The following is a 55,817-nucleotide window of genomic DNA, read 5'->3' on the forward strand; positions in this document are numbered from 1 at the left end:
CCGACCGGACGGCATTCCGCTGTGGCACGGGTCGGCGTCGTCGACAGAGTCCACCGAGCTGGCGGCGCGCTGGGGTGATCCCTTGTTCTCCGCGAACGGGTTCCATCCGCTGGAGAAGTACGCCGGGCTGATCCGGCACTACCGGGAGCGTTGGGAGGCGTACGGACGGGACCCGGCGGCTGCTGTGGTGGGCGCCGGGTTCAACGGGTTGTACGTGAAGAAAACGTCGCAGGAAGCGGTCGAGGGGTACCGGCCGATCTTCGACGCGTTCATGGACTCACCGGGCGCCCGGCACAACCAGCTGCCGTTCCGGACGCTGGAGGAGTTCCTCGACGGCGGATCGGTGCTGGTCGGATCGCCGGAACAGGTGATCGACAAGTTCGGCCGGTACCAGGAAGCGTTCGGGCACGAGCTTTCCGGCATCTCGCTGGAGGTCGCGGGACTCCCGGAGGAGGACAACCGGGAGTCCGTTGAGACCTTCGTCACAGAGGTCATGCCAATACTGCGAGCGTCGTACCCGAGCCGCGTCTGGACCTAGTCGTATCTGGACCTAGCCGTACGTCGGTGCTTGCGGCCAACCTGCCGGGGAGTCCTCCCAGTCCTCTTGGCGGCCGTACGCGGCGAGGTCGGAGACGCTGGTGCTGAACAGCAGCCGGTCGACGCCGCGCTGACCGGTCGTGTAGGTGCGGAAAACGTTGTCGCGGTCGCGCAGGAACAGGTTCAGCAGGAAGCCGCCGCCGACGCCGCAGTCGGCGGAAAACGTCGTACCTGCCGAGGACGCGAACGGGATGTGCTCCCAGCCCATCCGCTTCCAGTACCCGGCCATCTGCTCGATCGGCATGTCGGAAACGGTCGCCCAGGCCACGTCGTTGCGGGCCAGACCGGGCAGGTTGGCGACGTTCTTGGTGAAGTAGGTGCAGCCGCCGCAGAACGCGTCCGGCCCGGCGTCCATGAACTGGTACAGCGCGAGCTGGCGACGCTCACCGAAGAGCTCCAGCAGCGTGACTGGGCCGTCGGCCGACGTGAACCTGTACTCGCCGAACCGCACCATCGGCAACCGCCGCCGCTGGGCCGCGATCCGGTCCAGCTCCCGCGTCGCCTGCTTCTCCGCGACCAGTAACTCGGCGCGGGCCCGCGCCCACTCGTCGGCCGACACCACCGGAGGCGTAGCTGTCTCGGACATTCGTGCTCCCTTCCCTGGGTCTTACCACCAGGACGGAGCCGCCCGAGGGATCTCGACATGCAGGGCGTAGATCGCTGGAAATTGGTCAGAAGCACTCCCCGGGAACCGGTATGCTTTCCGGGACGGACTGAGGGGCCTGCAAGGTGCGGCCGACTCGATTTCACATCGGGGCGGCGGACCGTGTAATCTCTCTCCTCGGCCCGCCCCTTTAGCTCAGTCGGCAGAGCGTCTCCATGGTAAGGAGAAGGTCTACGGTTCGATTCCGTAAAGGGGCTCTGAGAACGGCGTCCCACCTCCGGGTGGGATGACGGACTCACCCGGCGGGGTAGCTCAGGTGGTTAGAGCACACGGCTCATAATCGTGGTGTCGCGGGTTCGACTCCCGCCCCCGCTACCTGGCAAGGCAGTATCTCGAGAGTGCGATCACCTCAGTTGCGCACTCCTGACAGAAGAGGCAGCAGTGGCCAAGTCGACCGACATTCGCCCGAAGATCACGCTGGCATGCACGGTGTGCAAGGAGCGGAACTACATCACCAAGAAGAACCGGCGTAACGACCCGGACCGTCTTGAGCTGAAGAAGTACTGCCACCGGTGCAACGACCACACGGACCACCGCGAGACCCGCTGACCTCAGCTCTTTCGCAAGGGCCGCTTCGGACGACCGAAGCGGCCCTTTGCCGTCCCCTCAGACGGTGAGAATCGGCCGGCCGCCCTCGTAGGCAGTGAGGCGTTCGTCACGGGGAGTGAGGCAGCACGAGCCGCACAGGGTCCCGTTGCCGGCGTCGCTCGTGTAGTACAGACAGCACGTGTTCCGCAGGTAGACGAGCTTTCCGGCCGCCACCTCCACCTCGCCGAGCCGCGCGAGCCCACCCGGTGCCTTTGCGACGAACGTCCGCCATCGCTCGAGCAGGTACGTCGGTTCCACCGTGACGTCCTCGCGCGTTGCGGCACAGAATCCCATCGCGACGCCCGCCGCAACCCCGCCGTACACCTGCCGCAATCCGGCCCGCGTCCGCCGGTGCAGCTCCTCGGAAAGTGGCAGCAGGTGTTTCCGCAATACGACGTCGTACAGCGTTTTCAGTCCGCCGGGCAGGAAATCCGCGGAACGTACCGCGACCGCCGCGATTCCGTGGCCGTCGTGCGGCCGGACCCACAGGTTGTGCGGGCGGATGTCGAGGACGCGGCCCTCGAGCGCCCAGAGTAGGAGCGCGGTCGCCGGCACGCGGCCGGCGTAGAACGACATCATGCTGAGCGCGTTCGCGTGCGCCGTACGGTGACAACTGGCCTCGTCGTCCCGCTTGAGCAGCTCGGTGAGCTCGGGACTGCCGGGCTCCAGGATCCGGTCCACCCGCAGCCACTCGGACCCTTCCGGCTCGCCGATCTCCAGCCGGTACCGAGGCGCGTACTTCGCCAGCGCCGCCACTGCCGTCACGTTCAACCTTCTCCGTCGGAATCGTGGGCGGCGGAAACCCGGTCCATAGTCTGCCAGTAGGGTTAGCGGATATGACGATCGACGCCACGATGGTCGGCCGGAGTTACGCGGCCGCCGAGTCCTACCAGGTCGGCCGGGAGAAGATCCGGGAGTTCGCGGACGCGATCGGCGACCGTAACCCGGCGTACCGGGGTGATGACGCGATCGCGCCGCCCACGTTCGCCTTCATGGTCGGCAGCCGCGCGCTCGAAGAGCTGCTGAACGACGAGGAGCTCGGCCTGCGGCTGGACCGGATCGTGCACGGCGCGCAGAAGTTCAGCTACACCCGCCCGATCAAGGCCGGCGACGAGATCGCCGCGACTGCCACCATCACCACCGTGCGCAAGGCCGGGCCCGTCGAGGTGATCATGTACGAGACCACTCTGACCACCGTCGACGGCGAACCGATCGCCACGGCGACGTCGACCCTCTCGCACAACCGGGCGGACGCATGACGATCGAGGTGGGTACGGAGCTGCCGGCGCTGACCGTCACCCTCAAGCGCGAGGACCTGGTCCGGTACGCCGGTGCCAGCGGGGACTTCAACCCGATCCACTGGAACGACCGGATGGCTGCGGCGCTCGGCCTGCCCGGCGTGATCGCGCACGGGATGCTCACGATGGCGTCCGCAGTGCGCGTCGTCACGGACTGGCTCGACGATCCGGCCGACCTGGTGGAGTACGGCGTACGGTTCACCAAGCCGGTCGTCGTACCGGATGACGACAAGGGCGCGAGCGTGACGTTCACGGCGAAGGTCGACAAGGTTGCGGACGGATCGGCCGAGATCGACATCACGGCTCTCGTCGGCGAGGAGAAAGTGCTCGGCCGGGCCAGGGCGGTCGTGCGCGTCCGGTGAGTACGCACGTGTCGCTGGCCGACTACACCACGCTGCGGATCGGCGGGTTGGCCGACAAGTTCATCGAGGTCACGACCGAGGACGACCTGATCACCGCGGTCCGGGACGCCGACGCGGCCGGTGAGCCGGTGCTTCTGCTGTCGGGCGGCAGCAACGTGGTGATCGGTGACGACGGTTTCCGCGGGACTGTGGTGAAGGTCGCGACGTCCGGTTTCCGCGTCGACGCTTCCGTGTGCGCCGGGGCGATGGTGCACATCGCGGCCGGGGAGGACTGGGACGGCGTCGTACAGCGCGCGATCGCCGAGGAGTGGAGCGGGCTCGAGTCGATGTCCGGCATCCCCGGGCTCGCCGGGTCGACACCGGTGCAGAACGTCGGCGCGTACGGTCACGAGGTCGCGGAAACCGTCGCATCCGTGCGGGTGTGGGACCGCGTCGTCGGCAAGGTCGAGACGATCTTCGCGGCCGACTGCGGGTTCAGTTACCGCAACTCACGATTCAAGGCCGACCCGTCGCGGTACGTCGTACTCGAGGTCGCCTTCCAGCTCACGCTGGGCGATCTGTCGGCGCCGGTCGGGTACGCCGAACTTGCCCGGGTGCTCGACGTCGAGCCGGGATCGCGCGCGCCGATGACCGAGGTCCGGGAAGCCGTTCTCGGCCTGCGCCGCAGCAAAGGCATGGTCCTCGACCCCGCCGACCACGACACCTGGAGCGCGGGCTCCTTCTTCACCAACCCGATCCTCGACACCCCTGCCGAGGTCCCCGCCGGCGCACCCCAGTGGCCGCAACCCGACGGCCGCGTCAAAACCAGCGCCGCCTGGCTCATCGAACACGCCGGCGTCTCCAAGGGCTTCACCATCGGCAACGCCGCCGTCTCCACCAAACACACCCTCGCCCTCACCAACCGAGGCCAAGCCACCGCCAAGGAACTCTTGACCCTGGCCACCCACGTCCGCACCCAGGTCCAGCAATCCTTCAACATCACCCTGGTCAACGAACCCGTGCTGGTGAACTGCACGCTGTAAGGACAGGATGTACTGCCCGCCGAGCCGTTCCCGACCGATCGGCTGAGCCTGCCAGGTCCTCGCCGGAGCGACTACCTCCTGTCGTTAGCGGGCCTGTGGACAACTTCCGCCACAGTTGCGGCGAATCCAGCAGTATCGATGGGTGACCCTTGTCGCCGAGATCCTGGGCCGGCTCGGCGGTTGTGCCACAGCCGCCCAGTTGGTCGGTCTGGTCTCGCCCGGGGCTTTGAAAGCGGCGGTGCAGCGGGGAGAGGTCGAGCGACTCGCGCGCGGGGTCTACGGTCTGCCGAGTCTCGGGCCGGATCGCCTTGCTGCGATTGCGTACGACGGGGTCGTTTCCTACACCAGCGCGGCAATCGCCTGGGGACTGCCGCTGCTTGTGCGGCCGGAGAAGCCGCACGTCACGGTTCCTGCGCAGCGCAGGCCACGGCCGGGACGTCCGGCTGAGCTGCACTGGGCAGCGGTCTCGCGGGCGGAGCGTGATGCTCGGCTGACCGGCCTGCTGCGAACAGTCCTCGACTGTTCGCGGCTCCTGCCGTTCGGCGAGGCGCTCGCAGTAGCTGACGCGGCGTTGGCCACCGGCAGGCTGGCGAAGGACGAGCTGGAAGCGGCTGCCGAGGCGATGCGTGGACCGGGCCGCCCGAACGCGGTTCGGGTCGCGGCCGCATCCACCACGAGGTCGGAGAGCTTCCTGGAGTCGATGTTGCGGAGCCTGCTGATCGGCGCCGGGATCGACGACTTCGAGCCGCAGGTCGTCGTGTACGCCGGCGGTATCCGGGTTCGCGTCGATCTCGGTCATCGGAGGGCACGGATCGCGCTGGAAGCAGAGGGCTACGAGTTCCACGGTTCGCCCGGCGCGTTCGCCGCGGATTGCCGACGGTACGACGATCTGGTGACTGCCGGCTGGTTGGTGCTGCGGTTCACCTATCAGCAGGTGCTCGGGGATCCGGCTTGGGTGATCGAGACCGTTCGCAGCGCGCTCGCGGCGCGCTAGCGACAGGAGGTACGCCCGTCGGGGCACCTGAGGTGCGCTGGCCAGCAGGTGCCGTGGCTGTCGGCAGGCACTACCTCCTGTCGTTGGCGGATCCTGAAAAAGATTGCGTTGGGGGTAGGCAGGAGAGGATGGGATCGCTGATCCTTTGCGCAATCTGGTGGGAGGTGGAGTGTGGTGTCGGCGCAGCTGTTGCCCTGCGCAATGGATTGACGCCGCGTGAGCTGGCGCACGACCCTGACCCGGCCGGTGCTCGAGGTGTCGTCCGGAACGCTGCCGCTGACCACGGACCTCGGAATGGTCATCCCGGTCGACCCGGCTCTCGACGGTTTCGAGCTACTCGTCGACTCGACGGGCGGTTCCCTGACTGTCGAGCTGCACGATCCGGTGAAGGCGCAGAACTACCTCCCGGCGAAGCTCATCGACTCCTGCACCGTCGACGTACCGGCCGGCGAGAAACGCTGGATCCACGTCCCGCTGGCCTGGCGTCCGACGGCGCCGTCCAACGCGTTCGTCGTACTGCGAAGCACACCGGACATCTCCGTGCACACAGCGGCGACGGCCCCCCGGCACAGTTCACTTTGCCCATCGCGACCCGACGCCGGGCGAGCAGTGGACGGAGCAGTTCCGTTCCTGGAAACACATCCTGCCCCGTGGCGGCCTGTGCATCCGCCTCGGCGAGACCGCGGCGTACGCGCCCGAGAAGGTCATCGGCGGCTACTCCCGCCCGTACGGCGGCCCGAACCTGTGGTCGTCCGAAGACCTGGCCTGGGACTCCGAGCCGTGGCTCGAACTCACCTGGCCCGAGCTAGTCGAGCTCTCCGAGATCGTCGTCGTCCTGGACGCGGACGTCCAAGAGGACCTCATCAACCTCCACCACCACCGGACGCCGTTCGAGTCGCTCCCCACGCTCCTGGCCAACTACGACGTGGAGGCCCGCAACGGCGACGGTCCGTGGCAGCCGATCGCCCAGGTGACCGACAACCACCACCGCACCCAGCACCACCACCTGGAGACGTCCACCCGAGCCACGCACCTCCGCCTCACCACGCACCGCACCAACGGCGCCCCGCGAGCCCACGTGGTCTCCATCCGCGCCTACGCGTCGGGTCAGTAACGCCACTCGAGTTCGTTCTGCAGCATCCAGTGCGTCAGCGGTTCAGCAGCACTGGCCGATGACGCTGCACCTGTCAGTAGGTCCGCGAGGACCTGTGCGGGTGCAGCGAGTCGGAGGCCGCTGTCGGTCTTCCTGGAGCGGGTGTACACGACATCCCCGGACGGCTCGGCGAGGATGATGGCCCTGCCCCTGGCAGGCACGAGCTCCCACACCGTGGCAGCCGTCCGCGCGTCCGGGGTGTAGATCACGGTCGAGCTGGCCGGTGTCTCTGGCGCCCACACCTTTGCCGCATACGCGCCGCTGACTGCGTGACGGACAGGTGTGGTCGCGACACGGTCCAGGAGCGGCCGGGCGCCGTGCTTGCTGCGCCAGTACGTCAGACGGACGTCGCGGTTGAAGCGGACCTCTTCGTTCCAGCGGCGGAGCAGGGTGAGCCAGCTCGGTACGGCGATGACTCCGGGCGCTTGACGCTCGACGAGTTCTTCGCGCTCGAGCCGGCCGACCACCCGGCGGATGGTCTGCGCGGGAACACCGGTCGTCGTTACGAGGTCATGGGTGGTCCAGAGACTGCGGAAGTCCAGGAGCGCGCGGATGATCAGCGAGGCGGCGTCCCCGGCCAACGGGCTGACGGTGCTCATGAGTGAGCTCCGTTCGGCCGGGCCCCGAGGCGGAGGGACGCGTAGGTGGTCCACTCGTACTGGTTGTGGTCGCGATTCAGGTTGACGAGGCTCACTCGGGTGATCTCGGTTCTGGCGACGCCGCCGGCCAGAGCGTTGACCCGCTGGTGGAGCGGTTCGGCGGGGGCGGGCTGGTTCCAGTAGCCGAGTGAGATGTGCGGGTCGAGCTCGGGCAGCGCAGGCACGGAGTCGCTGCCCCAGACGTCGGTGATCGCGGCGCGGAGCTGGGCGCGCAGACGGCGCAGGCGGTCGACGGGGGAGACCGGGAGTTGCAGGCTCTCGACGTCGACGACCGCGGGGCCGAGCTTGATCTCGAACGGCCGGAAGTACTCGAGCCTGCGCTGCGCCGCTTCGATGATCGGATCCAGGTCCGCCTGCGGGACCTTGTCGGCGAACCCGATCCCCTGCAGCGTGAGGTGCAGCCACTGGACCGGCACCGGCGTGATCCCAGGCAGCGAGCCGACCAGCCGCCCGTACGCCGCGTGCACCTCGGTCAGGACGGCATCGTTCGGGAAGATGACGTGCCACGTGTAGAACGATCGCCCGGGACGCCAGTTGGGGCGCCAGTACCAGTGATCGCGAACTTCGCTGATCATGTGTGCTCCTCGGTCACGCGTCGTCGGTTCGGGGTCGTCAGGCGGGCCGGGAGTCCCGGTTGCTGGGTGAACTCGGCGATCCGGTCCCGCAGCATCCGGCCTTTCGGGCTGCGCGCGTACGGCGCTGTCAAGGCCGCGACCTCCGCGAGGCGCTGGATCAACGGGCGAACGCGGTACTCGGGCTGGAGCTCCAGCACCGGGTCGACCGCCTCGATCGCACCGTCGAGGTGTCCGAGAAGCAGTCGCGCCTTCGCCTGCTGCAGGCGGGCCATTCGTTCGGAGCCGGCGTTCCGGAGCGCGTACGGGACGGCCTCGAACAGGGCGATGCTGTGGTCGGCGTGATCCGCGGTGCGTTGCGGGTCGCCGAACGCCAGGTGCGTGTCCGCCCACAGTCCCTCGGCGCGTTCCGGCGTACAGAGCAGGACTCCGCCTGGCTCGGACTCGGCGGGGCGGACTGCGAGGGTTCGGGCGGCGTCGAGGAGCTCGCGGGCCCGGTCCGTGCGTCCGGAGCGGGCGAGGTCGACGGAGGCCGCGCTGGCGAGGAAGAGCCGTGCAGTGCCGGCGTTGTACCGCAGGCCGTCCTCGGCGTACGCCGCCGCGCGGGCGAAGTCCTCCTGCCAGAACGCGGCGGTGTGCTGGGTGGCGCGGATCCAGCCCCGCAGTACGTCGTGATCCGCGGCCTCGGCGCAGGCCCACGCCGTCCGGGTGTGGCCCTCGGCGATATCCGGCCGGCCGAGATCGACCGACATCCAGCCGAGCAGGGTGATCGCCCATCCGGCGGCCGCGTACAGGTCACGGGACTGGCGCGGCGACTGGTTGCCGGCCAGCAGCCCGAAGGCACGGTCCCGGATCGCGCGGCTCTTCGCGAACAGCGGTCGGATCGGCGTCCGCAGGTACGACTGCGCGATCCGCTCGATGTCGGCGTGCAACTGTTCGACGGTGAGCTCGCCGACGTTCGACTCCTCGGCGAACGACAGCAGCGCGATGGACTCGTCGCCGGTGTTCACCAGGTCGTCGTCGTGGCCGGCCATCGACGCCGGCGGTGTCAGCTCCGGCTCGGTCAGGGACAGGCCGGAGGGCGGGAAGAACCCGAGGTCGTTGTCGGAGGCAACGCCCAGCACGTGCCGCAGACCGGAGCGGTACGCCGCACCGGGCCAGCGGACCGCACCGCGTTCCAGCTTGGCGATGTAGTGGCCGTCGAGCTCGTACTTGATCTCGGTCGTGTCCCAGAGCCACGCGCAGATGGTGTCGGCCAGCTCGCTCCGGGACATGTGCTCGCCCGGCGCGCGTCGTGATGGGGTGCGTTCGCGCGCCTCGCGGAGAAACTCGTTCGGGCCTGACATGGCGGTAACTGTAAGGCGCTGAACACCCTCTGCGACCGCGAAATCGGGCCTTGTGGACGATCTGCCCCATGCTGCCCCGATCTGCCCCGAATCCCTGTGGAAAAAGGGGTTCCCAGTCGTCGCGAGTAGTCTGCGGCGACGAATCGGCGGCTCTTTGGGCGCGCGGTGGCGGTTGCTGAGCGTGAGGACGCCGGGGCATCCCGGGGCAGATAGGGGCAGCCCCTCGCAGGCGGACCTCTAAAGTTGAGGGATGCCCGAGGAAGCCGTGACGACGTTGCAGGCCGAGCTGGATCGGTTCGGACGGGTGGAAGAAGGGTTCGCGCTGCTCGAAGTGTTCTTGGAGGTCGCGCGGCCGCGGTTGGGTGCGGTGGTGCTGGATCCGATAGGGCTACAGCTGCCGGCGGAGCTCACCGACGATCGCCTTGTGGTGCAGAGGCTGATCGACGAGATCGAGCAAGAGGCACAGGGCAAGGGTCGCGTGGTCGAGCGTCCCTTCGACATGGATGACGAGCAGGCGCGGTGGGACTACGTACGTCTCGCCTACAGTTCGAAGCAGGCGACGGTGTGGAGCCGTCGCCAACGGACGACGTACTTCGAGGCGTCCGGCGGCCATAAGGCGACGTACTGGCTGCCGGACAGCCTGAAGGTGCAGTACTTCGACGCGCTCGGCTCCCGCGGTTGGGCCATCCCGGAGGATTGGCTCAGCGCGGTGGCGAAGCGGCCAAAGCCTTGGTGGAAGCGCGGCGGGCGCTGACCTGTCAGCCCATCGCGGGCAGGTGGGTCAGGGCTTCGGCTACGGCGGACTGGATGTCGGCGTCCTCCCAGGTGCGGTCGACGATGGCGTTGGACAGGTAGGCGTCGTACGCGGCGAGGTCCAGGTGGCCGTGGCCGCAGAGGGCGGTGAGGATGACCTTCTCCTCGCCGGACTCCTTGCAGCGTTGGGCTTCCTCGACGGTGGCCGCGAGGGCGTAGGTGGGCTCGGGTGCGGGGACGATGCCTTCGGTCCGCGCGAACTGGACTCCGGCGGCGAAGCACTCGGACTGTGGTTTGGCGACGGCCTCGATCTCGCCGGTCTCGTACAGGTGGCTGATCAGCGGGCTCATCCCGTGGTACCGCAGGCCGCCGGCGTGGATCGGGTCGGGGATGAAGTCGTGGCCCAGCGTGTGCATCTTCATCAACGGCGTCATCCCGATGGTGTCGCCGAAGTCGTACGCATACGTGCCCTGGGTGAGCGACGGGCACGCCACCGGCTCGACCGCGCGCACGACCGGGGACATCCGGCCGGCCCATCTCTCCCGCAGGAACGGGAACGCGAGGCCGCCGAAGTTCGACCCGCCGCCGGTGCAGCCGACGATCAGGTCGGGGGTCTCACCAACCATCGCGAGCTGCATCAGCGCCTCCTCGCCGATGATCGTCTGATGCAGCAGCACGTGGTTGAGCACCGAGCCGAGCGCGTAGTGCACCTCGGGATCCTGCACCGCGGCCTCGACCGCTTCGCTGATCGCGATCCCGAGCGAGCCGGGGGAGTCGGGGTCACCGGCGAGGATCTTCCGCCCGGCCTCGGTCAGGTCCGACGGGCTCGGGTGCACGGTCGCGCCGAGCACCTCCATCATCGTCCGCCGGTAGGGCTTCTGGTCGTACGACGCCCGCACCTGCCAGACCTCACACTCCAATCCGAACTGCGCGCAGGCGAACGCGAGCGCCGTACCCCACTGGCCGGCGCCGGTCTCGGTGGTGAGCTTCCGGACGCCCGACTTCGCGTTGTAGTACGCCTGCGGGACCGCGGTGTTCGGCTTGTGTGATCCCGCCGGCGAGACGCCTTCGTACTTGTAGTAGATCCGGGCCGGCGTATCGAGCGCCTTCTCCAGCCGGTGCGCGCGATACAACGGGCTGGGCCGCCACAGCCGGTAGACGTCGAGCACCTCGCCCGGAATGTCGACGTACTGCTCCTGTGAGACCTCCTGCAATATCAGGTCCATCGGGAACAGCGGCGTGAGATCGTCCGGCCCGATCGGTTGCCCGGTGCCCGGATGCAGCACCGGCGGCGGAGGCGTCGGCAGGTCGTGCAGCACGTTGTACCAACGGGTCGGCAGCTCTTCCTCTGGCAGCAGGATCTTCGTCGGCGTCATGCCGCAAAGTTAGGCCCGCACCGACACCCCGGACAATGACCCGAACCAGAACTCAACCAGCACTTTTCCGGAACTCAGGCCGGGACGGTGATGGGGGTTCCGAGCCATTCGTCGATTTCGGTGAGGAGGGATTTTTGGACTTCGGGTGGGGCGGTGGAGGCCAGGACCGAGCTGCGGGCCAGGTCGGCGAGTTCGGGGTCGGTGAAGGCGTGGACGGTGCGGGCGGTTTCGTACTGTTCCGCGAGGCGGGAGCCGAAGAGGAGGGGGTCGTCGGCGCCGAGGGCGATCCGAGCGCCGGCCTCGTAGAGCTGGCGGAGGGGGACGTCCTCGGGGCGCTGGTAGACGCCTAGCGAGACGTTGGACGCGGGGCAGACCTCCAACGCGATCTGCGCGTCGACGACGCGTTTCAGGAGGTCAGGGTCCTCGACGGAACGGACGCCGTGCCCGATGCGGCCCGCGCCGAGCTCGTCCAGACAGGTCCGCACAGTGGCCGGACCGCACAGCTCGCCACCGTGCGGCGCCGCGAGCAGCCCGGCGCTTCGCGCGATGCGGAAGGCCGGCGCGAACTCGGACGTCGTACCGCGCCGCTCGTCGTTCGACAGTCCGAATCCGACCACGCCGCGTCCGACGTACTGCGATGCCAGCCGTGCCAGGGTGCGGGCGTCGAGCGGATGCCGGGTCCGGTTGGCGGCGATGATGACCTGGACGGCGATCCCGGTCGACGCCGACGCGTCGCGGGCGGCGTCCAGGACCAGGTCGGTGAACTCGGTGATCCCGTGGAAGCGGTTCGCGTACCCGGACGGGTCCACCTGGATCTCCAGCCAGCGCGAGCCGTCCGCGCGGTCGTCCTCGGCCGCCTCACGGACCAGACGCCGTACGTCGTCCTCGGACCGCAGCACCGAGCGCGCGATGTCGTACAGCCGCTGGAACCGGAACCAGCCGCGCTCGTCGGCCGCCGACAGTTCCGGTGGCCAATCGGTCCGCAGCGCGTCCGGCAGCCGGACGCCGTGCTTGTCCGCCAGCTCGACCAGCGTCAGGTGCCGCATCGACCCGGAGAAGTGCAGATGCAGGTGTGTTTTCGGCAGCACCCGCAGATCCCGCTGCGTCATTACCGAAGGTTACCGATCCCCTACCCGCCCCGCGAAATCAGCTCAGCAACTTGGCGATCCGGCCGAGGCCTTCGGCCAGGTCGTCGTCGCCGAGCGCGTACGACAGCCGCAGGTACCCGGGCGCGCCGAACGCCTCGCCCGGAACGACCGCCACCTCGGCCTCGTCGAGGATCAGATCGGCCAGCTCGGCGGACGTGGTCGGCGTACGTCCGGCGATCTCCCTGCCGAACACTCCCTTGACCGACGGGTACGCGTAGAACGCTCCGGTCGGCTCCGGGCACTCGACACCGGGGATCTCGTTCAGCATCCGGACCATGGTCCGCCGCCGCCGGTCGAACGCGACCTTCATCTCGTCGACCGCGGTCAGGTCGCCGGACACCGCGGCGAGCGCGGCCCGCTGGGCGACGTTGCAGACGTTCGAGGTCTGGTGCGACTGCAGGTTCGTCGCGGCCTTGATGACGTCCTTCGGGCCGATCATCCAGCCGACCCGCCAGCCCGTCATCGCGTACGTCTTCGCGACACCGTTCAGTACGACGGTCTTGTCGGCCAGCTCCGGTACGACGACCGGGATCGAGGTCGCCCGTACGTCGCCGTACGTCAGGTGCTCGTAGATCTCGTCCGTGATCACCCACAGGTCGTGCTCGAGCGCCCACCGGCCGATCGCCTCGACCGCCTCCGGGCTGTCGACCGCGCCGGTCGGATTCGACGGAGAACAGAACAGCAACGCCTTGGTCCGCGGGGTCCGGGCCGCCTCGAGCTGCTCGACAGTGACCGAGTAGTTCTGCGACTCGTCGGCGAACACCTCGACCGGTACGCCACCGGCCAGCCGGATCGTCTCCGGGTACGTCGTCCAGTACGGCGCCGGAAGCAGCACCTCGTCACCCGGGTCGAGCAGCGTCGCGAACGCGTTGTAGACCGCGTGCTTGCCGCCGTTCGTGACCAGGACCTGGGAGGCCTCGATCTCGTAGCCGGAGTCCCGCTTGGTCTTCTCGGCGATCGCCTGCTTGAGCTCGGGCAGCCCGCCCGCCGGGCTGTACCGGTGGTTCTTCGGGTCCCGCGCCGCCGCGACCGCCGCCTCGACGATGTAGTCCGGCGTCGGGAAGTCCGGCTCACCCGCGCCGAACCCGATCACCGGGCGCCCGGCCGCCTTGAGCGCCTTCGCCTTGGCGTCGACCGCCAGCGTCGCCGATTCACTGATGGCGCCGATCCGCGCCGAGATCCTGGAACCCATGCGGCCCATCCTGGCACCACGCCGTACGGCGGTGCTCGCCGGTTTCACGGGGTGGGCGGGAACGCGCCGGGGGCAGTGTCCGTTGGGACCATCTGGAGGCTGTAGGGTTCTGACCGCGGTGCGGCGCCCGAGAGGGGCCGTACGGGCAGGGCCGGGCCGGAGGATGCCGAGAGGCTGAGTTCGACCAGGTGGCTCCGACCCCGTACACTTCTCTAGGTCCGGGCGTTGGTGGCCCTGATCCGGCATGCCCGAGATCAGGTCCGACGCGGCGTCCGGATGGATTGCAGAGGGCACTAGCTCAACTGGCAGAGCATCGGTCTCCAAAACCGAAGGTTGGGGGTTCAAGTCCCTCGTGCCCTGCAAATCCTGACCGGCGCAGGGCCGGTCAGGCCGCCGCTAGCGAAAGAGGTAGGTCGTGACGGAGACGCGCACCCCGGCACCGTCCGGCGCCGGTAAGCCTGCGGAAGGCAAGCAGCGCCGTGGACTGGTGCGCTTCTATCGCGAGGTGGTCGCCGAGCTCCGCAAGGTCGTCTGGCCGACGCGCAAGCAGCTCTCCACCTACTTCGCGGTCGTGCTGACCTTCGTGGTGTTCGTCATCGCGATCGTCTCGGTCCTCGACCTCGCCTTCGGCTGGGCGATGTTCAAGATCTTCGGCTGAGGCCGTCCACCCCGATCCCCACCGTAGGTCCCGGGTTCCTGACCCGACCCGAAGCAGACAAGACCCCGAGCCACAGATGACGGAGTACGACGTGTCCGAGCGCGACGACGAGGTCCTCGATCACGAGGACGAGTTCGACGTATCCGACGCCGACCTCGATCTCGACTTCGACGAGACCGCCACCGACGATGATCTGTTCGCTGACGACGATGACGACGACGACCCGTTCGCGGGCCTCGACGACGACGCCGCCGGTGAGGACGAGGACGATGTGGACGACGACGAGTACTCCGCCGACGACGAGGCGGAGACGCCCAGGGCGGACGCCGACACGTCCGACGACGATCCGGTAGTGGTGGTCCCGGCGGCCGACGACTCCGAGGATGCCGAGGTGGTGACCGAGGACGACGTCGAGGACGCCGCCGAAGAGCTGGCCGACGAGACCGCCGAGACTGCTCCGCTGAGCACCGCCGAGGTGCCTGTCGCGGCCGACGAGGTGGTTTTCTCCAGCGGTGACGACGAGTCCGACGACGAGTCCGACGACGAGTCCGCCGACGACGACGCCGACGCGGAAGCGCTGGCCGTTGCCGCCGCCGCCGCGGCTGCGGACGACGAGGACGACGACGCCGAGGCCGAGGTCGAGGTCGTGGAGCCCGAGGAGCCGGGCGACCCGGTCGAGGAGCTGCGCAGCCGGCTGCGTTCGCAGATCGGCGACTGGTACGTCGTACACACGTACTCAGGGATGGAGAACCGGGTCAAGGGCAACCTGGAGAACCGGATCAACTCCCTGAACATGGAGGACTACATCTTCGAGATCATCGTGCCGACCGAAGAGGTCGCCGAGATCAAGAACGGTCAGCGCCGGATGGTCAAGCGCACCGTCCTCCCCGGCTACGTGCTGGTCCGGATGGACCTGACCGACGAGTCCTGGTCGACCGTGCGGCACACGCCGTCGGTGACCGGCTTCGTCGGGAACAGCCAGAAGCCGGTCCCGCTCAGCCTCGAAGAGGTCGAGAAGATGCTCGCTCCGGCTGTCGTGGCGGCAGCCGAGGCGGCGGCAGCCGAAGCCGGTGCCGCACCCGCCAAGACCGCGGCGAAGAAGAAGGTCGAGGTCGCCGACTTCGGTGTGGGCGACTCGGTCATGGTGGTCGACGGGCCGTTCGCGACCCTGCACGCCACAGTCACGGAGATCAATGCCGAGGCCCAGCGGATCAAGGCCCTGGTGGAGATCTTCGGCCGGGAGACCCCGGTGGAACTCAGCTTCAACCAGATCCAGAAAGTCTAAGGACCCGACAGAATGCCTCCCAAGAAGAAGATCGCTGCCCTGGTCAAGGTGCAGCTCCAGGCCGGTGCAGCGACGCCGGCCCCGCCGGTCGGTACCGCGCTCGGTCCGCACGGCGTCAACATCATGGAGTTCTGCAAGGCGTACAACGCCCAGACCGAATCCATGCGTGGCAACGTGGTGCCGGTCGAGATCACCATCTACGAGGACCGTTCCTTCACCTTCATCACCAAGACGCCGCCGGCGCCCGAGATGATCAAGAAGGCCGCCGGTCTGCAGAAGGGCTCGGCCGTCCCCCAGCGCGACAAGGTCGGCAAGATCACCAAGGACCAGGTCCGCGAGATCGCCACCACCAAGATGCCGGATCTGAACGCCCGCGACATCGACGCGGCGATGAAGATCATCGAGGGTACGGCGCGCTCCATGGGCGTCACCATCGACGGCTGATCAGTACCACTTCACACGTAGTAGTGGCAGGGCGAAGCGCCGCCCGGAGACCACACCCCAGAGAGGAACCAGTCATGGCACAGCGCAGCAAGGCATACCGCGCCGCCGCAGAGAAGATCGACTTCGATCACCTGTACACCCCGCTCGAGGCGATCAAGTTCGCCAAGGAAGCGGCCGGCGGCAAGAAGTTCAACTCGACGATCGACGTCGCGATGCGTCTCGGGGTCGACCCCCGCAAGGCCGACCAGATGGTGCGCGGCACCGTCAACCTTCCGCACGGTACCGGCAAGACGGCACGGGTCCTCGTCTTCGCCACCGGTGAGAAGGCCGAGGCCGCGAAGGCCGCAGGCGCCGACTTCGTCGGTGACGACGACATGATCAAGAAGGTGACCGACGGCTGGCTCGACTTCGACGCGGTCGTCGCCACCCCTGACCTGATGGGCAAGGTCGGCCGCCTCGGCCGGGTCCTCGGCCCGCGTGGTCTGATGCCGAACCCGAAGACCGGCACGGTGACCCCGGACGTGGTCAAGGCCGTGAACGACATCAAGGGCGGCAAGATCGAGTTCCGGGTCGACCGGCACGCGAACCTGCACTTCATCATCGGCAAGGCGTCGTTCGACGAGGCCCAGTTGGTGGAGAACTACAGCGCCGCGCTCGAGGAGATCCTCCGGCTGAAGCCGGCCAGCTCCAAGGGCCGGTACATCAAGAAGACGGTCTTCTCGACCACGATGGGGCCGGGCATCCAGGTTGACCCCAACCTGAGCCGCAACCTCAACGAGGACGCAACCGAGGCCTGAGCCTCACCCCTTCGTCACCAGAAACCCCCGGGACCTTGAACTGGTCCCGGGGGTCTTCTGTCTCCCAAACGCGAGGGGTTATCCCCTCGCGTTGTGGGTTCTCTGCTCGTACACCAGGGGAGAACCCCCACCAGGAGGGGATAACCCATCGCGTGTTGGATGTGATCGGCGATTCAGCCTGCTGCCCCGGCGTGCGGTGGAGGTAGTAGATGTTGTATGTCCTGTCGAGGTGCCGTTTTCGGGTGGGTTGCGTCTGCTCGGTGAGGACGGTGAGCACGGGCGGTCGGTTGCCGAGGGGAACGGACAACTTCGGGGGGCTGTGGACAGGGAATATCAGGTTCCGGCCCACCAGAAGCTGTCTCGTGGGCCTGCAGTTCACCCGCACATCGGGCAGGAGACCCGGATAGCGCCTGTTGTGGTTGTGGCGTGATCCGTCGGGCGTGGGGTGTCAGCCGTAGGTCAGGTGGAGCGGGTGGCGGTTGGTCGCGCGTACCTGCTGGTTTCCGGCAGGAACGTGTTCAGGCCGACGATCCGCTCCCCAGGGGGTCAGGTTGTGATGAGGTCTGGTGTTAGGGATGACGGGGTGGAGACGCCGACCAGGCGGAGGGTGTGGTCGAGTTCGGTGGTGAGGTCGGTCAGGAGGCGGGTGACGCCTTCGGATGAGCCGACGGTCAGCGCCCATAGGGCGGGGCGGCCGACGAAGACCGCGCGGGCGCCGAGGGCCAGTGCGGCCAGGACGTGTTCGCCGCGGCGGATGCCGCCGTCGACGTACACCTCGAGGTTGCTTCCGGCGATGGCTTCGGCGACCTCGGGCAGGGCCCGCGCCGTGGGGATCGAGCCGTCGAGCTGGCGGCCGCCGTGGTTCGAGACGATGATGCCGGCGGCGCCTGCGTCCGCGCAGCGCTTGGCGTCGTCGCCGCGGAGGACGCCCTTCACCACGACAGGGAGGCCGGTGCGCTCCGCGAGCCAGCCGATCACATCAGGGTTCAGGTCGTCGGCCTTCGCGAGGTCGTCGTCGGTCCACACGCCGTCGGGCAAGTTGGCCAGGAACTGTCCGGGCTGGGCAACGTCCCAGACCGTCTCGCCGTCGTCTTCCTTGCGGCCGACCACCGGGGTGTCGACGGTGAGTACGACGGCCCGCGCGCCGGCCGAGACGGCGGCGTCGAGCATCCGGACGGTGATCTCCCGGTTCCGCACGATGTAGATCTGCAGCCACCACGGAACACCGGTCGCCCCGAGTTCGGCGAACGTCGTGCCTGCGTTGCTGGAGACTCCGAGCACCGACTTCGCTGCGCCGACGCCGCGCGCCATCGCGAGTTCGCCGTCCGGATCAGCCAGTCGCTGCATCGTCGACGGCGCGACCAGGATCGGCGCGTCGACGGGTGTGCCGAGCACCGTCGTACTCAGGTCGACGGTGGACACGTCGTTCAGCACGTGCGGACGGAATCGGTACGCCGACCACGCGGAGGTGGCCTCGCCGACGCTGACCCCGCCGGCCGAGCCCTGCCGGAAGTAGCGGTGCACGGACTCCGGCAGCTTCTCGGCAGCCGCGCCTTCCAGGGTGTCGATCCATCGCATGCGGCCCATCGTCGCACCCGGTGGTTGCGCAGCGGACCGAATTTCGCGGCGGACGCTGGTGGCCGGACGGTACAGTGGACGACATGACGCAGTACGGGCGGCGATTTCTGCGCCCCGGCCGGCACGACGGTGCCGACGGGGTGAGCTGCTGCTGCGCTCTCTCCTGAGGTGACCGCGGCCGACCGGGGTGGACCCCCGTCGAGACCGTCATCCTGGAGCGAAACCCATGTCTGTCCTCACTGTTGAAGAACTGCACTCTGCCCTCGCGCTGCGCGACCTCACCGACCCGGCCCAGGGCCCGCACGCGGTCCAGCTCGTCGTGGACTCGATCCTTACGGCGCTCGGCGCCGCGTGGCCGTACACCGAGATCTGGACCCGTCGCGACCATCCCGTCGTACCGCTGGCCGACAACTACGACAACCTCGGCTACGCCACCGACGCGGTGACTCGAGAGGCTCGCTACACGCGTTACGCGTCCGATGGCGAGGTCCTGCGAAGCCACACGTCGGCGATGATTCCGCCCGCGCTTCGTGAGCTCGCGGGGTCGGAGTCGTCCGATGTGCTGATGATCTGCGCCGGCATCTGCTACCGCAGGGACTCGGTCGACTGGCAGCACACCGGTACGCCGCATCAGCTCGATCTGTGGCGGGTCAGCCGCAACGTGGCGCTTGGCGAGCCGGCGCTGGAGGACATGATCGCGCGTCTGGTCGACACCGTCCTGCCGGGCCAGACCTATCGCACCGTGCCGGCCGTCCACCCGTACACGATCCACGGCCGGCAGATCGATGTCCTGCTGGACGATCAGTGGATCGAGATCGGTGAATGCGGGGTCGCCGCGCCGCACGTCCTGCGTATGGCCGGTCTCGACGACAGCTGGACCGGCCTTGCGATGGGTCCCGGCCTGGACCGGCTGCTGATGCTCCGCAAGGGGATCCGTGACATCCGCCTGCTCCGCTCGACGGATCCGCGGGTCGCGGGTCAGATGCTGGATCTCGCGCCGTACAAGGCGGTCTCGTCCATGCCGCCGGTCCGACGCGACCTGTCCGTCGTGGTCGACGAGGCAGCGGACGTGTCGGCGGAGGTACTCGGTGACAAGGTACGCGCCGCGCTCGGCCCGGATGCCGATGCGGCGGAGTCGCTGGAGGTGCTGGGTGAAACGTCGTACGACGACTTGCCGACGTCCGCCCGTGAGCGTCTCCAGATGGCTCCGGGACAGCGCAACGTCCTGATCAGGCTGGTCCTCCGCCCGGTGGATCGCACGCTCACCGATGCCGAGGCCAATGTCCTGCGGGACAAGGTCTACCGGGCCCTGCATGAAGGTCCTGTCCTGGAGCTCATCGTCTGAGCTCGCGGGCGGCGACCACGAAGGCGCACACGGCGAGCGGCAGCTCCAGGAGGACGGCCTCGGTCAACGAGAGCGTGCGGTCGAACCCGGCCGCCGCCGTACTCACGTCGAACCAGGCGTCGGCGATCAGCAGCGTCCCGGCGGCCATCGCGGCCAGAGTGGCGTACCTGTTGCGTTTGTGCAGCAGGTACGCCGTGAGGCCGGCGGCGATCGCGGTGCCGCAGTCGAGGCCGATCCAGGTGAGCTTCCAGTGGCCCGCCTGGTAGGTGCTCGGCAGCGTGGCCGCAAGGATCAGGCACCAGGGCAGCAGCACCGCCGCGACCCCGGCGGCGACCAGCGCGGCCAGACCACCGGGTGAGCGGCGAGCGCGGATCCTGCCGTCGAGCCGGCCATCGGCGATGTAGTCCTCGAGCGCGTCGGCCACCCGGTCGTCGATCGCGTCACCGAGCTTCCCCTCGATTGCAGGGCTGAGAATCGCTGTCGTCGTCATACCTTCGAGGATTCCGGAGACGGTCGTTCGGCACATTCCTGCCAGCCCACGAACAGGGGTGGGGATAACCCCCGGCCCGAACCGTGGGCTGGCCTGATGTCGTCCGGCAACAGCGACGACGTAAGTTGTGACGGCACGCAGGCGCTGACACGGGGAGGTGGTCCGGATGACGGTTGCTGCGAACCCGGTGCCCCGGACGCCGTGGCGACTCTGGCGGTCGCCGTACTTGTGGTTGGCAACCATCCACATCTTGGGTGATGCGGTCGTGGTGCTGACCTCCGGACTGCTGGTGCTCGCCGCGGTCCTGGTCGCCTTCCTGGCCTGGCCGCTCGGGTACGTCGGGATTCCGCTGAGCGTCGGCGCGAACCGGTTCGTGTACCAGGTGGCCGGCTGGGAGCGAGCGCGGGCACGGATCACTCGCGGGCAGGTCATCCCGGCGTTGATCCCGCCGTTGCCGACGGGATCACGGAGCGCGGACGCGAGCCTCGCGGTGCGCGACCGGGGGATGTGGCGGCAGTTCCTCTACTACCTGCTGCTGTTGCCGCTGGCAATGGTTTGGTTCGTGCTGATCCTGGCCGCCTGGTCGGTGCCTCCGGTGCTGATCGCCTTGCCGCTGTACTACGACCGGTTCGCCGCCTCGCAGGCGCAGCTCGGACCTTTCGTGATCGACTCACCCAAGACGGCTGTCATCGCGGCGATCATCGCGGCCGTGTTCCTGCTCGTGGTGTCGCCGTTGCTGATGCGGCTCGCGTCGGCTCTGGATGCGGAGCTCGCGCGGATCTTGCTCGGCCGGTCCGAGAGCGGTGACCTGGCGGAGCGCGTCACGGAGCTGGTGACGAGCCGGCAGCAGGTCGTCGACTCCGTCGAGGCCGAGCGGCGGCGGATCGAGCGCGACCTGCACGACGGTGCCCAGCAGCGGCTGGTCTCGCTGGCGATGACGCTCGGCCGGGCCAAGAACCGCCTGGGGAGCAAGGAGCCCTCGGTGCGCGGGTTGATCGAGGAGGCGCATTCAGAGGCGATGCAGGCGATCGTCGAGATCCGCGACCTGGTCAGAGGACTGCATCCGCCGGTGCTGACCGATCTCGGCTTGGACGCTGCTCTGTCGGCGGTCGCGGTTCGATCACCGGTGCCGGTCATCCTGAGGCTCGGCCACTATCGCCGGCCGTCGCTGACGATCGAATCGATCGCGTACTTCGTGGTGACGGAGGCGCTGGCCAACGTGGCCAAACATGCTGAGGCCGCGCACGCGGAGGTGTCGGTGAAGCGGTTCGGCGACGTTCTGCGGGTTGAGGTGTGGGACGACGGGCGAGGTGGCGCCGATCCGTCCAGGGGCACCGGGTTGCGCGGGCTGACCGACCGAGTGGCCGGCGTTGACGGACGACTGACTGTGCACAGCCCACCGGGTGGCGGGACCACGCTGATCGCGGAGGTGCCCTGTGACTGAATACACCGTGGCTGAAAACACCGTGCCTGAGAACATCCTGGCTGAGGAGATTGAGCGGATGCGGGTCGTGATCGCCGAGGACTCGGTGCTGCTGCGCGAGGGCATCGTGCGACTGCTGGAGGAGCAGGAGTGCGTTGTGGTCGCGGCAGTCGGGGACGGCGACGCGCTGCTGAAGGCGGTCGACGTGCATCGGCCCGACGTGTGCGTGGTCGACGTACGGATGCCGCCGACGTTCACCGATGAGGGACTGCGGGCGGCGTTGGTGATCCGCGAGCAGTACGCCGACATCGGCGTACTGGTGCTGTCGCAGTACGTCGAGGAGCGCTATGCGAGTGAACTGATCGGTGGGAACCCGGGTGGTATCGGGTACCTGCTCAAGGATCGCGTGGCGGACGTCGATCAGTTCATCGACGGACTGCGCCGGGTCGCGGGCGGTGGCGCGGCGCTGGACCCGGAGGTGATCTCGCAGCTGCTGGTGCGATCGCGGAAGGTGGATCCGCTCGCAGTACTGAGTCCGCGGGAACAGGACGTTCTCCGGGCGATGGCGGAAGGCAAGTCGAACGCCGGGATCGCCCAGGCGCTCGTCGTCGGTGAAGGTGCCGTGGAGAAGCACATCAGCAACATCTTCCTGAAGCTCCGGTTGTCGCCGACCGACGGCGAGCATCGCCGGGTGCTGGCCGTGCTCAAGTACTTGGACACGTGATGACGCCCGCGCAGCGCAGGATGCTGATCATCGGACTGGTGCCGGTGCTGGTGCTCGTGATCACCGGCGCGGCGGTGACGGTGTCGTTGATCCGCGGGAAGCTGCCGTACAACTACTCGGCCTCGTTCACGCCCGGCCCGCAAGGGGTGAAGGTGGTGTCGGGTGTGTCGTTCCAGCTGCTGTCGAGCGCCGACGGACAGGTCCATGTGACGGTCGACGGGACGTACGCCGCCGCGCAGCCCGCCGTACGCGTCGCGACGGTCGGCGGGGTGCTGGACGTGGAGACGACCTGCCCCGACCTGCACTGCGAGGTGGAGCTGACGATCGAGGTTCCGACTGAGGCAGCCGTGCACGCCAAGGCCGAGGGGACGTCGATGTCCGCGGTCGGCGTTGCGTCGCCGCTGACGATCGAAGCCAACGATGGTTCGGTCACCCTGACCCGGGTGCGGAGCCGGCGGGTCTCGGTGGACGCGGTGCACGGTTCGATCGACATGCTCTTCGACAGCGCGCCGGATCAGGTCACCGCCACAGCCAGCGACGGTTCGCTGATGGTGCAGGTCCCACGTACGGCGACGTACGCGATCGACGCGCTCGCGGCGCAAGGCTCCACCCAGGTCGACGTACCGAACGACCCCAGTTCCACGAACCGCCTCTACCTGCGAACCAGCTATGGCAGCATCACCGTTCAATAGCTGCGCAGAAGCTCTTGGCCTTCGCGGTGATCGACTCCCAGCTGGCGGCGGCTACGTCGGTGGGGGAGACGACGTCGGTGCCGGCGCTGACGGCGAGGGCGCCCGCGGCCAGGAAGTCGGGCGCGTTGGTGGCGTTGACGCCGCCGGACGGGATCAGCGGTACGCCGGGGAACGGGCCGTTGAGGTCCTTGAAGTACTTCGGGCCCAGTTGGTGGGCGGGGAAGATCTTCACCGCGGCCGAGCCGAGTGCGAGCGCGGTCATCACCTCGGACGGTGTGAAGGCGCCGAGTACGACGGGGATGCCGGCGTTACGCGCGGCTTCGGCGATCGCGGCAGCCTCCGGTCCTTGGCCGGGGGTGACGAGGAACTGCGCGCCGGCGTTGATCGCCTGCGCGGCCTGGTCGCCGGTCTGGACGGTGCCGGCGCCCACGACCGCGCCGGTCTCGGCGGCGGTGGAGGCGGCGCGTTCCAGATGCCGGGGGAGGTCCGGGGTGGTGTAGGTGAGCTCGACGACGTGGATGCCGCCGGCAACCAGCGCGGCGCAGAGGTCGCGGGCGTCCGAGATCTCCGGGGCGCGGACGACGGTCAGAACCCGGTCGGCGCGGAGCAGCTCCAGGGTGTTCACAACAAGTTCCTTTCAGCTGAGGTACGGCGAATCGCGCGGCCGGGACGGGTCGACGTTCGGTGGGAGTCGTCGATGACGGGGGTGCCGTTGACGAAGACGTACGGGATGCCTGCGGCCTGCCGGCGAGGTTCGGGGAACGTGGCGGTGTCCTGCACGGTCGCGGGGTCGAAGAGGACCAGGTCGGCGGCGTACCCCTCGCGGATCAGCCCACGGTCCGGGAGCCGGAGGCGACGGGCGGGGCGGCCGGTGAGGTGATGGATGCAGTCGGCGAGGTTGAGTACGCCGAGCTCGCGGACGTAGCGGGCGAGGTACCGCGGGAACGTGCCCCACGATCGCGGGTGCGGCTTCCCGCCGACCAGGATCCCGTCCGAGCCGCCCGTGTGCGACGGGTGCTGCATGATCGCGCGCACGTTCTCCTCGTGGCCGACGTGCTGCAGGATCGAGGTCGCGAGGTCGTCGGCCAGCAGGATCTCGAAGAAGACGTCCGAGGCCGGCTTGCCGGTGCGCGTCGCGAGGGCGGCGACGGTATTGCCGACCGCGTCGGACAGGGCCGGGTTGCGAACGCCGCCGATCTCGATCGTGTCCCACTCCACCACGCAGCCGTGACAGCCGTCGGATCCGACCTGCTCCAGCTCGTAGGCAATGCGTTCCCGCGCGGACGGATCGCGGAGCCGGGCGAGCAGCGCGTCCGGTCCGCCTTCGGCCGTCCAGCTCGGCAGGATCGCCGCGAGGGTGGTGGCGCCCGGCAGGTACGGATAGGTGTCGGTCGTGACGTCCACTCCGGAGGCGAGTGCCTTGTCGACCATCTCGACCAGCTCGGAGCCTCGGCCCGCGTTCGGGGCGAAGTTCATCACCGCGTGGGTCAGGTGCAACGCACACCCGGAGCGGCGGGCGACGTCGACCATCTCGGCGTACGCCTCGAGAGCCCCCTGGCCGTACGAGCGCTGATGCGGGGCGTAGTACCCGCCGTACGACGCGACGACCTCGCACAGCTCGACCAGCTCGTCGGTGCCGGCGAACATGCCCGGCGTGTACGTGAGCCCGCTGCTCATCCCGACCGCCCCGTCGCGCAATCCGTCGGCGAGCAGCTGCTTCATCCGCGCGAGCTCGTCGACGGTCGCCGGACGGTTGGAGGTGCCAACGACCATCAGGCGCAGCGTGCCCTGCGGGACCAGGTACGCCGCGTTGCAGGCGATGCCCTGGTCGAGGCGGTCGAGGTACCCGGCGACTGTCGACCAGGAGAAGTCGAAGTCGTCCGGTTCCCCGTTCCAGCCGGCGATCTGACGGCGTACGACGGCGCGCGTCGGATCATCGATCGGGGCGAAGGACAGGCCGTCCTGGCCGAGGACCTCGAGTGTGACGCCTTGGCTGACCTTGGCGGTGTGGTCGGGGTTGACCAGGATCTGCAGGTCCGAGTGCGAGTGCATGTCGATGAACCCAGGAGACAGCACGAGCCCGTCCGCGTCGATCGTCCGGTGCGCCGCCGGAAGGTCGTTGCCGATGGCCACGATCCGCCCGGCGTCGACCGCGACGTCGGCGTGGTACCCGGGCGCGCCGGAGCCGTCCAGGACCAACGCGCCCGCGATCAGTACATCGCTCATGTCAGAAGAACGTCCGGACCAGGTCGACGACGACGGGGTCCGCGGCGTCCGGGTCGTCGACGACGGGGATCAGGCCCCACTTGTCGAAGGCCGTGCAGGGGTGCGACAGGCCGACGCGGAGCTCGTCGCCGATCACCACGTCCTGGTCGTCGCCGAACTGCAGGTACCCGTGCTGGTCGTTCAGGTTCGTGACCTTCATCCCGGTGGCCGGCAGGATCGGTTCGCCGTCCGACCGCGGCCGGATCAGCTGCGGCTCCGGAAGGTCCTGGTCGAACGGGAAGTCGCGGCGCCCGCCGTCGAAGATCGCCAGCCCCGGCTCGGGCTGCGACGTGATCCGCATCCACCCGTGCATCGCCGGCACGAGCTGCTCGCCGTCCGTTCGCGGGTGCTCGCCGAGCGGTGACACCCGACGGTAGAGCCCGTCGTCGTGGGCGATGTACGCGCCGGACCGCAGTACGACCCGCGCGCCCTCGCCAGCCTCCGAAGCGAGCACCTTCGCGACCTGCTCGAAGTACTGGCTCCCGCCGGCGCTGACCACCGGTACGACGTCATCGTCGTACAACGGCCGCAGCCGGTGGTGCACCGTAGCGAGCTCCCGCAGGTACGCGCGGACCTCCTCAAGGTTGGCCTCGTCGACGCCGTGCCCGATCGCGCCCTCGTACCCGGCGACGCCGATGAGACGGAGCGTCGACGCGTCGGCGATCGCGTCGCCGACGGCCAATGCGGTCTCGAGATCCCGGGCACCGGTCCGGCCGCCGATGCCGCCGACCTCGACCATCACGTCGAGCGGTCGCGCGTCCGCCCCGACGTACGCCGAGCGCGCCGCCTCCATCAGCTCGACGGTGCGGATCGAGTCGGCCCACACCATCACCTCGAACGACGGGTCGGCCGCGAGTTCGTCGGCGATCCAGCGCAGCTGCAGGGGCGAGATCACCGCGTTGGCGATCAGCACGCGCTGTACGCCGTACGCGCGGGCGACGCCGAGCTGGAACGCGTTGGCGAGCGTGATCGCCCAGGCCCCGGCGTCCAGCTGCATCGCCCAGAGGGCGGGCGCCATCGTGGTCTTGCCGTGCGGCGCGAGCTCCACGCCGTGCCGGGTGCACCAGGTGGCGAGGGTGTCGACGTTGTGTCGCAGGCCGGGGGCCGACAGCGTCATCAGCGGAGTGGGGAGCTGGGAGAGCCGAGGCCGGCCTGCCAGCACCTCCGCGACGGTGCGGCCCCAGAAGGCGGGCGGCAGGGCCTTGTCCTGCCAGCTCACCTGCTGATCGGCGAGAGCGGCGACGGTGTCGGCATCGTAAGCAGGCATCTGACCCCCTGGGGTTGGAGTTGCAGAATACGCAACGCTCATTGCGCATTCTGACTCGTCGGTTGTAGCATCGCGGCCGAAGTCGCGTCAACGCACACCTATCCCATCACCTCTCCCGCAAGGAGTGCCGATGCCTGAGACGGCCGCGATCTGCCTGGGTGAGGCGATGATCATGCTGGCGGGCGGGCCAGGACCCCTCAAAGACGTGGAGACGTTCCGGCGGTCCGTCGGTGGCGCGGAGTGCAACGTGGCCGGTGGGCTGGCTGCGCTCGGCGTACCGACCGGATGGATCTCGCGGCTAGGGGACGACGGGTTCGGCCAGCACGTACTGCGGGATTTGCAGGCGCGTGGTGTCGACGTCGGGGGTGTTGAGCTGGACCCTGTCCGGCCGACCGCGCTCTACGTGAAGGAGTCGGAGTACGGGCGCTCCCGGATGCACTACTACCGGACCGGCTCGGCGGCTGCTGCCATGGACCCCGGGTTCCTGGACCGGTCTGAGGTGAGTGCGCGACTCAAGCAGGCCAAGCTCGTGCACACGACTGGAATCACTGCGGCGATCTCAACGACCAGTGCGGAGATGCTGGAGCGGCTGGCGACCGAGCCGCGTGAGTACCTGCTCAGCGTGGACCTGAACTGGCGGCCGGCGCTCTGGCGGGACAGGGACCCGGAGCCGTTGTGGCGGCTGCTGAAGGCAGCAGACATCGTCCTGATCGGTGCCGACGAGGCGGAGGTCTTCGCGGGCACAGGTGATCCGGACGAGCTGTACGAGCGTCTGGAAACACCTGTCCTCGTGGTGAAGGACGATGCGCACCGGGCGACGGTGCTCGAGCCAAGCGGTCGCACTGAGGTTCCTGCGCTCACGGTGGACGTTGTGGAGACAGTCGGCGCAGGTGACGCGTTTGCTGCGGGCTTCTTGGCTGCGACGCTGCAGGACCTGCCCATGACGCAGCGGCTGCGGCTGGGGCACCTGAACGCTGCTGCAGTGCTGACCGCTCCAGAAGACCACGCACCGCCGCCGGCGCGAGAGGTGCGCGAGCGACTGCTGAGCTGCACCGATGAGGAGTGGGCGGCGACGAAGTTCGGTGCGGTATGAGTCAGAGCCTCGGGAGGGCGTTGCAGATCCTCAAGAGCCTCGGCGAGGGGGAGCGGTCGCTGGACCAGCTCGCGACCGAGTTGGGCGTGCACAAGACGACGGTGCTGCGTCTCCTACGCACCATGGAGGTAGAGCGGTTCGTACGGCGGGACGCCCAGCACCGGTACCGCCTGGGGTCGCAGCTGTTCGCGCTCGCGGACGTCGCGCGCGAGCAACACGTCGTACGGCAGGTTGCTGCACCGCATCTGCGCGAGCTGAACCAGAAGACCGGCCAGACGGTGCACTTGGCCGCCTGGGAGAACGGTGAGGTCATCTACGTCGACAAGCTCGACAGTGTGCGCTCGGTGCGCATGTACTCGCAGGTCGGCGTACCGGCGGCTCTGCACTGCACCGCGGTCGGCAAGGTGCTGCTGGCCGCGCAGCCGAAGCGGCAGCGAGAGGCGGTGCTGGCGACGCTGGACTACAAGGTCTACACACCGAACACCATCACCGACGCGGACCGGTTGCGGGACGAGCTCCAGGTCACCAAGGAGCGTGGCTGGGCGCAGGACAAGGCAGAGCACGAGTCGTTCATCAACTGCATCGGTGCGCCGCTGAGTGACAGCACCGGGCGTGTTGTCGGGGCCGTGTCGTTGTCGGTGCCCGACGTACTGCTGAACTATGACCAGGTGCTCGAGCTGCTGCCAGACCTGCTCGCCACCGCCGAAGCGATCAGTGCCGACTACAACTGAGAGGTCCCATGTCAGACAAGAGCGCAGTCTCCACCACCGACGCGCCGCCGCCGATGCCGGTGTTCTCGCAGGGCGTCCGCAAGGGCAACATCCTGCAGGTCTCCGGCCAGGGCTCGGTCGACCCGGCCAGCGGCGACTTCGTGTTCACCGGTGACGTGAAGGGCCAGACCACCCGCGTCCTGCAGAACATCGAGGCAATCCTGAAGGCCGGTGGCGCGAGCATCGACGACGTGGTGATGCTGCGCGTCTACCTCACCCAGCGCGAGGACTTCGCCGCGATGAACGAGGCGTACGCCGAATTCGTGTCGACCCGTACGCCGAGCGGCGTCCTGCCGTCGCGGACCACCGTCTTCACCGGCCTGCCGCTGCCGGACATGCTGGTCGAGATCGACGCCCTCGCCGTCCTCAGTTAGGTCTGAACCGGCACCCGGACCAGCGGCTCGTCGTTGACGGTCTCCTGGTCCGGGCCGCGGTCCCACCAGAGCTCCTGGTGGGTGGTGAGGTACGGGTACCAGCCGTTGACGCCGGTGCCGTGGTGCAGGGAGTGCACCACCTCTGAGAGGTACGACGTGAGGTCCGGCCAACTGACCGTGAAGTCGCCGGTCCCGTCGTGAGCCGCCATACCCAGCCGCCCGCGCTCTGGGCCCGGCCGCAGGTCGATGACCTGAAGGTCACCGTCGGCATCGGCCCACGGGATCCAGGCCGGATGCCAGTAGGGCTCCGACTCCGGCTGACGAACGACGAATCCGTCGAGGTCCGCGGCGAGATCCATCCGCAACTGCCAGTTCTCGGCGATCTGACCCGCACTCGACGGCGGCGCCTCCGGCAGAAGGTTCGCCCAGGACATCAGCCCGTTATGACACCGCAGCGACTCGATCACCTCGGCCGGCAGCGCGACCACGCGCTGGGCCGCTTCCAGCTCCGAGTCGGTCGCAGGCGGCGCGAGCACGCCGTACGTCGCAGGAGCGTTCCGGACAAGCCAGCCATCGATCCGACTCCACAAGTCACTGATGCTCACCCGCTGGACACGACCTTTCGTGATGTTCTTGCGGCTGGAGTCCTTCGCCCGGATCTCGGTGGTGTTGCGTCCGGTCGCGATGAGATGAGGCCCGCCCTGCTATGGCGCGGGTATTGGCTCGCTCGGATAGAGCTCGTGCCACAGCCAGGCCAGGAACTCATCGTCGGTGTTCCATTCGTCATACTGCGCCGCGGTACTGATCGCGGCTGGATGGAGACCGTGGCGCTCACCTTGCAAGAGCTGTGCAAGTTCGGACTTGAAAGTCGCCATCTGATCGTCGTCCGGCCGGTTGGCGCGCGCTCGATGGATCAGAGCGTCGAAGTTCTCGTTCCGAACCTCTGGGTGATAGTAGGTGTCCACAACGACCAGGAAGGTCGCGAACGGACCGCCGCCATCACGAAGCCAGTACTTGGCGATCTGGGGCATAGCGCTCAGACCTCAGCTCTCATCTCTCGGTGGAACGACGAACATCGTACTGACTTCAAATCGTCCGAAGGCTGGATTGGGGCGGAACCGAAACTCGATGCTCCCACCCTCGAACGTTGGGATTCGCTCGGCAGCGGGCTCCGGGATCCCGGCCAGATCGCGACCCTCATCACGTGCCTTGATCCAGTCGGCACGCTGCGCGCGAGATTCGGGCCATCTCCGGTGGGTACGACGCGAAGGGATCCTTCTGCTCGGCAGTCGCATCCGCCGTTGTCTTGGAAGCGGCACCGACGCCTGCTTGGTCCGGCTCTCGACTTGCGACCGAACGTCCGTCGGCGTCCCGCTCGCCATGTTGTCCATCGGCAGTTCCCGGCGATGGGTGGTCTTGCTCAGCCCGAGCCGAGTAACCAGGCCAGTACAACTCGTCCAGGTACCGGTTGAGATTCTCAGGGGGAGTGAGCGAGCCCGATGTCTCACGTTCAGTTCGACGAGCTGGCGAACTGTCAGATGAGTCACCAGCCTTCAGATCCGACGGTCGATCAGGTCGATCACCGTCACGACGGTCAGGTGCTTGTGCCATCGCCAGGCGTTCGCCCATCCCGCGAGTCGCCGTCGTCGTCACCACGATCACGACGACCTCGAAGCTCGGACAACCTCAGCCTCCGCTCAGGCTCGCCCCACGTCGGAACGACACGACGAAAAGTAGTTCGTCAGTCACCCTAGGTGCTGCGAGGCCGATCCAGCCATCCCCTCCACAAACACCCCAAGCGCCAGAGTCACCGTGCGAGCCGGCGGGCGGATGAAAGACTGCTCGTATGGCAGTTGATCGCGAGGCGGCGTTCACGGTGGTCCGGGCGGTCGCTGCGGGGCTAGGGCTCGACGCGAGCGAGATCGAGTTGCTGGGCCCGATCGCCGACAACGCGGTCTTTCGCCTGCCTCGGCAGACGGTAGCTCGGATAGCGGCATCCGCAGCGGGCGAGCGGGCGCTGGGCGAGGTTCGGACCGCGCGATGGCTCGCGACTCAGGGCATGCCGGTAGTGAAGCCACTGGAGTCGATCCAGCAGCCGTTCGCCGTCGACGGCCACGTCGTCACCTTGTGGCACGAGGTTCTTGAAGCATCCGAGGCCAGTACGGCGGAACTCGCGGAGTTGCTGCGTCGATTGCACACATTGCCGGTACCGAAGAACTTCGACATCCCGGCACTGGATCCGTTCGTGCGCCTGGATGAGCACCTCGCCGCCGCCGAGCCTGGGCTGAACGCGAGCGACCGAGGTTTCCTCGCCGAACGACTTGTAGAACTCAAGGCCGACTACACACGCGTGAGCGAAGGACTGCCGATCTGCGTGATCCACGGGGACGCGAACCGCAAGAACGCGATCCGCGGCAGTGACGGCAGAGCCTTGCTGCTCGACCTCGAGCGCTTCAGCCTCGGCCCACGCGAGTGGGACCTAGTCGTGCCAGCCGTCTACCAGCGCTTGGGCTGGTATTCGGGTCCCGAATACGACGCCTTCGTCGAGGCCTACGGCTGGGACGTTCGTAGCTGGTCGGGCTTCGGCACCTACGCTGCGCTCCGCGAGTTCCGCATGACCACCTGGCTGCTCAGCCGTCTGAGCCGCGAACCACGGCTCAGAAACGAAGCGACCATCCGCGTCGCCTCGCTCCGCGATCCTGACGCGCCACGCTCCTGGACGCCGGGCACCTGACGATCAGGAAGCCACAGCCACCAGCGTGCGGGCGCGCTCACGAAATTCCGTGATCGACCGCTGAGGTCCGAACTCGTTCAGCCGGCGATCGAAAACCCGCACGTACTTCCGGATCCTCGCGGATTTGATCCTCCCCGCGGCCGCCACCGCCTCGACAGCCGCGGCGACGTAGCGGAGTCTGCGACAAGCACGGGGCGGTCGTTTGGCGGCGGTAGCCGCACGCTGAGCGGCGCCAGCCGCGCGCAAACGGGTGGGTGGGACCGGCGCGTAGTGCGGCGACGGAGGAGCCGTGCGTAGCACCGCGTGGGTTGACCACAGTTTCCAGATGGCTCGACAGTCTTCCCGTATCGTGGGATATGGTTTCACCATGCAGGAAGTTCGGGGTTCGGTGCAGTCGATTGATCGGGCTGTGGCGATCCTTCGGTGCTTTGATGCGCGGACGCCGGACCTGGGGATCAGTGACCTGGCGCGGGCGACCGGTCTGTCTACGAGCACTGTGCATCGGCTGTTGCTGGCGATGCAGGAGAACGGGCTTGTGCGGCAGACCGCCCACCGGCGGTACGCGATCGGTCCGCTGGTCGTGCAGTTGGCGCACAGCGGTGGGATTCCGGCCGGACTGCATGATGCTGCCCTGCCGGTGCTGCGTGCACTCCGCGATGACACAGGGGAGACCGCGGCCGTGCACGAGTTGCTCCCGTCAGGGCAGCGTGTCGTGCTCGACCAGGTCGAGAGCCATCACCAGTTGCGCCGTACCTACACGGAGTTCGGCCTGCCGGTGGCGCTGCCGCTTGGTGCACCGGGGAAGGCGTTGCTGGCGTTCCTGCCGTTCGAGCGGCAGCAGGAGGTACTGAAGGGCCCGCTCGAGCAGGTGCTGCCCGCGACCATCACCGACCCGGAGGTGCTCGCGGAGCAGTTCGCGGTGATCCGCCGGCGCGGGTACGCGATGTCGCGGACCGAGCGGACGCCGGGGATCTGCAGCGTCGCAGCGCCGGTGTTCGGCTACTCCGGTGAGGTCGCCGGTTGTCTGAGTGTGTCCGGCCCCGAGATGCGGATGCCGGTCGAGCGGATGGAGGAGTACGGGATGCGGGTCGCCGAAGGTGCCTGGTCGGTGTCGGAGTTGCTGGGGGCCACCCCGGTCGCCCGGGACCGCAGTACGGCGCTGGCCGGCGGCCGGTGATGTCACAGGCCCGTAGCCTCTGGAAAATCGCACCTGCGGTCTATCTGCCCGCTTTGCTGTACGGAATCGGTCAGGGAGCGATCGCACCCGTCGTAGCGCTGTCGGCCACGCACCTGGGTGCCTCTGTCGCCGTAGCCGGTCTGGTCGTTGCGGCAGCCGGACTGGGCCAGGTGATCGGCGACATCCCAGCTGGCGCACTCACCAACCGCATTGGCGAGCGCAGCGCGATGCTGTCCGCCACTGTCCTCGTTGCGGTCGCACTGGCTGCCTGTCTGGTAGTTCCAACGGTCTGGGGCCTGGCCATCGCCATCGGCTGCACCGGGCTGGCTGGTGCGGTCTGGGGCCTCGCCCGACAGGCCTACCTGAGTGAGGCCGTACCGATCGCGCTGCGGGCCCGCGCACTGTCCACACTGGGCGGCGTCCAACGCATCGGCTCGTTCATCGGCCCGTTCCTCGGTGCGGGCGCGATGAAGTTCCTCGGTACGGACGGCGCGTACTGGGTGCACCTGGTGGCCGCACTTCTCGCCTGTGCGGTCCTGGTGAGCCTGCCGGACGTCGCGAACCGGCGCGGCAGAGGACCGATCGCGGCACAGTCCACCTGGGGTGTCATCCGCGACCACTTCCCGGTACTGCGGACTCTCGGTGTCGGAGCGTTGCTTGTCGGCGCGGTGCGGGCGTCGCGACAGGTGGTGATCCCGCTGTGGGCGCTGCACATCGGACTGGACGCGCAGACGACCAGCATCATCTTCGGACTGTCCGGTGCGGTGGACATGCTGCTGTTCTATCCGGCCGGTTCGGTGATGGACCGGCTCGGTCGCAAGTGGGTCGCCGTACCGTCGATGATCGTACTGGGGCTGGCGCATCTGCTGCTGCCGTTGACGCATACGACGGTCACGCTGACCGCGGTCGCTTTGCTGATGGGGATCGGGAACGGCCTGGGCGCCGGGGTGATTATGACGCTCGGAGCGGACGCCTCGCCGCCGGTCGGGCGGGCGCAGTTCTTGGGGGCGTTCAGACTGTTCGCCGACACCGGCAACGGCGCCGGACCCCTGCTGCTGGCCGGCGCGACAGCGGCGCTGGGGCTGGCTCCGGCGATCGTGATCATGGCGGGGACGGGGTGGGCTGCCGCGACGGCGATGCACCGCTGGATCCCGCCGCATCCGCGAGCAGAACAGTCGGCTTGACAACCGATTTGGTTGTCAAGCTAGACGTTGATACTGTTATCGAGCCGAAGACCGCTGGTTGCTGCCCTAGGTAGCTGAAGGTCCCACTCAGGTGGGCGGCCCGCGTAGGTGACTTGGATAGTGACATCTGTATGTTCACGCCCCTTGCGCCTGCGCAGGGGCGTTTTTCATTGTCAGGGGTCTTAGGCGTGGAAGCCGAAAGAAGGAGACCCCCATGGCGAGGCCGGACAAGGCAGCCGCTGTCGCGGAGCTGACGGACGAGTTCCGTAGCTCCAACGGCGCCGTGCTGACCGAGTACCGCGGTCTCACCGTTGCGCAGCTCAAGCAATTGCGAGTTTCGCTCGGTGACGACGTGAACTACGCCGTGGTGAAGAACACGCTGACCAAGATCGCGGCCAAGGATGCGGGAGTCGACTCGTTCGACTCGCTGCTCGAAGGTCCCTCGGCAATCGCCTTCATCAAGGGCGACCCGGTGGTTGCGGCCAAGGGTCTGCGTGACTTCGCCAAGGCGAATCCCCTGCTCGTCATCAAGGGTGGAGTGCTGGACGGTAAGGCACTCGGCTCTGACGAGATCAGCAAGCTCGCTGACCTGGAGTCGCGTGAGGTCCTCCTCGCGAAGCTCGCAGGTGCGATGAAGGCGGCCCCGCAGCAAGCGGTGTCGCTGTTCGCTGCTCCGCTGTCGCAGGCCGCGCGCCTGTTCGCGGCGCTGCAGGACAAGTTGCCCGCCGCCCCTGTGCAGGACGCAGTGGCGGACGTCCAGGACACGGTTCAGGACACCGTCCAGGACACGGTCGAGGCACCTGCCGAGGCGAGCACCGAGGAGACTGCCGCAGCGGACAGCTGAGGCAGCTCACGCAACACCCCCATCAGTGATCACCAAGCACCATTGTTAGGAAGGACCGCCACCATGGCGAAGCTCAGCACCGAAGAGCTCCTCGGCCAGTTCAAGGAACTGACCCTGCTGGAGCTGTCGGAGTTCGTTAAGGCGTTCGAGGAGGAGTTCGGCGTCACCGCCGCCGCCCCGGTCGCCGTTGCCGCTGCTCCGGGCGCGCCGGCTGCCGCTGCCGAAGAGGCCGCGGAGCAGGACGAGTTCGACGTCGTCCTCGAGTCGGCCGGCGACAAGAAGATCCAGGTCATCAAGGAGGTGCGCGGTCTCACGAGCCTCGGCCTGAAGGAGGCCAAGGACCTCGTCGAGTCGGCCCCCAAGGCGATCCTGGAGAAGGTCGACAAGGCTGCCGCGGAGAAGGCCAAGGAGGCCCTCGAGGGCGCCGGGGCCACCGTCACCCTGAAGTGATTTAGGAGGGCACCCGGGAACTCCCCGCCTACTGCGCGGAGTTCCCGGGCACCCTCCTGCTTACGTTCCGTCAAGGGACGTAACGAATGTGTTGAGAAGGGCGGTCTCCCGCGGGAGGCCGCCCTTCGCGCGTATCGGTCTGGCTAGGATCGCAATCGCTTGACTTTCAGGGGTTACGCAAAACCGTACTCGTGCGTAACCTGGGCCACTGCCCCGTCGTTGGGACGGCAGAACGTCGTCGGTCGGGGCCAGCAGACATTCCCGTGAGGAGGGCCGGTGGGCGTAGAAGTCCGCGTCGAAGGTCTCACCAAATCCTTCGGTAGCCAGCTGATCTGGGGCGACGTGTCCCTGACGCTGCCGGCCGGTGAGATCTGCGTGATGCTCGGCCCGTCCGGTACCGGCAAGTCCGTGTTCCTGAAGACGCTGATCGGTCTGCTCAAGCCCGACAAGGGTCACGTGTACATCGAGGGCACCGATATCGCCACCTGCAGCGAGCGCGAGCTGTACGACGTACGGCGGCTGTTCGGCGTGCTGTTCCAGGACGGCGCGATGTTCGGCTCGATGAACCTGTACGACAACGTGGCGTTCCCGCTCCGCGAGCACACCAAGAAGTCCGAGTCCGACATCCGCTCCATCGTGATGGAGAAGATGGAGATGGTCGGCCTGGTGGGCGCGGAGAAGAAGCTGCCCGGCGAGATCTCCGGCGGGATGCGCAAGCGGGCCGGCCTGGCCCGCGCGCTGGTGCTGGATCCGCAGATCCTCCTCGTCGACGAGCCCGACTCCGGCCTGGACCCGGTGCGTACGTCGTTCCTGAACCAGGTGATGATCGACCTGAACGAGGCGTTCAGCCCGACGTTCCTGATCGTCACGCACGACGTCAACACCGCGCGCACCGTGCCGGACAACATCGGCATGCTCTACCACCGGCACCTGGCCATGTTCGGCCCGCGGGAGATGCTGCTGTCCAGCGAGGAGCCGGTGGTCCGCCAGTTCCTGAACGCGCAGATGGTCGGCCCGATCGGCATGTCCGAGGAGAAGGACGCCGACGAGCTGGCCGCCGAGGCCGGCCAGGAGCTGCCGCCGCTGCCGCCGATCCCGATCCAGCAGCTGCCCAGCAGCGGCATGCTCCGGCCGACCCAGCGGGAGCCGGGCGCATGGTGCCGGGAGCACGGCATCACCCCGCCGCCGGGTTCGTTCGCCACTTCGACAGTGGGGGCCAGGTGACCGTATCTGCTACCGCCCCGCTGAAGCAGGCAGGTTCGCTGTTCGCCTTCGCGCTCGACACGGGCCGGGCCACGTTCCGGCGGCCGTTCCAGGTGAAGGAGTTCCTCCAGCAGGCCTGGTTCGTCGCGAGCGTGACGATCATCCCGACCGCGCTGGTCGCGATCCCGTTCGGTGCCGTGATCGCGCTGCAGGTCGGCGGCCTGATCAAGCAGTTCGGCGCGCAGGCCTTCACCGGATCCGCTGCGGTGCTGGCCGTCGTACGGGAGGCGTCGCCGATCGCGACCGCGCTGCTGATCGCCGGGGCCGGCGGCTCGGCGATCTGCGCGGACCTCGGCTCGCGCAAGATCCGCGAAGAGCTGGACGCGATGATGGTGCTCGGTATCGACCCGATCCAGCGTCTCGTCGTACCGCGGGTGCTGGCGACGATGCTGGTCGCGTTCTTCCTGAACGGTTTCGTCAGCGTGGTCGGCGTGATGGGCGGCTACGTCTTCAACGTCGTCCTCCAGGACGGCACACCCGGTAGTTACATCGCGAGCTTCACCGCGCTCGCGCATCTTCCCGACCTGTGGCAGGGGCAGGCGAAGGCGCTGGTCTTCGGGTTCATCGCCGCGGTCGTCGCGTCGTACAAGGGCTGCAACGCGGGCGGCGGCCCGAAGGGTGTCGGCGACGCGGTGAACCAGTCGGTCGTCATCACGTTCATGCTGCTGTTCGTCGCGAACTTCTCGATGACCGCGATCTACTTCCAGCTCGTTCCGCCGAAGGGGGCCTGACGTGTCGGCCCTCATGGACGTGCTGGTCAAGAAGCCGCTGAACTCGCTCGACCACCTCGGTGAGCAGCTCGCCTTCTACATCAAGGCGCTGGCCTGGTCCGGCAAGTCCGTCACCCGGTACCGCAAGGAGATCCTCCGGCTGCTCGCGGAGGTCACGCTCGGCAGCGGCGCGCTCGCGGTGATCGGCGGCACCGTCGGCGTGATCACGTTCCTGGCGTTCTTCACCGGCACCGAGGTCGGTCTGCAGGGCTACTCGGCGCTGAACCAGATCGGTACGTCGGCGTTCGCCGGCTTCGTGTCGGCGTACATCAACACCCGCGAGATCGGCCCGCTGATCGCCGGGATCGCGCTCGCCGCGACCGTCGGCTGCGGTTTCACCGCGCAGCTCGGCGCGATGCGGATCAGCGAGGAGATCGACGCCCTCGAGGTGATGGCGATCCCGTCGCTGCCGTTCCTGGTCACCACCCGGATCATCGCCGGCCTGGTCGCGGTGATCCCGCTGTACGTCGTCGGCCTGCTCTCCTCGTACTTCGCGACGAGACTCACCGTCACCACGTTCTACGGGCAGAGCACGGGCACGTACGACCATTACTTCCACCTGTTCCTGCCACCCGGAGACGTGCTCTGGTCGTTCGGCAAGGTGCTGGTGTTCTCGGTCCTCGTGATCCTGGTGCACTGCTACCACGGCTACCACGCGAGCGGCGGCCCCGCCGGTGTGGGCGTCGCCGTCGGACGCGCCGTACGGACGTCCATCGTCGTGATCAACGTCGTCGACCTGCTGCTGTCGATGGCCATCTGGGGTACGACGACCACGGTGAGGTTGGCCGGATGACCAAGCTGATCTCGCACAAGGTGCTGGGCGTCGCGTTCATCGGCGTCCTGGTGTTCCTGCTGTGGCTGACGTACGCGTTCTACGCCAAGGTTTTCACGAAGACCGTGGACGTCGAGCTCAAGACCAGCCACATCGGTCTGCAGCTCAACGAGCACGCGGACGTGAAGCTGCGCGGCATCATCGTCGGCGAGGTCCGCGGCGTGTCCACCGATGGTGACGAGGCGACCGTCGACCTGGCGCTCAAGCCGGACCAGGTGAACGAGATCTCCGCCGCGGTCAGCGCCCGGATCCTGCCGAAGACGCTGTTCGGCGAGAAGTACGTCGCGCTCGTCCCGCCGAGCGGGACAGAAGGCGCGCACATCAAGTCGGGTGACGTGATCAGCCGGGACAAGACCGCGGTCGGCATCGAGATCGAGAAGGTGCTGAACGACGCGCTGCCGCTGCTCCAGGCGGTCGACCCGGCCGACCTGAACGCCACGCTGAACACGCTCGCGACCGCGCTCGAGGGCCGCGGCGCCGAGATCGCCGGCACCCTCACGCAGCTCGACGGGTACCTGAAGAAGCTGAACCCGCACGTCCCGAAGCTGATGGACGCGCTTGCCAAGCTCACCCAGGTCGCCGATCTGTACGGCGACGCGACGCCGGACCTGGTCCGCGCCCTGCGGAACCTGACGATCACCGGCAACACGGTCGTCGAGAAGCAGAAGCAGCTGCAGCAGTTCTTCGTCGACGTGCAGAACCTGTCAACGACCGGGGACACGTTCCTGAAGGCCAACGAGGACAGGGTGATCCGGCTCGGCCAGGTCACCCGCCCCATCCTCGACCTGCTGGAGCGGTACTCGCCCGAGGTGCCGTGCTTCCTCCAGGTGATGACGGAAACGGCCCCGATCCTGAACGACACGTTCCGCGACGGCCGGCTGAACATCAACCTCGAGTTGATCACCAACCAGCCGACGCCGTACGAGCCGAACGAGTTGCCGGTGTACAAGGACCACCGCGGACCGACCTGTGTCGGGAAGAACTACAGCGTCCCCGGCGAGAAGCCCGGTCCGTACAACCAGGAGAACCCGGCGCCGTACGTCACCGGTGACGACGGCGTGATCGGCGACCACAACAAGAACCAGCGCTTCCCGCTGAACCTGCAGCTGAACCGGGCGATGCCGGGGTTCGCGATGGACACGCAGGGCGTTGGCTCGCCGGACGAGCAGAAGGTCATCGACTCGGTCGTCGGCCCGGAGATGGGCGTCGCCGCGAACGACGTACCGGATCTGACGACCCTGATGGTCGGGCCCCTCCTCCGCGGCGGGCAGGTGAACCTCAAATGAGCTTCTTCGACAAGAAGACCACGTTCGACACCGTCCGGCTCGGGATCTTCGTGGTGGTCACGACAATCGCGACCGCGCTGCTGGCGGTGACGATCGGGAACATCAGCTTCAACCCGACGACGAAGTACAAAGCCGTGTTCACCGACGCGGTCGGGCTGAACCAGGGCGACGACGTCCGGATCGCCGGGGTGAAGGTCGGGCAGGTCGACAAGATCGCCCTGTACCAGAACACGTTGGCGATGGTGACGATCAGCGTCGACTCCGACCAGGTGATCGACACCTCGACGCATGCGACGCTGCGCTACCGCAACCTGGTCGGCAACCGGTACGTCGCGCTCACCGACGGCATCGGCGGCGGCGAACGGCTGAAGAAGAACGGCGTCATCCCGAAGGAACGCACGACGCCCGCGCTCGACCTGTCGGTGCTGTTCAACGGCTTCAAGCCGCTGTTCACCGCGCTCACCCCCGCGGACGTGAACCAGTTCGCGTTCGAGGTGATCAAGGTGCTGCAGGGGGAGGGCGGCACGATCGAGTCGCTGCTGGCCAAGACGGCCTCGCTGACCACCACGCTGGCCGACGCCGACCAGGTGATCGGCGACCTGATCACGAACCTGACCTCGACGCTGCAGATCGTCTCCCAGCGGCAGGCGAACTTCTCCCAGCTGCTCGTCAACCTGCAGCAGTTCATCACCGGGCTGAGCCAGGACATCAACCCGATCCTCAGCTCGCTGACCTCGATCAACTCGCTGAACACCAAGACCGCCGGCCTGCTGCAGCAGACCCGGGTGCCGATCAAGGCCGACCTGGACAAACTCCGCGCGGTCGCGACCACACTGGACGACACCCAGTCGATCTGGGTGAAGACGCTGCAGTTCATGCCGGAGAAGCTGAACACGATGACCCGCACCGCGTCGTACGGCTCCTGGTTCAACTTCTACCTGTGCAACTTCGACGGCAACGTCACGCTGCCCACCGGCACCCGCATCCCGGTCGCCTACGACCTGAACTCGGCGAGGTGCAAGAAGTGAAGCCGTTCCGGGAACAGAACCAGGTGACGATCGGCGTAATCGGGCTGACCGTGATCGGGCTGATCATGCTGGCCGCGTTCAAGGCGCAGGACCTGCCGCTGATCGGCGGCGGGACGAAGTACTCCGCGCAGTTCTCCGAGGCCGGCGGCCTGAAGCCGAACGACGAGATCCGGGTGGCCGGCGTCCGCGTCGGCAAGGTCCGCGACGTCGAGCTCGAAGGCACCCACGTCCGGGTCGACTTCGTGGTCGACAAGGGCGTGAAGCTCGGCGACGAGACCGGCGCCGAGATGAAGATCAAGACCCTGCTCGGCCAGAAGTACCTGAAGCTCAACCCGGCCGGCGCCGGCGAGCTCAAGCCGGGCTCCGAGATCCCGCTGGCCCGGACGATCTCGGCGTACGACGTCGTGGACGCCTTCACCGATCTGGCCAACACCACCGAGCGGATCAACACCGCCCAGCTGGCGAAGGCCCTGGACACGTTGTCGGCGACGTTCAAGAACACGCCCGAAGAGGTGCAGGCGTCGCTGACCGGCCTGTCCCGGCTGTCCCGGAACGTGGCCAAGCGCGACGAGCAGCTCAAACTGCTGCTGCAGCACTCGAACGTGGTCACGAAGGTGCTTGCCGACCGCAACCAGCAGCTGATCAAGCTGATGAAGGACGGCAACAAGGTCTTCCAGGCCGTACAGGCCCGGCGGGCGCTGATCCACCAGCTGCTGGTGTCGACGCAGCAGCTGTCCGCGCAGATCACCGCGCTGGTCCGCGAGAACCGCAAGGACCTCGGGCCGACGCTGCAGAAGGTGAACGCGGTGCTCGCCGTACTGCTGCAGAACCAGACCTCGCTGGACGCGAGCATCAAGGGCCTCGCGCCGTTCGTCCGGGTCTTCACGAACACGCTCGGCACCGGGCCGTGGTTCGACACCTACGTGCAGAACCTGGCGCCGGTCCCGGAGATCCCGTTGCCCAAGGTGCTGCCGACCGGGCTGCCGCCGATCCTGGGAGGTGGCGGCTGATGCGGGTGAATGCGATTTCCCGGCTGATCGCGATGGCAGTGGTCCTGGTGATCATCGTGGTCGGCGCCGTGTCACTGTGGCCGAGGCCCGACCGGGTGACGGCGACGGCGTACTTCCCGCGCGCGGTCTCGGTGTACCCGGGGTCGGACGTCCGGATCCTCGGCGTCAAGGTCGGCGAGGTGGAGAGCGTCACCCCGGCCGGCCGGAGCGTGCGGGTGACGTTCTGGTGGGAGGCCAAGCACAAGGTGCCGGCCGAGGCGAAGGCGGTGATCGCCTCGCCGTCGATCGTCGCGGACCGGTACGTGCAGCTCACCCCGGCGTACTCCAAGGGCGCCGTGATGGCCGACGGCGCGCAGATCCCGCTCGAGCGCACCGCCGTACCGCTGGAGCTCGACCAGATCTACCAGAGCCTCAACGACCTGTCCGTGGCGCTCGGGCCGAAGGGCGCGAACGACCAGGGCGCGCTGGCCCGCCTGCTGGACGTCTCGGCGAAGAACCTGAACGGCCAAGGCGCCAAGCTGAACCAGACCATCACCGACGTCTCGAAGCTGACCAGCACGCTGTCGGGCAACTCGTCGGCGCTGTTCAACACGATCCGGCAGCTGCAGACGTTCGTGTCCGCGCTGGCCGCGAACGACCAGCTGGTCCGGCAGTTCAACACGAACTTCGCCACCACCTCGACCACCCTGGCGGGCGAGCGCAAGGACCTGGGTACGGCGCTGTCGCTGCTCGCCACCGCGCTCGGCGAGGTCGCGACGTTCGTCAAGGAGAACCGGACGCTGGTGAAGAACACCGTCACCGGCGCCACCAAGCTGTCGCAGATCCTGGTGAACGAGAAGGCTGCGCTGGCCGAGGTGCTCGACACCGCGCCGCTCGGCCTCGGCAACCTGGCCCGGATCTACAACCCGCAGTACGGCACGCTGGACCAGCGCATCAACCTGGCACAGCTCGACGACCCGGCGACCTTCGTCTGCTCGCTGCTGCTGCAGGCGAACCAGCCGCTGTCGATGTGCTCGACGCTGAAGCCCGTCCTCGACGCGCTCGCCAAGCTTCCGCTGATCGAGCAGCTGACCGGCACCGCACCGGTCAGCGGCGGCCCGGCCGGTACGCCGTGGGCGCCGACGCCGAAGGCCCCGCTGAACAGCCCCGACCCTGTCGACCCGACGCTCGGGGGGCTGGTCCGATGAGACGCCGTACGTCGATTGTCGCCGGAGTGATCGCGCTTGCGACGCTGCTGAGCGGCTGTGACTTCTCCGTCTACTCGCTGCCGTTGCCGGGTGGCGCGAAGATCAAGGGGCCGTCGTACACGGTCACCGTCGAGTTCGCCGACGTCCTGGACCTGGTGCCGAAGTCGTCGGTGAAGGTCGACGACGTCACCGTCGGCACGGTCGAGAAGGTCTGGCTGGACGGGTACGTCGCCAAGGTGCGGATCAAGCTGCCGAAGAGCCTCGAACTGCCGGACAACACGCACGCCACGATCCGCCAGACCAGCCTGCTGGGCGAGAAGTTCGTCTCGCTGGCCCGGCCGACCGGGTCCGAGAAGGCCCGCGGCAGGCTCGACAACGGCGAGCTGATCCCGCTGTCCAGGACCACCAGCAACGTCGAGGTCGAGGAAGTCCTGTCCGCGCTCTCGCTGCTGCTGAACGGCGGCGGCGTCGCGCAGTTGCAGATCATCACGCAGGAGCTGAACAAGGCGCTGACCGGCAACGAGCCGGCCATCCGCAGCGTGCTGACCGAGCTGAACACGTTCGTCGGCACCCTGGACCAGAACAAGACGCGGATCATCACCGCGATCAAGTCGGTCGACGCGCTGGCCAAGAAGCTGAACGCGCAGAAGGCGACGCTGGCGACCGCGATCGACTCGCTGCCGACGTCGATCGCGACCCTCGACAAGCAGCGCGCCGCGCTGGTCAAGACGCTGCAGGCGCTGGCCACGCTGGGCAACACCGCGACCCGGGTGATCACGTCCGCGCAGAAGGACCTGGTGGCCAACTTGCAGTCGCTGTACCCGATCCTGACCAAGCTGGCCGAGGCGGGGGAGAACCTGCCGAAGTCGCTGGAGCTGCTCTTCACCTATCCGTTCCCGGACCAGGCCGCCAAAGCCGCGAAGGGTGACTACACCAACCTCGGGATCACGCTCGACGTGAACACCAAGAAGGCGCTCGACAACCTGCTCGGGATCCAGTTGCCGACAGTCGGCCCGACCGCGCTGCCGACCGGCCGGATCAGCCTCCCGGTGCACCTGCCGACGGGGCAAGGCAGCGCGCTGCCGTCGCTGCCGGTCCCGACCGGGACCACGACGACGTGCATCACCGTGCTCGGGCTGCCGGTCTGCTCGCCGACGCTGAACCGGTCCGGGTTCGATCCCGACCTGGCCAAGGCACTGATGCCGGGGGTGGTCGGATGATCACCAGAGCGGTCCGGATCCAGCTGATGGTGTTCCTGCTGATCACCGTCGTCGGCGTCGCGTTCGTCGGCGCGAAGTACGCCCAGATCGACAAGCTGATCGTCAACACCGACTACACCGTGAGCGCCAGCTTCGTCGAGTCCGGCGGCATCTTCGCGGGCGCCGAGGTGACGTACCGCGGCCAGCCGGTCGGCCGGGTCGGGCAGCTGAAGCTGCTCGACGACGGCGTCCAGGTCGACATGGACATCGACAAGAAGTTCAAGATCCCGAACGACCTGCTCGCGGTGGTCGCGAACCGGTCCGCGATCGGCGAGCAGTACGTCGACCTGCAGCCGCGCCGCGACGGGGCGCCGTACCTGCAGGACAACTCGAAGATCGACCGCAAGGACACCGCGATCCCGATCGACACCACCGAGCTGCTGCTGAACCTGGACCAGCTGGTGAACTCGGTCGACAAGGAGAGCCTGCGGACCACCGTGCGCGAGCTCGGGACGGCGCTGAAGGGCAAGGGCACCGACCTGCAGAAGATCATCGACAGCTCCGGCAAGCTGATCGACGACGCGGACGCGAACGTGCTGCAGACCATCAAGCTGATCAACGACGGCGACACCGTGCTCGCCACCCAGGTGGCCAGCGGCGACGCGATCAAGACCTGGGCGAAGAACCTGGCGCTGCTGTCGGACACCCTGGTCAGCTCGGACAGCAACCTGCGCAAGGTGATCGACCAGGGTTCGCTCGCCTCCACCCAGATCACCGGCCTGATCCAGGACAACAGTGCGTCCGTCGCGGTGCTGCTCGGTAACCTGCTGACGGTGAGCGAACTGACCGCGGTCCGGCTGGACGCCGTCGAGCAGCTGTTCGTGGTGTACCCGGCGGTGTCGATGGGCGGGTACGTCGTACCGGCCAAGAACGCCGAGGGGCACTACGACGCGCACTTCGGGCTGGTCATCGGGCTCCAGCCGCCGGCCTGCCGGCCCGGGTACGGCGGGACGAACAAGCGGGTCCCGCAGGACGTCAAGGACACCCCGGCGAACAGCAAGGCCGGTTGTACGGCGCCGCCGTCGAGCGGGATCAACGTGCGCGGCTCGCAGAACAAGCCGTCGCCGTCGTCGCGCGAGAACCTGAACCGGGCCGGCTACGGGCTCGGGTACGACCCGGCGACCGGTGCCGCGGGCGGGACCGACGGGATGCCGGGAATGATCCTCGGCTCGACCGGCGGACAGCAGGAGCTGCTCGGCAGCGACTCCTGGAAGGCACTCATCCTTGGACCGGTGACCGGCAAGTGATCGCACGGAACGGCCGGCTGGTGCTGGCCTGGGCTCTCAGCGTGCTGCTCCTGGTGGCGATCGCCGGCCTGACGCTGTCGGTGGTCGCCCTGAGCAAGCAGCGGGCGGCCGACTCGCAACGCGACGGCGCGATGAAGGCGGCGCGGCAGTTGGCGCTGGACTTCACGACGTACGACTACCAGACGTCGGACGCGGACTTCAAACGCGTGACCGATGACTCGACCGGGCAGTTCAAGCAGGAGTTCGAGGCCGGGATCGCGGCGGTGAAGACGGACGTGGTGACGAACAAGGCGACCTCCAAGGGCGACGTCAAGGAAGCCGCCGTCGTCTCCAACGACAAGGACTCCGCTCAGGTGCTGGTGATCGTGAACGCGGTGGTGACGAACACGGCCTCGGCCGAGGGCGTCCAGCGCCGGTACCGGATCAAGCTCGACATGGTCCGCGAGAAGGACCGCTGGCTGACCGCCGACCTGCAGGTGGTGGGCTGATGCCGGACCGCCGCAGCCGCCCACGGATCGCCGGTCAGCGCCGTACGGCGAAACCGGACCAGCCGGACGCCCCGACCCAGGTCGTTGCCGAGGACGAACTGGTCGACGATCTGGTCGAGGAGCCTCGTTCGGAGGATGTGACCCCGGCCACAGAAGACGTCTCCGAGGGTACTCTGGAGAAGTCGCCGCCTGCCGAAATCTCTACGGAGAGTGAGCAGAAGCGCGGTCTGGGGGCAGCGTTGACGGCCGCGCTCGGCGTCGTCGTCGTACTCACCCTGACCGTCGCGGCGGTGCTCGGGATCAAGGCGTGGCACGGCAAACAGGCCGAGGACGCCCGCAACCAGGCGGCCGCGGCGGGCCGGAAGGCAGCCGAGACAGCGCTCAGCTACGACTACCGTGACCTGGACAAAAGCTTCGCTGCCGCGCGCGCGACGATGACTCCGGAGTTCGCCGCGAAGTTCGACGAGACCGCGAAGGTGGCCGGCGAGCTGGCCACCAAGACCAAGGCCACGGTGAAGGCCGACGTCCGCGAGGTCGGGGTCCGCGACGGCGACGCCGACCGGGTCACGCTGATCATCTTCGTCAACCAGACGACCACCAGCACGATCACGAAGGGTAGTCCCCGGGTGGACCTGAACCGGACCCGGTTCACGATGGTCCGAAACGGGGACCGATGGCTGGTCCAGGAGATCGCCGGACTGTAATCTCTTCCTAACTCCGTACCAGAGGGGCGCCGGGTGTCTCGTGAGCGATCTGCTCACTGGAGATTCCGGGTCGGTCCTTGACGGAGATGGTGGTCCGACGGCAAACTATTGGACCCCATTGGACAGGCTTGCCTGGATCATGTAGCCTATTGCTTTGCGCTGCCTTTTCTCTCGCCCTCGCTCGAGTTCTCAACTTGACTGGGGCGGCTTGGCGTGCGCTCCCAGCACCGATGTGATTTTGCGAGCCCGTGGAAGGACGCCCCTTGGTCGCCTCGCGCAACCCCCAGTCCGACAGCATTTCCAACGTCACCGGCCCCCGCCGCATCTCCTTCGCAAAGATCTCCGAGCCTCTCCAGGTTCCGGATCTGCTTGCGTTGCAGGTGGATAGTTTCGACTGGTTGGTCGGTAACGAAACCTGGCAGGCCCGCGTGGCCGCCGCCGAGGCCGAGGGCCGGTCGGACCTGTCCGGTCCCAGCGGCCTGGAAGAGATCTTCGAGGAGATCTCCCCGATCGAGGACTTCAGCGGCACCATGTCGCTGTCGTTCCGCGACCACCGCTTCGAGCCGCCGAAGAACACGGTGGACGAGTGCAAGGAGCGGGACGTCACGTACTCCGCTCCGCTGTTCGTCACCGCCGAGTTCATGAACAACGAGACCGGCGAGATCAAGAGCCAGACCGTCTTCATGGGTGACTTCCCGCTGATGACGCGCAAGGGCACCTTCGTGATCAACGGCACCGAGCGTGTCGTCGTGTCGCAGCTCGTCCGTTCGCCCGGTGTGTACTTCGAGCGCACCCCGGACAAGACGTCCGACAAGGACATCTTCACCGCCAAGATCATCCCGTCGCGCGGCGCGTGGCTGGAGTTCGAGGTGGACAAGCGGGACATGGTCGGCGTCCGCCTCGACCGCAAGCGCAAGCAGAACGTCACCGTGCTGCTGAAGGCGCTCGGCTGGACCGACGCGCAGATCCTCGAGGAGTTCGGGGACTACGAGTCGATCCGCCTGACCCTGGAGAAGGACCACACGTCCGGCCAGGACGACGCGCTGCTCGACATCTACCGCAAGCTGCGTCCGGGTGAGCCGCCGACCCGCGAGGCCGCGCAGGCGCTGCTGGAGAACTACTACTTCAACGGCAAGCGCTACGACCTGGCCAAGGTCGGTCGCTACAAGATCAACAAGAAGCTCGGCCGTGACGAGGCGCACGACATGGCGGTGCTGACCGTCGACGACATCGTCGCCACGATCAAGTACCTGGTCGCGCTGCACGAAGGCAAGACCGAGCTGCCCGCCCCGACCGGCGAGATCGTGGTCGAGGAAGACGACATCGACCACTTCGGCAACCGCCGGCTGCGGACCGTCGGCGAGCTGATCCAGAACCAGCTGCGCACCGGCCTGGCCCGGATGGAGCGCGTGGTCCGGGAGCGGATGACGACCCAGGACGTCGAGGCGATCACGCCGCAGACCCTGATCAACATCCGTCCGGTGGTGGCGGCGCTGAAGGAGTTCTTCGGCACCTCCCAGCTGTCGCAGTTCATGGACCAGACCAACCCGGTCGCGGGCCTGACCCACAAGCGCCGGCTGAACGCGCTCGGCCCGGGTGGTCTGAGCCGTGAGCGGGCCGGCTTCGAGGTCCGCGACGTGCACCCGTCGCACTACGGCCGGATGTGCCCGATCGAGACCCCGGAAGGCCCGAACATCGGCCTGATCGGCTCGCTCGCGTCGTACGGCCGGGTGAACGCGTTCGGCTTCGTCGAGACGCCGTACCGCAAGGTCGTCGACGGCCAGGTCACCGACCAGGTGGACTACCTGACCGCCGACGAGGAGGACCGGTTCGTCATCGCGCAGGCGAACGCCGCGCTGAACGACGACAACCGGTTCGCCGAGGAGCGCGTGCTGGTCCGTCGCCGCCACGGCGAGGTCGAGCTCGTGCCGGTCGACGACGTGGACTACATGGACGTCTCGCCGCGCCAGATGGTGTCGGTGGCGACCGCGCTGATCCCGTTCCTCGAGCACGACGACGCCAACCGCGCGCTGATGGGTTCGAACATGCAGCGCCAGGCGGTGCCGCTGATCACCTCGGACGCCCCGCTGGTCGGTACCGGCATGGAGTTCCGCGGTGCGGTCGACGCCGGAGACGTGGTTGTCTCCGACAAGCCCGGTGTGGTCAAGGAGGTCTCGGCCGACCTGATCGAGATCGCCGCCGACGACGGCACGTACCAGACCTACCGGATGGCGAAGTTCCGCCGCTCGAACCAGGGCACCTGCATCAACCAGCGCCCGCTGGTGGACGCCGGTCAGCGGGTCGAGGTCGGTACGCCGCTGGCCGACGGTCCGTGCACCGACGAGGGCGAGATGGCCCTCGGCCGCAACATGCTGGTCGCGTTCATGACGTGGGAGGGCTACAACTACGAGGACGCGATCATCCTCAGCCAGCGCGTCGTGCAGCAGGACCTGCTGACCTCGATCCACATCGAGGAGCACGAGGTCGACGCCCGGGACACCAAGCTGGGCCCGGAGGAGATCACCCGGGACATCCCGAACGTCTCCGACGAGATGCTGTCCGACCTGGACGAGCGCGGCATCATCCGGATCGGCGCCGAGGTCACCACCGGTGACATCCTGGTCGGCAAGGTGACGCCGAAGGGCGAGACCGAGCTGACCCCGGAGGAGCGGCTGCTGCGCGCGATCTTCGGTGAGAAGGCGCGCGAGGTCCGCGACACGTCGCTGAAGGTCCCGCACGGCGAGGAGGGCACCGTCATCGGTGTCCGCGTCTTCGACCGGGACAACGGCGACGAGCTGCCGCCGGGTGTCAACCAGCTGGTCCGCGTCTACGTGGCCCAGAAGCGGAAGATCTCGGTCGGCGACAAGCTGGCCGGCCGGCACGGCAACAAGGGCGTCATCTCCAAGATCCTGCCGGTCGAGGACATGCCGTTCCTCGAGGACGGCACCCACGTCGACGTGATCCTGAACCCGCTGGGCGTGCCCGGCCGGATGAACGTCGGCCAGGTGCTGGAGACCCACCTCGGCTGGATCGCCTCCCGCGGCTGGGAGGTCGACCCGGAGAACGAGGAGGAGTGGGCGCAGCGGCTGATCAAGATCGGCGCCGGTGCGGCCGAGCCGATGACGAACGTCGCCACTCCGGTGTTCGACGGCGCCACGGAGGAGGAGGTCACCGGCCTGCTCAGCTCCACGCTGCCGAACCGGGACGGCGTCCGGATGGTCAACGGGCAGGGCAAGGCGAAGCTGTTCGACGGTCGTTCGGGTGAGCCGTTCCCGGAACCGGTCGGTGTCGGCTACATGTACATCCTGAAGCTGCACCACCTGGTCGACGACAAGATCCACGCGCGTTCGACCGGTCCGTACTCGATGATCACGCAGCAGCCGCTGGGCGGTAAGGCCCAGTTCGGCGGCCAGCGGTTCGGCGAGATGGAGGTGTGGGCCCTGGAGGCCTACGGCGCCGCCTTCGCGCTGCAGGAACTGCTGACCATCAAGTCGGACGACGTGGTCGGCCGCGTCAAGGTGTACGAAGCGATCGTCAAGGGCGAGAACATTCCGGAGCCGGGTATCCCGGAGTCCTTCAAGGTTCTGGTCAAGGAAATGCAGTCCCTGTGTCTGAACGTGGAAGTGCTCTCGTCCGACGGAAGCCGGGTCGAGATGCGCGACAGCGAGGAGGACGTCTTCCGTGCAGCGGAGGAACTGGGCATCGACCTGTCCCGGCGTGAGCCGAACAGCGTCGAGGAGGTCTGAGCGCGTTGGCGCTTGAGATCAACAACCAACTCACTCAGACCATCTTTACAATCGGGAGATAACACATCGTGCTCGACGTGAACTTCTTCGACGAGCTTCGGATCGGCCTGGCGACCGCGGATGAAATCCGCCAGTGGTCGCACGGCGAGGTCAAGAAGCCCGAGACGATCAACTACCGGACGCTCAAGCCCGAGCGTGACGGTCTGTTCTGCGAGAAGATCTTCGGTCCCACCCGGGACTGGGAGTGCTACTGCGGCAAGTACAAGCGCGTTCGGTTCAAGGGCATCATCTGCGAGCGGTGTGGCGTCGAGGTCACCCGTTCCAAGGTGCGCCGCGAGCGGATGGGCCACATCGAGCTGGCCGCGCCGGTCACCCACATCTGGTACTTCAAGGGTGTCCCGTCGCGGCTCGGCTACCTGCTCGACCTCGCCCCGAAGGACCTGGAGAAGGTCATCTACTTCGCGGCGTACATGATCACCGACGTCGACGAGGAGTCGCGGCACCGCGACTTGTCCTCGCTCGAGGGTCGCGTGGACGTGGAGCGCAAGCAGCTCGAGAACCGTCGTGACAACGACATCGAGCAGCGGATGAAGAAGCTCGAGGAGGACCTGGCGCAGCTCGAGGCCGAGGGCGCCAAGGCCGACGTACGCCGCAAGGTCAAGGAAGGCGCCGAGCGGGAGGTCAAGCAGCTGCGCGACCGCTCGCAGCGCGAGATCGACCGCCTCGACGAGGTCTGGACCCGGTTCAAGAACCTGAAGGTCCAGGACCTCGAGGGCGACGAGATCCTCTACCGCGCCATGAAGGAGCGGTTCGGCAAGTACTTCGAGGGCGCCATGGGTGCCGCCGCGATCCAGCGCCGGCTGGAGACCTTCGACCTGAAGGCCGAGGCGGACAACCTGCGCGAGACGATCAAGACCGGTAAGGGCCAGCGCAAGACCCGCGCCCTGAAGCGGCTGAAGGTCGTCACCGCGTTCCTGGCGACGAACAACAGCCCGATGGGCATGGTGCTCGACTGCGTTCCGGTGATCCCGCCGGACCTGCGGCCGATGGTCCAGCTCGACGGTGGCCGGTTCGCCACGTCGGACCTGAACGACCTGTACCGCCGGGTGATCAACCGGAACAACCGGCTCAAGCGACTGCTCGACCTGGGCGCGCCGGAGATCATCGTCAACAACGAGAAGCGGATGCTGCAGGAGGCCGTCGACGCGCTGTTCGACAACGGCCGCCGTGGCCGTCCGGTCACCGGCCCGGGCAACCGGCCGCTGAAGTCGCTGTCCGACATGCTCAAGGGCAAGCAGGGCCGGTTCCGTCAGAACTTGCTCGGCAAGCGCGTCGACTACTCGGGCCGCTCGGTCATCGTGGTCGGCCCGCAGCTGAAGCTGCACCAGTGCGGTCTGCCGAAGGCGATGGCGCTGGAGCTGTTCAAGCCGTTCGTGATGAAGCGGCTGGTCGACCTCAACCACGCGCAGAACATCAAGTCCGCCAAGCGGATGGTCGAGCGTCAGCGCGCCCAGGTCTGGGACGTGCTGGAAGAGGTCATCACCGAGCACCCGGTCCTGCTCAACCGTGCACCAACCCTGCACCGGCTGGGCATCCAGGCGTTCGAGCCGCAGCTGATCGAGGGCAAGGCGATCCAGATCCACCCGCTCGTCTGCTCCGCGTTCAACGCGGACTTCGACGGTGACCAGATGGCGGTACACCTGCCGCTGTCGGCCGAGGCGCAGGCCGAGGCCCGGATCCTGATGCTGTCGACGAACAACATCCTGAAGCCGGCCGACGGCCGTCCGGTCACGATGCCGACCCAGGACATGATCATCGGCATCTACTTCCTGACGATGCTGAAGGACGGTGCCCTCGGTGAGGGCCGCGCGTTCAGCTCGGTGGCCGAGGCGCTGATGGCCTTCGACCGCAAGGAGTTGGCGCTGCAGGCCAAGATCACCATCCGGCTCAACGGTTCGGCCGCACCGCAAGGCGCGCTCGAGACGGCCGACGGTGGCTTCGCTCTGGAGACCACTCTTGGCCGGGCGCTGTTCAACGAGGCGCTGCCGTCGGACTACCCGTTCGTCGACACCGAGGTGGGCAAGAAGCAGCTCGGTGGGATCGTCAACGACCTGGCCGAGCGGTACACCAAGGTCGAGGTCGCGCACGCGCTGGACGCACTGAAGGACCTGGGTTACTACTGGTCCACGCGTTCCGGTGTGACGGTGTCGATCGACGACTTCAGCACGCCGCCGTCCAAGCCGGAGATCATGGCGCGGTACGAGGCCCAGGCCGAGAAGGTCCAGAAGCAGTTCGAGCGAGGTCTGATCACCTCGTCCGAGCGGCGCCAGGAGCTGATCGAGATCTGGACCGGCGCCAACGCCGAGGTCGGTAAGGCGATGGAGGAGAACTTCGCCAAGGACAACCCGATCTGGATGATGGTGCACTCGGGCGCCCGAGGCAACATGATGCAGATCCGGCAGATCTCCGGTATGCGTGGCCTGGTGGCCAACCCGAAGGGCGAGATCATCGCCCGGCCGATCAAGTCCAACTTCCGTGAGGGCCTGTCGGTGGTCGAGTACTTCATCGCCACCCACGGCGCGCGGAAGGGTCTGGCCGACACCGCGCTGCGGACCGCCGACTCGGGGTACCTGACCCGTCGTCTGGTGGACGTGTCGCAGGACGTGATCATCCGCGAGGAGGACTGCGGCACCGAGCGGGGCCTGCCGAAGCAGATCGGCGAGAAGGACCCGTCCGGCAAGGTCGTGCACGCCGAGAACGTGGAGACCAGCGCGTACGCGCGGACCCTGGCCACCGACGCCCTGGACGCCGACGGCAACGTCGTCCTCGCCGGCGGCGCCGACCTGGGCGACGTGTCGATCGCGAAGCTGGTCGCGGCCGGGCTCGAGGAGGTCAAGGTCCGGTCGGTGCTCACCTGTGACGCCAAGACCGGTACCTGCGCGAAGTGCTACGGCCGTTCGCTGGCGACCGGCAAGCCGGTCGACATCGGCGAGGCGGTCGGCATCATCGCGGCCCAGTCCATCGGTGAGCCGGGGACGCAGCTGACGATGCGGACCTTCCACACCGGTGGCGTCGCGGGTGATGACATCACCCACGGTCTGCCGCGTGTGGTCGAGCTGTTCGAGGCGCGTCAGCCCAAGGGCAAGGCGCCGATCTCGGAGGCCGCGGGCCGGATCGCGATCGAGGACACCGACAAGACCCGGAAGCTGGTGCTCACCCCGGACGACGGTTCCGAGGAGGTCGCCTACCCGGTGTCGAAGCGTGGCCGCCTGCTGATCGAGGACGGTCAGCACGTCGAGGTCGGTCAGCAGCTGACGCAGGGTACGCCGGACCCGCAGGAGGTCCTGCGCATCCTGGGTGTCCGCAAGGCGCAGGAGCACCTGGTGGACGAGGTCCAGGAGGTGTACCGGTCGCAGGGTGTGGCCATCCACGACAAGCACATCGAGATCATCGTCCGGCAGATGCTGCGCCGGGTCACGGTGATCGAGTCCGGCGAGGCGAACCTGCTGCCGGGTGAGCTCGCGGACCGGATCATGTTCGAGGCGGAGAACCGTCGCGTCGTGGCCGAGGGCGGTACGCCGGCCTCGGGTCGTCCGGTGCTGATGGGGATCACCAAGGCCTCGCTGGCGACCGAGTCGTGGCTGTCGGCCGCCTCCTTCCAGGAGACGACCCGCGTCCTCACCGAGGCCGCGATCCACGGCAAGTCCGACTCGCTGGTCGGTCTGAAGGAGAACGTCATCATCGGCAAGCTGATCCCGGCCGGTACGGGCATGGACCGGTACCGCAACATCCGGGTGGAGCCCACCGAGGAGGCGAAGGCCGCGATGTACTCGATGGTCGGCTACGAGTCGTACGACTACGACTTCGGCCCGTCCAGCGGACAGTCGGTCCCGCTCGACGACTTCGACCTCGGTTCGTACCAGAACTGAGCCGAGTCACCGCGCCCCGCACGGGGCGATGAAGAACTGATACCGAGGGCGGCGCTTCCCGATCCGGGAGGCGCCGCCCTCGCCCTGTCTCCTCGAGGCACTGCCCGCCCCAAACCGATTTGGGGACGGCCGCTGCCCGTTCTGGGCAGAGCAACCTCCCCAGACTGTCTAGGCGGCCTTGCGAGCGACGGAACAACTGGCCGAGCAGGCGCGCGCGGTGCCGGTCCAGCCTCGAAGGCGGAGCGCAGTAGCCACCTGCGTGGCTGCCAGGCATGGCTCGTCGAGCAGTTGATAGCCAAATCGCAGGGTCAGCTGGCCGCTCATCGCCGTGGAATTGTCCCGGTGCATGTCCCGCCACCGCGACTCGGAGTCCGAGTGACCGGCGTGCCCGTCGAGCTCGATGACGAGTCCGTAAGGCGAGTACAGGGCGTCGCGATAACGGACGCGTCGGCCAGACCCGTCCGTCGACTCGACCCGGACCTGCCGCTCAGCGGTCGGCAGGGCATGCGCCCGCTCGACCCGGCGCAAGTAGACCTGCTCCAGGAACGACTGCACACCGTCCGCCGCGTCCAGTACGACCCGGCGGAGTACCTGGCGAGCGGGCAGTCTTTTGAGCGAGTCGAGTTCGGCGAGCAGACGCTGGGGAGTAGAGGCGCGCTGGCGGCAGACATCGAGTAGCAGAGCGGCCTGCCGGGACGCGTTCGGGTCTGCACTCGCTCTCATCAGAGCCGCGACTTCGAGCCGCACGATCGGGGGAGTCCGGGAGCCGTGTAGTTGCGCTGCGAAACCGCGATGGCGGCTGACGAGAACCCCGGCCCGCTGGTCGACCCTGCGCGAATGCGGTACCGCGAGGTGAATGCGATCGTCTCCGCCAACGCCCTCGACGCCGTACCAGCGCAGCGCCGTGGCGCCGGTGAGGGCGGCATCCGGGCCGTAGGCGAGCCAGGCGGCCCAGACCCTGGTTTCCCACGGCAGCGGCCCGGTGAAGTCGACGTACACCCCGCCGTGGACCTGCTGGATCTGACGCGCACGGCGCCGCCGCGAAAGGACCTTGTCCGTGATCCCGTGTGCTACCGCCTGCTGTCTGCTGAAGGCGCCCGACTGCCGGTGACACAGCTCCCTGAACAACCGAGTCAGTCTGTCGGCCATCTCGTCAGGTGGGCCGGCGTCCGGCACCGCTTCGACGTTTCGCATGGAACTCCTCTCGGCGGATCGCCCGCGGATCCGCTGCCAGAGAAGATGCACCGCCTACCACCCGTCCCGCCCGGCCATTCGCCACCTGTGCATATCCGATCCGAGCCACCACCCCTTCCAACGCCGAGCTCCCGCGGCCCCCTCCGTCGCCCAAACCGGTTCGGGGAGGCGAGCACCTCGATCCGGGTGGATGATCCTCCCCGGTCTGGGTGGGTCTCGTTCCCGAACCGGTTTGGGGAGTCGTGCTGCGGAAGTGGGCGGGGACTCTTGCGGGGTGCGGGAGAGGGCGGGGGCGGGGTGGGTCTTGTGGCGCGTGAGGGAGGGGGCGGGGGCGGGGTGGGCTTGTGGCGCGTGAGGTTTGGGCGGCGCTTTGGGGTGTTTGGTGGTGCGATTTGCTGGTTCTTGCGGACCTCGTGCGGCGGTTTGGGAAAGACACTCGGGGTGGCGGCACACAGCGTGCCCGTCATGCGCCAAGATTGGTGCATGACGGATCTGCCGGCCTACCTGCGGCCTTTCGTCTTGGGGGTTCTGGAAGGTTCTGACGTACGCGTCGATC

General features: G+C 67.8%; 55 protein-coding genes and 3 tRNA genes (2 of these 58 running past the window's edge). 40 read left to right on the forward strand and 18 right to left on the reverse strand.

All coding sequences use genetic code 11. The features are described from left to right. Nucleotides 1-538: the 3' portion of an LLM class flavin-dependent oxidoreductase gene (locus ACWF0M_RS21610; RefSeq protein WP_452237486.1), read on the forward strand. Its footprint begins 506 nt before the window's first position; 538 of the gene's 1,044 nt are visible here — the last part of the coding sequence; its start codon lies beyond the left edge, outside the window; it ends in the stop codon at nt 536-538. A 12-nt stretch (nt 539-550) separates the two neighbouring features. Here ACWF0M_RS21610 and ACWF0M_RS21615 read toward each other — a convergent pair whose 3' ends face one another. Continuing rightward, complete coding sequence (locus tag ACWF0M_RS21615) at nt 551-1,183, reverse strand: DUF899 family protein (RefSeq protein WP_452237487.1); 633 nt, start codon at nt 1,181-1,183, stop codon at nt 551-553. Between the two features lie 202 nt (nt 1,184-1,385). Between ACWF0M_RS21615 and ACWF0M_RS21620 the strand changes: the two genes are divergently transcribed. The 3 genes from ACWF0M_RS21620 to rpmG all read left to right on the forward strand — a co-directional run bounded on the left by ACWF0M_RS21620 (nt 1,386) and on the right by rpmG (nt 1,810). After that, nucleotides 1,386-1,458, forward strand: a tRNA-Thr gene (locus ACWF0M_RS21620). 44 nt (nt 1,459-1,502) lie between these two features. Next, a tRNA-Met gene (locus ACWF0M_RS21625) sits at nt 1,503-1,576 on the forward strand. Between the two features lie 66 nt (nt 1,577-1,642). After that, nucleotides 1,643-1,810, forward strand: coding sequence for a 50S ribosomal protein L33 (gene rpmG, locus ACWF0M_RS21630; protein ID WP_130384703.1), 168 nt, complete (start codon nt 1,643-1,645; stop codon nt 1,808-1,810). Between the two features lie 57 nt (nt 1,811-1,867). Here the strand turns inward: rpmG and ACWF0M_RS21635 are convergent, their stop codons facing one another. Next, a complete protein-coding gene (locus tag ACWF0M_RS21635) occupies nt 1,868-2,614 on the reverse strand; it encodes a hypothetical protein (protein WP_452237488.1) in 747 nt (248 codons plus the stop codon). Between the two features lie 71 nt (nt 2,615-2,685). On the opposite strand from ACWF0M_RS21635, the gene ACWF0M_RS21640 reads away from it, so the two are divergent. The 4 genes from ACWF0M_RS21640 to ACWF0M_RS21655 all read left to right on the forward strand — a co-directional run bounded on the left by ACWF0M_RS21640 (nt 2,686) and on the right by ACWF0M_RS21655 (nt 5,525). After that, a complete protein-coding gene (locus ACWF0M_RS21640) occupies nt 2,686-3,108 on the forward strand; it encodes an FAS1-like dehydratase domain-containing protein (protein WP_134131593.1) in 423 nt (140 codons plus the stop codon). Beyond that, a complete protein-coding gene (locus ACWF0M_RS21645; RefSeq protein ID WP_452237489.1) occupies nt 3,105-3,509 on the forward strand; it encodes a MaoC/PaaZ C-terminal domain-containing protein in 405 nt (134 codons plus the stop codon). The genes ACWF0M_RS21640 and ACWF0M_RS21645 overlap by 4 nt, the downstream gene beginning before the upstream one ends. Then, nucleotides 3,506-4,531, forward strand: coding sequence for a UDP-N-acetylmuramate dehydrogenase (locus ACWF0M_RS21650; RefSeq protein WP_452237490.1), 1,026 nt, complete (start codon nt 3,506-3,508; stop codon nt 4,529-4,531). The genes ACWF0M_RS21645 and ACWF0M_RS21650 overlap by 4 nt, the downstream gene beginning before the upstream one ends. A gap of 142 nt (nt 4,532-4,673) precedes the next feature. After that, nucleotides 4,674-5,525, forward strand: a complete 852-nt coding sequence (locus ACWF0M_RS21655; RefSeq protein WP_452237491.1) for a DUF559 domain-containing protein — start codon at nt 4,674-4,676, stop codon at nt 5,523-5,525. 398 nt (nt 5,526-5,923) lie between these two features. Here the strand turns inward: ACWF0M_RS21655 and ACWF0M_RS21660 are convergent, their stop codons facing one another. The 5 genes from ACWF0M_RS21660 to ACWF0M_RS21680 form a co-directional block, all read right to left on the reverse strand. After that, nucleotides 5,924-6,061: a hypothetical protein gene (locus ACWF0M_RS21660; RefSeq protein ID WP_452237492.1), complete on the reverse strand. Its 138-nt coding sequence runs from the start codon at nt 6,059-6,061 to the stop codon at nt 5,924-5,926. A 269-nt stretch (nt 6,062-6,330) separates the two neighbouring features. After that, nucleotides 6,331-6,603 carry a hypothetical protein gene (locus ACWF0M_RS21665; RefSeq protein WP_452237493.1) on the reverse strand — a complete coding sequence of 91 codons (273 nt, stop codon included), beginning with the start codon at nt 6,601-6,603 and terminating at the stop codon, nt 6,331-6,333. Nucleotides 6,604-6,632: 29 nt separating this feature from the next. Continuing rightward, nucleotides 6,633-7,277: a MarR family transcriptional regulator gene (locus ACWF0M_RS21670; protein ID WP_452237494.1), complete on the reverse strand. Its 645-nt coding sequence runs from the start codon at nt 7,275-7,277 to the stop codon at nt 6,633-6,635. Continuing rightward, on the reverse strand, nt 7,274-7,912 hold the full coding sequence (locus tag ACWF0M_RS21675) for a 2'-5' RNA ligase family protein (protein ID WP_452237495.1): 639 nt from the start codon (nt 7,910-7,912) through the stop codon (nt 7,274-7,276). Before ACWF0M_RS21675 ends, ACWF0M_RS21670 begins: the two co-directional genes overlap by 4 nt. After that, a complete protein-coding gene (locus ACWF0M_RS21680; protein WP_452237496.1) occupies nt 7,909-9,255 on the reverse strand; it encodes a hypothetical protein in 1,347 nt (448 codons plus the stop codon). Before ACWF0M_RS21680 ends, ACWF0M_RS21675 begins: the two co-directional genes overlap by 4 nt. 250 nt (nt 9,256-9,505) lie before the next feature. On the opposite strand from ACWF0M_RS21680, the gene ACWF0M_RS21685 reads away from it, so the two are divergent. Further along, nucleotides 9,506-10,009 carry a hypothetical protein gene (locus ACWF0M_RS21685; protein WP_452237497.1) on the forward strand — a complete coding sequence of 168 codons (504 nt, stop codon included), beginning with the start codon at nt 9,506-9,508 and terminating at the stop codon, nt 10,007-10,009. A gap of 4 nt (nt 10,010-10,013) precedes the next feature. On the opposite strand, the gene ACWF0M_RS21690 is transcribed toward ACWF0M_RS21685, so the two are convergent. The 3 genes from ACWF0M_RS21690 to ACWF0M_RS21700 all read right to left on the reverse strand — a co-directional run bounded on the left by ACWF0M_RS21690 (nt 10,014) and on the right by ACWF0M_RS21700 (nt 13,724). Beyond that, a complete protein-coding gene (locus ACWF0M_RS21690; RefSeq protein WP_452237498.1) occupies nt 10,014-11,384 on the reverse strand; it encodes a TrpB-like pyridoxal phosphate-dependent enzyme in 1,371 nt (456 codons plus the stop codon). Between the two features lie 74 nt (nt 11,385-11,458). Further along, nucleotides 11,459-12,493: an adenosine deaminase gene (locus ACWF0M_RS21695; RefSeq protein WP_452237499.1), complete on the reverse strand. Its 1,035-nt coding sequence runs from the start codon at nt 12,491-12,493 to the stop codon at nt 11,459-11,461. 37 nt (nt 12,494-12,530) lie between these two features. Then, the gene (locus ACWF0M_RS21700; protein WP_452237500.1) at nt 12,531-13,724 is read right to left on the reverse strand and encodes a pyridoxal phosphate-dependent aminotransferase; all 1,194 of its coding nucleotides are present in this window, start codon (nt 13,722-13,724) and stop codon (nt 12,531-12,533) included. A 287-nt stretch (nt 13,725-14,011) separates the two neighbouring features. Between ACWF0M_RS21700 and ACWF0M_RS21705 the strand changes: the two genes are divergently transcribed. The 5 genes from ACWF0M_RS21705 (at nt 14,012) to rplA (ending at nt 16,908) form a co-directional block, all read left to right on the forward strand. Continuing rightward, nucleotides 14,012-14,084: transfer RNA gene (locus tag ACWF0M_RS21705), tRNA-Trp, on the forward strand. Between the two features lie 55 nt (nt 14,085-14,139). Then, nucleotides 14,140-14,382: a preprotein translocase subunit SecE gene (secE, locus tag ACWF0M_RS21710; RefSeq protein ID WP_130441575.1), complete on the forward strand. Its 243-nt coding sequence runs from the start codon at nt 14,140-14,142 to the stop codon at nt 14,380-14,382. Nucleotides 14,383-14,734: 352 nt separating this feature from the next. Further along, nucleotides 14,735-15,667, forward strand: a complete 933-nt coding sequence (gene nusG / locus ACWF0M_RS21715) for a transcription termination/antitermination protein NusG (protein ID WP_452237568.1) — start codon at nt 14,735-14,737, stop codon at nt 15,665-15,667. A gap of 12 nt (nt 15,668-15,679) precedes the next feature. Next, nucleotides 15,680-16,111, forward strand: coding sequence for a 50S ribosomal protein L11 (rplK, locus tag ACWF0M_RS21720; RefSeq protein WP_137258615.1), 432 nt, complete (start codon nt 15,680-15,682; stop codon nt 16,109-16,111). A 74-nt stretch (nt 16,112-16,185) separates the two neighbouring features. Then, nucleotides 16,186-16,908, forward strand: a complete 723-nt coding sequence (gene rplA, locus ACWF0M_RS21725) for a 50S ribosomal protein L1 (protein ID WP_452237501.1) — start codon at nt 16,186-16,188, stop codon at nt 16,906-16,908. Nucleotides 16,909-17,454: 546 nt separating this feature from the next. On the opposite strand, the gene ACWF0M_RS21730 is transcribed toward rplA, so the two are convergent. Continuing rightward, nucleotides 17,455-18,486 (reverse strand): alpha-hydroxy acid oxidase, encoded by a 1,032-nt coding sequence (locus tag ACWF0M_RS21730; protein ID WP_452237502.1) that lies wholly within the window; start codon nt 18,484-18,486, stop codon nt 17,455-17,457. Nucleotides 18,487-18,712: 226 nt separating this feature from the next. Here ACWF0M_RS21730 and srmL point away from each other — a divergent pair, with 226 nt between their 5' ends. Beyond that, a complete protein-coding gene (srmL, locus tag ACWF0M_RS21735; RefSeq protein ID WP_452237503.1) occupies nt 18,713-19,831 on the forward strand; it encodes a PheS-related mystery ligase SrmL in 1,119 nt (372 codons plus the stop codon). Here the strand turns inward: srmL and ACWF0M_RS21740 are convergent. Next, the gene (locus ACWF0M_RS21740) at nt 19,821-20,321 is read right to left on the reverse strand and encodes a hypothetical protein (RefSeq protein ID WP_452237504.1); all 501 of its coding nucleotides are present in this window, start codon (nt 20,319-20,321) and stop codon (nt 19,821-19,823) included. The two genes, srmL and ACWF0M_RS21740, sit on opposite strands and share 11 nt — an antisense overlap. A 166-nt stretch (nt 20,322-20,487) precedes the next feature. On the opposite strand from ACWF0M_RS21740, the gene ACWF0M_RS21745 reads away from it, so the two are divergent. Genes ACWF0M_RS21745 through ACWF0M_RS21755 form a run of 3 tightly spaced genes read left to right on the forward strand, consistent with a single transcriptional unit; the run spans nt 20,488 to nt 23,160 of the window. Continuing rightward, a complete protein-coding gene (locus ACWF0M_RS21745; RefSeq protein WP_452237505.1) occupies nt 20,488-21,765 on the forward strand; it encodes a sensor domain-containing protein in 1,278 nt (425 codons plus the stop codon). A gap of 58 nt (nt 21,766-21,823) precedes the next feature. Next, complete coding sequence (locus tag ACWF0M_RS21750) at nt 21,824-22,468, forward strand: response regulator transcription factor (RefSeq protein WP_452237569.1); 645 nt, start codon at nt 21,824-21,826, stop codon at nt 22,466-22,468. A gap of 20 nt (nt 22,469-22,488) precedes the next feature. Then, nucleotides 22,489-23,160: a DUF4097 family beta strand repeat-containing protein gene (locus ACWF0M_RS21755; protein ID WP_452237506.1), complete on the forward strand. Its 672-nt coding sequence runs from the start codon at nt 22,489-22,491 to the stop codon at nt 23,158-23,160. Here ACWF0M_RS21755 and ACWF0M_RS21760 read toward each other — a convergent pair. From ACWF0M_RS21760 to ACWF0M_RS21770, 3 genes are read right to left on the reverse strand one after another with little or no spacing between them, the layout of a single operon-like run. After that, complete coding sequence (locus ACWF0M_RS21760) at nt 23,147-23,785, reverse strand: bifunctional 4-hydroxy-2-oxoglutarate aldolase/2-dehydro-3-deoxy-phosphogluconate aldolase (RefSeq protein WP_452237507.1); 639 nt, start codon at nt 23,783-23,785, stop codon at nt 23,147-23,149. The genes ACWF0M_RS21755 and ACWF0M_RS21760 overlap by 14 nt on opposite strands. Next, nucleotides 23,782-25,386, reverse strand: a complete 1,605-nt coding sequence (locus ACWF0M_RS21765; RefSeq protein ID WP_452237508.1) for an N-acyl-D-amino-acid deacylase family protein — start codon at nt 25,384-25,386, stop codon at nt 23,782-23,784. Before ACWF0M_RS21765 ends, ACWF0M_RS21760 begins: the two co-directional genes overlap by 4 nt. A 1-nt stretch (nt 25,387) precedes the next feature. Next, nucleotides 25,388-26,692, reverse strand: a complete 1,305-nt coding sequence (locus tag ACWF0M_RS21770; RefSeq protein WP_452237509.1) for an amino acid deaminase — start codon at nt 26,690-26,692, stop codon at nt 25,388-25,390. A gap of 130 nt (nt 26,693-26,822) precedes the next feature. Between ACWF0M_RS21770 and ACWF0M_RS21775 the strand changes: the two genes are divergently transcribed. From ACWF0M_RS21775 to ACWF0M_RS21785, 3 genes are read left to right on the forward strand one after another with little or no spacing between them, the layout of a single operon-like run. Next, nucleotides 26,823-27,785 carry a sugar kinase gene (locus ACWF0M_RS21775; protein ID WP_452237510.1) on the forward strand — a complete coding sequence of 321 codons (963 nt, stop codon included), beginning with the start codon at nt 26,823-26,825 and terminating at the stop codon, nt 27,783-27,785. After that, entirely contained in the window at nt 27,782-28,516 is a 735-nt protein-coding gene (locus tag ACWF0M_RS21780) for an IclR family transcriptional regulator (protein WP_452237511.1), read from the forward strand. The genes ACWF0M_RS21775 and ACWF0M_RS21780 overlap by 4 nt, the downstream gene beginning before the upstream one ends. Before the next feature lie 8 nt (nt 28,517-28,524). After that, nucleotides 28,525-28,929, forward strand: coding sequence for a RidA family protein (locus ACWF0M_RS21785; protein WP_131495760.1), 405 nt, complete (start codon nt 28,525-28,527; stop codon nt 28,927-28,929). On the opposite strand, the gene ACWF0M_RS21790 is transcribed toward ACWF0M_RS21785, so the two are convergent. Continuing rightward, nucleotides 28,926-29,534 carry an SMI1/KNR4 family protein gene (locus ACWF0M_RS21790; RefSeq protein WP_452237512.1) on the reverse strand — a complete coding sequence of 203 codons (609 nt, stop codon included), beginning with the start codon at nt 29,532-29,534 and terminating at the stop codon, nt 28,926-28,928. The two genes, ACWF0M_RS21785 and ACWF0M_RS21790, sit on opposite strands and share 4 nt — an antisense overlap. A 99-nt stretch (nt 29,535-29,633) precedes the next feature. Beyond that, entirely contained in the window at nt 29,634-29,960 is a 327-nt protein-coding gene (locus ACWF0M_RS21795) for a hypothetical protein (protein WP_452237513.1), read from the reverse strand. Between the two features lie 815 nt (nt 29,961-30,775). Here ACWF0M_RS21795 and ACWF0M_RS21800 point away from each other — a divergent pair. The 18 genes from ACWF0M_RS21800 to ACWF0M_RS21885 all read left to right on the forward strand — a co-directional run bounded on the left by ACWF0M_RS21800 (nt 30,776) and on the right by ACWF0M_RS21885 (nt 54,067). After that, nucleotides 30,776-31,663 carry a phosphotransferase family protein gene (locus ACWF0M_RS21800; protein ID WP_452237514.1) on the forward strand — a complete coding sequence of 296 codons (888 nt, stop codon included), beginning with the start codon at nt 30,776-30,778 and terminating at the stop codon, nt 31,661-31,663. A gap of 367 nt (nt 31,664-32,030) precedes the next feature. Next, nucleotides 32,031-32,840, forward strand: a complete 810-nt coding sequence (locus tag ACWF0M_RS21805; protein WP_452237515.1) for an IclR family transcriptional regulator — start codon at nt 32,031-32,033, stop codon at nt 32,838-32,840. Continuing rightward, the gene (locus tag ACWF0M_RS21810) at nt 32,840-34,024 is read left to right on the forward strand and encodes an MFS transporter (protein ID WP_452237516.1); all 1,185 of its coding nucleotides are present in this window, start codon (nt 32,840-32,842) and stop codon (nt 34,022-34,024) included. Before ACWF0M_RS21805 ends, ACWF0M_RS21810 begins: the two co-directional genes overlap by 1 nt. 214 nt (nt 34,025-34,238) lie before the next feature. Beyond that, the gene (rplJ, locus tag ACWF0M_RS21815) at nt 34,239-34,868 is read left to right on the forward strand and encodes a 50S ribosomal protein L10 (RefSeq protein ID WP_130384664.1); all 630 of its coding nucleotides are present in this window, start codon (nt 34,239-34,241) and stop codon (nt 34,866-34,868) included. Between the two features lie 63 nt (nt 34,869-34,931). After that, nucleotides 34,932-35,318 carry a 50S ribosomal protein L7/L12 gene (gene rplL, locus ACWF0M_RS21820; protein ID WP_133789427.1) on the forward strand — a complete coding sequence of 129 codons (387 nt, stop codon included), beginning with the start codon at nt 34,932-34,934 and terminating at the stop codon, nt 35,316-35,318. 276 nt (nt 35,319-35,594) lie between these two features. Further along, nucleotides 35,595-36,542, forward strand: coding sequence for an ABC transporter ATP-binding protein (locus ACWF0M_RS21825; RefSeq protein ID WP_452237517.1), 948 nt, complete (start codon nt 35,595-35,597; stop codon nt 36,540-36,542). Further along, on the forward strand, nt 36,539-37,312 hold the full coding sequence (locus ACWF0M_RS21830; RefSeq protein WP_130384661.1) for an MlaE family ABC transporter permease: 774 nt from the start codon (nt 36,539-36,541) through the stop codon (nt 37,310-37,312). The genes ACWF0M_RS21825 and ACWF0M_RS21830 overlap by 4 nt, the downstream gene beginning before the upstream one ends. A 13-nt stretch (nt 37,313-37,325) precedes the next feature. After that, nucleotides 37,326-38,144 (forward strand): MlaE family ABC transporter permease, encoded by an 819-nt coding sequence (locus ACWF0M_RS21835; RefSeq protein ID WP_452237570.1) that lies wholly within the window; start codon nt 37,326-37,328, stop codon nt 38,142-38,144. Beyond that, the gene (locus ACWF0M_RS21840; RefSeq protein ID WP_452237518.1) at nt 38,141-39,469 is read left to right on the forward strand and encodes an MCE family protein; all 1,329 of its coding nucleotides are present in this window, start codon (nt 38,141-38,143) and stop codon (nt 39,467-39,469) included. The genes ACWF0M_RS21835 and ACWF0M_RS21840 overlap by 4 nt, the downstream gene beginning before the upstream one ends. Beyond that, a complete protein-coding gene (locus ACWF0M_RS21845) occupies nt 39,466-40,497 on the forward strand; it encodes an MCE family protein (protein ID WP_452237519.1) in 1,032 nt (343 codons plus the stop codon). Before ACWF0M_RS21840 ends, ACWF0M_RS21845 begins: the two co-directional genes overlap by 4 nt. After that, complete coding sequence (locus ACWF0M_RS21850) at nt 40,494-41,507, forward strand: MCE family protein (protein WP_452237520.1); 1,014 nt, start codon at nt 40,494-40,496, stop codon at nt 41,505-41,507. Before ACWF0M_RS21845 ends, ACWF0M_RS21850 begins: the two co-directional genes overlap by 4 nt. Then, complete coding sequence (locus ACWF0M_RS21855; protein ID WP_452237521.1) at nt 41,507-42,694, forward strand: MCE family protein; 1,188 nt, start codon at nt 41,507-41,509, stop codon at nt 42,692-42,694. Before ACWF0M_RS21850 ends, ACWF0M_RS21855 begins: the two co-directional genes overlap by 1 nt. Then, complete coding sequence (locus tag ACWF0M_RS21860; protein ID WP_452237522.1) at nt 42,691-43,914, forward strand: MCE family protein; 1,224 nt, start codon at nt 42,691-42,693, stop codon at nt 43,912-43,914. Before ACWF0M_RS21855 ends, ACWF0M_RS21860 begins: the two co-directional genes overlap by 4 nt. Beyond that, on the forward strand, nt 43,911-45,200 hold the full coding sequence (locus tag ACWF0M_RS21865; RefSeq protein ID WP_452237523.1) for an MCE family protein: 1,290 nt from the start codon (nt 43,911-43,913) through the stop codon (nt 45,198-45,200). Before ACWF0M_RS21860 ends, ACWF0M_RS21865 begins: the two co-directional genes overlap by 4 nt. Beyond that, nucleotides 45,197-45,688, forward strand: a complete 492-nt coding sequence (locus ACWF0M_RS21870) for a hypothetical protein (protein ID WP_452237524.1) — start codon at nt 45,197-45,199, stop codon at nt 45,686-45,688. The genes ACWF0M_RS21865 and ACWF0M_RS21870 overlap by 4 nt, the downstream gene beginning before the upstream one ends. After that, nucleotides 45,688-46,392: a hypothetical protein gene (locus ACWF0M_RS21875; RefSeq protein ID WP_452237525.1), complete on the forward strand. Its 705-nt coding sequence runs from the start codon at nt 45,688-45,690 to the stop codon at nt 46,390-46,392. Before ACWF0M_RS21870 ends, ACWF0M_RS21875 begins: the two co-directional genes overlap by 1 nt. Before the next feature lie 263 nt (nt 46,393-46,655). Further along, nucleotides 46,656-50,138, forward strand: a complete 3,483-nt coding sequence (gene rpoB, locus ACWF0M_RS21880; RefSeq protein WP_452237526.1) for a DNA-directed RNA polymerase subunit beta — start codon at nt 46,656-46,658, stop codon at nt 50,136-50,138. Nucleotides 50,139-50,206: 68 nt separating this feature from the next. Continuing rightward, a complete protein-coding gene (locus ACWF0M_RS21885; RefSeq protein WP_452237527.1) occupies nt 50,207-54,067 on the forward strand; it encodes a DNA-directed RNA polymerase subunit beta' in 3,861 nt (1,286 codons plus the stop codon). Nucleotides 54,068-54,235: 168 nt separating this feature from the next. On the opposite strand, the gene ACWF0M_RS21890 is transcribed toward ACWF0M_RS21885, so the two are convergent. Continuing rightward, nucleotides 54,236-55,261, reverse strand: coding sequence for a hypothetical protein (locus ACWF0M_RS21890; RefSeq protein ID WP_452237528.1), 1,026 nt, complete (start codon nt 55,259-55,261; stop codon nt 54,236-54,238). Nucleotides 55,262-55,744: 483 nt separating this feature from the next. Between ACWF0M_RS21890 and ACWF0M_RS21895 the strand changes: the two genes are divergently transcribed. Beyond that, a protein-coding gene (locus ACWF0M_RS21895; protein WP_452237529.1) for a nuclear transport factor 2 family protein crosses the window boundary here: on the forward strand, nt 55,745-55,817 show its 5' end (the start). The gene runs 1,196 nt beyond the window's last position; only the first 73 of its 1,269 coding nucleotides appear in the window; it begins with the start codon at nt 55,745-55,747; its stop codon lies off the right edge, out of view.

The sequence above is a fragment of the Kribbella sp. NPDC055110 genome (genome assembly GCF_053607525.1).

Coding starts and splice junctions, on each gene's coding strand:
- ACWF0M_RS21615 (WP_452237487.1), bottom strand. CDS start 1,183: ATGTCCGAGACAGCTACGCCTCCGGTGGTGTCGGCCGACGAGTGGGCG.
- ACWF0M_RS21640 (WP_134131593.1), top strand. CDS start 2,686: ATGACGATCGACGCCACGATGGTCGGCCGGAGTTACGCGGCCGCCGAG.
- ACWF0M_RS21645 (WP_452237489.1), top strand. CDS start 3,105: ATGACGATCGAGGTGGGTACGGAGCTGCCGGCGCTGACCGTCACCCTC.
- ACWF0M_RS21660 (WP_452237492.1), bottom strand. CDS start 6,061: ATGTCCGGTGTGCTTCGCAGTACGACGAACGCGTTGGACGGCGCCGTC.
- ACWF0M_RS21670 (WP_452237494.1), bottom strand. CDS start 7,277: ATGAGCACCGTCAGCCCGTTGGCCGGGGACGCCGCCTCGCTGATCATC.
- ACWF0M_RS21675 (WP_452237495.1), bottom strand. CDS start 7,912: ATGATCAGCGAAGTTCGCGATCACTGGTACTGGCGCCCCAACTGGCGT.
- ACWF0M_RS21680 (WP_452237496.1), bottom strand. CDS start 9,255: ATGTCAGGCCCGAACGAGTTTCTCCGCGAGGCGCGCGAACGCACCCCA.
- ACWF0M_RS21685 (WP_452237497.1), top strand. CDS start 9,506: ATGCCCGAGGAAGCCGTGACGACGTTGCAGGCCGAGCTGGATCGGTTC.
- ACWF0M_RS21690 (WP_452237498.1), bottom strand. CDS start 11,384: ATGACGCCGACGAAGATCCTGCTGCCAGAGGAAGAGCTGCCGACCCGT.
- ACWF0M_RS21695 (WP_452237499.1), bottom strand. CDS start 12,493: ATGACGCAGCGGGATCTGCGGGTGCTGCCGAAAACACACCTGCATCTG.
- ACWF0M_RS21700 (WP_452237500.1), bottom strand. CDS start 13,724: ATGGGTTCCAGGATCTCGGCGCGGATCGGCGCCATCAGTGAATCGGCG.
- rplK (WP_137258615.1), top strand. CDS start 15,680: ATGCCTCCCAAGAAGAAGATCGCTGCCCTGGTCAAGGTGCAGCTCCAG.
- rplA (WP_452237501.1), top strand. CDS start 16,186: ATGGCACAGCGCAGCAAGGCATACCGCGCCGCCGCAGAGAAGATCGAC.
- ACWF0M_RS21730 (WP_452237502.1), bottom strand. CDS start 18,486: ATGCGATGGATCGACACCCTGGAAGGCGCGGCTGCCGAGAAGCTGCCG.
- srmL (WP_452237503.1), top strand. CDS start 18,713: ATGTCTGTCCTCACTGTTGAAGAACTGCACTCTGCCCTCGCGCTGCGC.
- ACWF0M_RS21740 (WP_452237504.1), bottom strand. CDS start 20,321: ATGACGACGACAGCGATTCTCAGCCCTGCAATCGAGGGGAAGCTCGGT.
- ACWF0M_RS21745 (WP_452237505.1), top strand. CDS start 20,488: ATGACGGTTGCTGCGAACCCGGTGCCCCGGACGCCGTGGCGACTCTGG.
- ACWF0M_RS21750 (WP_452237569.1), top strand. CDS start 21,824: ATGCGGGTCGTGATCGCCGAGGACTCGGTGCTGCTGCGCGAGGGCATC.
- ACWF0M_RS21755 (WP_452237506.1), top strand. CDS start 22,489: ATGCTGATCATCGGACTGGTGCCGGTGCTGGTGCTCGTGATCACCGGC.
- ACWF0M_RS21765 (WP_452237508.1), bottom strand. CDS start 25,386: ATGAGCGATGTACTGATCGCGGGCGCGTTGGTCCTGGACGGCTCCGGC.
- ACWF0M_RS21770 (WP_452237509.1), bottom strand. CDS start 26,692: ATGCCTGCTTACGATGCCGACACCGTCGCCGCTCTCGCCGATCAGCAG.
- ACWF0M_RS21775 (WP_452237510.1), top strand. CDS start 26,823: ATGCCTGAGACGGCCGCGATCTGCCTGGGTGAGGCGATGATCATGCTG.
- ACWF0M_RS21780 (WP_452237511.1), top strand. CDS start 27,782: ATGAGTCAGAGCCTCGGGAGGGCGTTGCAGATCCTCAAGAGCCTCGGC.
- ACWF0M_RS21785 (WP_131495760.1), top strand. CDS start 28,525: ATGTCAGACAAGAGCGCAGTCTCCACCACCGACGCGCCGCCGCCGATG.
- ACWF0M_RS21795 (WP_452237513.1), bottom strand. CDS start 29,960: ATGCCCCAGATCGCCAAGTACTGGCTTCGTGATGGCGGCGGTCCGTTC.
- ACWF0M_RS21800 (WP_452237514.1), top strand. CDS start 30,776: ATGGCAGTTGATCGCGAGGCGGCGTTCACGGTGGTCCGGGCGGTCGCT.
- ACWF0M_RS21805 (WP_452237515.1), top strand. CDS start 32,031: ATGCAGGAAGTTCGGGGTTCGGTGCAGTCGATTGATCGGGCTGTGGCG.
- ACWF0M_RS21810 (WP_452237516.1), top strand. CDS start 32,840: ATGTCACAGGCCCGTAGCCTCTGGAAAATCGCACCTGCGGTCTATCTG.
- rplJ (WP_130384664.1), top strand. CDS start 34,239: ATGGCGAGGCCGGACAAGGCAGCCGCTGTCGCGGAGCTGACGGACGAG.
- rplL (WP_133789427.1), top strand. CDS start 34,932: ATGGCGAAGCTCAGCACCGAAGAGCTCCTCGGCCAGTTCAAGGAACTG.
- ACWF0M_RS21835 (WP_452237570.1), top strand. CDS start 37,326: ATGGACGTGCTGGTCAAGAAGCCGCTGAACTCGCTCGACCACCTCGGT.
- ACWF0M_RS21840 (WP_452237518.1), top strand. CDS start 38,141: ATGACCAAGCTGATCTCGCACAAGGTGCTGGGCGTCGCGTTCATCGGC.
- ACWF0M_RS21845 (WP_452237519.1), top strand. CDS start 39,466: ATGAGCTTCTTCGACAAGAAGACCACGTTCGACACCGTCCGGCTCGGG.
- ACWF0M_RS21855 (WP_452237521.1), top strand. CDS start 41,507: ATGCGGGTGAATGCGATTTCCCGGCTGATCGCGATGGCAGTGGTCCTG.
- ACWF0M_RS21860 (WP_452237522.1), top strand. CDS start 42,691: ATGAGACGCCGTACGTCGATTGTCGCCGGAGTGATCGCGCTTGCGACG.
- ACWF0M_RS21865 (WP_452237523.1), top strand. CDS start 43,911: ATGATCACCAGAGCGGTCCGGATCCAGCTGATGGTGTTCCTGCTGATC.
- ACWF0M_RS21875 (WP_452237525.1), top strand. CDS start 45,688: ATGCCGGACCGCCGCAGCCGCCCACGGATCGCCGGTCAGCGCCGTACG.
- ACWF0M_RS21890 (WP_452237528.1), bottom strand. CDS start 55,261: ATGCGAAACGTCGAAGCGGTGCCGGACGCCGGCCCACCTGACGAGATG.